The 57671-nt window shown below is 35.9% G+C and carries 52 protein-coding genes, 2 pseudogenes and 2 other annotated features (1 of these 56 running past the window's edge); of the genes and pseudogenes, 36 read left to right on the forward strand and 18 right to left on the reverse strand.

Annotation, left to right across the window (positions count from 1 at the left end; translation table 11 throughout):
* Positions 1–102: 102 nt before the first annotated feature.
* From ACQKNC_RS09850 to ACQKNC_RS09860, 3 genes and pseudogenes are all read right to left on the reverse strand, one after another.
* Positions 103–204, reverse strand: a pseudogene (locus ACQKNC_RS09850) (helix-turn-helix domain-containing protein); the annotation flags it as partial.
* A 475-nt stretch (positions 205–679) separates the two neighbouring features.
* The gene (locus tag ACQKNC_RS09855; RefSeq protein ID WP_427424675.1) at positions 680–961 is read right to left on the reverse strand and encodes an acylphosphatase; all 282 of its coding nucleotides are present in this window, start codon (positions 959–961) and stop codon (positions 680–682) included.
* Positions 962–1008: 47 nt separating this feature from the next.
* Positions 1009–2736: a methyl-accepting chemotaxis protein gene (locus ACQKNC_RS09860; RefSeq protein ID WP_427424676.1), complete on the reverse strand. Its 1728-nt coding sequence runs from the start codon at positions 2734–2736 to the stop codon at positions 1009–1011.
* Positions 2737–2863: 127 nt separating this feature from the next.
* Here ACQKNC_RS09860 and ACQKNC_RS09865 point away from each other — a divergent pair, with 127 nt between their 5' ends.
* Both ACQKNC_RS09865 and ACQKNC_RS09870 read left to right on the forward strand, forming a co-directional pair.
* The gene (locus tag ACQKNC_RS09865) at positions 2864–3145 is read left to right on the forward strand and encodes a DUF1033 family protein (RefSeq protein WP_427424677.1); all 282 of its coding nucleotides are present in this window, start codon (positions 2864–2866) and stop codon (positions 3143–3145) included.
* A 226-nt stretch (positions 3146–3371) separates the two neighbouring features.
* Entirely contained in the window at positions 3372–3572 is a 201-nt protein-coding gene (locus tag ACQKNC_RS09870) for a cold-shock protein (protein WP_004230088.1), read from the forward strand.
* Positions 3573–3931: 359 nt separating this feature from the next.
* On the opposite strand, the gene ACQKNC_RS09875 is transcribed toward ACQKNC_RS09870, so the two are convergent.
* Complete coding sequence (locus ACQKNC_RS09875) at positions 3932–4750, reverse strand: S1C family serine protease (protein WP_427424678.1); 819 nt, start codon at positions 4748–4750, stop codon at positions 3932–3934.
* A 573-nt stretch (positions 4751–5323) separates the two neighbouring features.
* Between ACQKNC_RS09875 and ACQKNC_RS09880 the strand changes: the two genes are divergently transcribed.
* Entirely contained in the window at positions 5324–5614 is a 291-nt protein-coding gene (locus tag ACQKNC_RS09880; RefSeq protein ID WP_427424679.1) for a 3-isopropylmalate dehydrogenase, read from the forward strand.
* A 551-nt stretch (positions 5615–6165) separates the two neighbouring features.
* On the opposite strand, the gene ACQKNC_RS09885 is transcribed toward ACQKNC_RS09880, so the two are convergent.
* Entirely contained in the window at positions 6166–7161 is a 996-nt protein-coding gene (locus ACQKNC_RS09885; RefSeq protein ID WP_427424680.1) for a S66 family peptidase, read from the reverse strand.
* Positions 7162–7385: 224 nt separating this feature from the next.
* Here ACQKNC_RS09885 and ACQKNC_RS09890 point away from each other — a divergent pair, with 224 nt between their 5' ends.
* A complete protein-coding gene (locus ACQKNC_RS09890; RefSeq protein WP_427424681.1) occupies positions 7386–7859 on the forward strand; it encodes a DinB family protein in 474 nt (157 codons plus the stop codon).
* Between the two features lie 160 nt (positions 7860–8019).
* Here the strand turns inward: ACQKNC_RS09890 and ACQKNC_RS09895 are convergent, their stop codons facing one another.
* From ACQKNC_RS09895 to ACQKNC_RS09910, 4 genes are all read right to left on the reverse strand, one after another.
* Positions 8020–9624, reverse strand: a complete 1605-nt coding sequence (locus ACQKNC_RS09895) for an ABC-F family ATP-binding cassette domain-containing protein (protein WP_100541926.1) — start codon at positions 9622–9624, stop codon at positions 8020–8022.
* A gap of 270 nt (positions 9625–9894) precedes the next feature.
* Complete coding sequence (locus tag ACQKNC_RS09900; protein ID WP_427424682.1) at positions 9895–11127, reverse strand: FtsW/RodA/SpoVE family cell cycle protein; 1233 nt, start codon at positions 11125–11127, stop codon at positions 9895–9897.
* Positions 11114–11503 carry a helix-turn-helix transcriptional regulator gene (locus ACQKNC_RS09905; RefSeq protein WP_427425005.1) on the reverse strand — a complete coding sequence of 130 codons (390 nt, stop codon included), beginning with the start codon at positions 11501–11503 and terminating at the stop codon, positions 11114–11116. Before ACQKNC_RS09905 ends, ACQKNC_RS09900 begins: the two co-directional genes overlap by 14 nt.
* Positions 11487–12038 (reverse strand): sigma-70 family RNA polymerase sigma factor, encoded by a 552-nt coding sequence (locus tag ACQKNC_RS09910; RefSeq protein WP_427424683.1) that lies wholly within the window; start codon positions 12036–12038, stop codon positions 11487–11489. The genes ACQKNC_RS09905 and ACQKNC_RS09910 overlap by 17 nt, the downstream gene beginning before the upstream one ends.
* 278 nt (positions 12039–12316) lie before the next feature.
* Positions 12317–12537, forward strand: a binding site (T-box leader).
* A gap of 307 nt (positions 12538–12844) precedes the next feature.
* Between ACQKNC_RS09910 and argS the strand changes: the two genes are divergently transcribed.
* The 4 genes from argS to recQ all read left to right on the forward strand — a co-directional run bounded on the left by argS (position 12845) and on the right by recQ (position 18994).
* A complete protein-coding gene (argS, locus tag ACQKNC_RS09915; protein WP_427424684.1) occupies positions 12845–14518 on the forward strand; it encodes an arginine--tRNA ligase in 1674 nt (557 codons plus the stop codon).
* 162 nt (positions 14519–14680) lie between these two features.
* Entirely contained in the window at positions 14681–15853 is a 1173-nt protein-coding gene (locus ACQKNC_RS09920; RefSeq protein ID WP_427424685.1) for a CynX/NimT family MFS transporter, read from the forward strand.
* Between the two features lie 250 nt (positions 15854–16103).
* Positions 16104–17207 carry a TcaA NTF2-like domain-containing protein gene (locus ACQKNC_RS09925; protein ID WP_427424686.1) on the forward strand — a complete coding sequence of 368 codons (1104 nt, stop codon included), beginning with the start codon at positions 16104–16106 and terminating at the stop codon, positions 17205–17207.
* An 8-nt stretch (positions 17208–17215) separates the two neighbouring features.
* Positions 17216–18994, forward strand: coding sequence for a DNA helicase RecQ (recQ, locus tag ACQKNC_RS09930; protein WP_427424687.1), 1779 nt, complete (start codon positions 17216–17218; stop codon positions 18992–18994).
* 83 nt (positions 18995–19077) lie between these two features.
* Here recQ and ACQKNC_RS09935 read toward each other — a convergent pair whose 3' ends face one another.
* Together ACQKNC_RS09935 and msrA are read right to left on the reverse strand one after the other, a co-directional pair.
* On the reverse strand, positions 19078–19425 hold the full coding sequence (locus ACQKNC_RS09935) for a VOC family protein (RefSeq protein ID WP_427425006.1): 348 nt from the start codon (positions 19423–19425) through the stop codon (positions 19078–19080).
* 484 nt (positions 19426–19909) lie between these two features.
* Positions 19910–20431, reverse strand: coding sequence for a peptide-methionine (S)-S-oxide reductase MsrA (msrA, locus tag ACQKNC_RS09940; protein WP_427424688.1), 522 nt, complete (start codon positions 20429–20431; stop codon positions 19910–19912).
* Between the two features lie 176 nt (positions 20432–20607).
* Here msrA and ACQKNC_RS09945 point away from each other — a divergent pair, with 176 nt between their 5' ends.
* From ACQKNC_RS09945 to ACQKNC_RS09965, 5 genes and pseudogenes are all read left to right on the forward strand, one after another.
* Positions 20608–21558, forward strand: a complete 951-nt coding sequence (locus ACQKNC_RS09945) for an LCP family protein (RefSeq protein WP_427424689.1) — start codon at positions 20608–20610, stop codon at positions 21556–21558.
* A 63-nt stretch (positions 21559–21621) separates the two neighbouring features.
* Positions 21622–22821, forward strand: a complete 1200-nt coding sequence (locus ACQKNC_RS09950) for an AI-2E family transporter (protein ID WP_427424690.1) — start codon at positions 21622–21624, stop codon at positions 22819–22821.
* A 144-nt stretch (positions 22822–22965) separates the two neighbouring features.
* A pseudogene (locus tag ACQKNC_RS09955) lies at positions 22966–23355 on the forward strand (recombinase family protein); the annotation flags it as partial.
* 63 nt (positions 23356–23418) lie between these two features.
* Positions 23419–24381, forward strand: a complete 963-nt coding sequence (locus ACQKNC_RS09960; RefSeq protein ID WP_427424691.1) for a helix-turn-helix transcriptional regulator — start codon at positions 23419–23421, stop codon at positions 24379–24381.
* Between the two features lie 74 nt (positions 24382–24455).
* Positions 24456–25088, forward strand: coding sequence for a type 1 glutamine amidotransferase family protein (locus tag ACQKNC_RS09965; RefSeq protein ID WP_427424692.1), 633 nt, complete (start codon positions 24456–24458; stop codon positions 25086–25088).
* Between the two features lie 413 nt (positions 25089–25501).
* Here the strand turns inward: ACQKNC_RS09965 and ACQKNC_RS09970 are convergent, their stop codons facing one another.
* On the reverse strand, positions 25502–26677 hold the full coding sequence (locus tag ACQKNC_RS09970; protein WP_427424693.1) for an aminotransferase class I/II-fold pyridoxal phosphate-dependent enzyme: 1176 nt from the start codon (positions 26675–26677) through the stop codon (positions 25502–25504).
* 221 nt (positions 26678–26898) lie between these two features.
* Here ACQKNC_RS09970 and ACQKNC_RS09975 point away from each other — a divergent pair, with 221 nt between their 5' ends.
* Complete coding sequence (locus ACQKNC_RS09975) at positions 26899–27714, forward strand: hypothetical protein (RefSeq protein ID WP_427424694.1); 816 nt, start codon at positions 26899–26901, stop codon at positions 27712–27714.
* Between the two features lie 47 nt (positions 27715–27761).
* Here the strand turns inward: ACQKNC_RS09975 and ACQKNC_RS09980 are convergent, their stop codons facing one another.
* Complete coding sequence (locus ACQKNC_RS09980) at positions 27762–28556, reverse strand: enoyl-CoA hydratase/isomerase family protein (protein ID WP_427424695.1); 795 nt, start codon at positions 28554–28556, stop codon at positions 27762–27764.
* A gap of 368 nt (positions 28557–28924) precedes the next feature.
* On the opposite strand from ACQKNC_RS09980, the gene ACQKNC_RS09985 reads away from it, so the two are divergent.
* The 7 genes from ACQKNC_RS09985 (at position 28925) to ACQKNC_RS10015 (ending at position 37800) form a co-directional block, all read left to right on the forward strand.
* The gene (locus ACQKNC_RS09985) at positions 28925–29800 is read left to right on the forward strand and encodes a tyrosine-type recombinase/integrase (RefSeq protein WP_427424696.1); all 876 of its coding nucleotides are present in this window, start codon (positions 28925–28927) and stop codon (positions 29798–29800) included.
* Positions 29801–30379: 579 nt separating this feature from the next.
* Positions 30380–31594, forward strand: a complete 1215-nt coding sequence (gene fdhA, locus ACQKNC_RS09990) for a formaldehyde dehydrogenase, glutathione-independent (RefSeq protein ID WP_427424697.1) — start codon at positions 30380–30382, stop codon at positions 31592–31594.
* 1045 nt (positions 31595–32639) lie between these two features.
* Complete coding sequence (locus ACQKNC_RS09995; protein WP_427424698.1) at positions 32640–33302, forward strand: response regulator; 663 nt, start codon at positions 32640–32642, stop codon at positions 33300–33302.
* 1 nt (position 33303) lies between these two features.
* On the forward strand, positions 33304–34413 hold the full coding sequence (locus tag ACQKNC_RS10000) for a sensor histidine kinase (RefSeq protein WP_427424699.1): 1110 nt from the start codon (positions 33304–33306) through the stop codon (positions 34411–34413).
* 168 nt (positions 34414–34581) lie between these two features.
* Entirely contained in the window at positions 34582–35517 is a 936-nt protein-coding gene (locus tag ACQKNC_RS10005; protein ID WP_427424700.1) for an ABC transporter ATP-binding protein, read from the forward strand.
* Positions 35518–35533: 16 nt separating this feature from the next.
* Complete coding sequence (locus ACQKNC_RS10010; protein WP_427424701.1) at positions 35534–36655, forward strand: ABC transporter permease; 1122 nt, start codon at positions 35534–35536, stop codon at positions 36653–36655.
* Complete coding sequence (locus ACQKNC_RS10015; RefSeq protein WP_427424702.1) at positions 36655–37800, forward strand: ABC transporter permease; 1146 nt, start codon at positions 36655–36657, stop codon at positions 37798–37800. Before ACQKNC_RS10010 ends, ACQKNC_RS10015 begins: the two co-directional genes overlap by 1 nt.
* A 273-nt stretch (positions 37801–38073) precedes the next feature.
* Here ACQKNC_RS10015 and ACQKNC_RS10020 read toward each other — a convergent pair whose 3' ends face one another.
* The 3 genes from ACQKNC_RS10020 to ACQKNC_RS10030 form a co-directional block, all read right to left on the reverse strand.
* Positions 38074–38928 (reverse strand): transglutaminase family protein, encoded by an 855-nt coding sequence (locus tag ACQKNC_RS10020; protein WP_427424703.1) that lies wholly within the window; start codon positions 38926–38928, stop codon positions 38074–38076.
* A gap of 61 nt (positions 38929–38989) precedes the next feature.
* The gene (locus ACQKNC_RS10025; protein WP_427424704.1) at positions 38990–39955 is read right to left on the reverse strand and encodes an alpha-E domain-containing protein; all 966 of its coding nucleotides are present in this window, start codon (positions 39953–39955) and stop codon (positions 38990–38992) included.
* Positions 39909–41399 carry a circularly permuted type 2 ATP-grasp protein gene (locus ACQKNC_RS10030; RefSeq protein WP_427424705.1) on the reverse strand — a complete coding sequence of 497 codons (1491 nt, stop codon included), beginning with the start codon at positions 41397–41399 and terminating at the stop codon, positions 39909–39911. The genes ACQKNC_RS10025 and ACQKNC_RS10030 overlap by 47 nt, the downstream gene beginning before the upstream one ends.
* A gap of 75 nt (positions 41400–41474) precedes the next feature.
* Here ACQKNC_RS10030 and ACQKNC_RS10035 point away from each other — a divergent pair, with 75 nt between their 5' ends.
* From ACQKNC_RS10035 to proS, 10 genes are all read left to right on the forward strand, one after another.
* A complete protein-coding gene (locus tag ACQKNC_RS10035) occupies positions 41475–41888 on the forward strand; it encodes a hypothetical protein (RefSeq protein ID WP_427424706.1) in 414 nt (137 codons plus the stop codon).
* 387 nt (positions 41889–42275) lie between these two features.
* The gene (locus ACQKNC_RS10040) at positions 42276–43238 is read left to right on the forward strand and encodes a tyrosine recombinase XerC (protein WP_427424707.1); all 963 of its coding nucleotides are present in this window, start codon (positions 42276–42278) and stop codon (positions 43236–43238) included.
* Between the two features lie 117 nt (positions 43239–43355).
* Positions 43356–43868 carry a DinB family protein gene (locus tag ACQKNC_RS10045; protein ID WP_427424708.1) on the forward strand — a complete coding sequence of 171 codons (513 nt, stop codon included), beginning with the start codon at positions 43356–43358 and terminating at the stop codon, positions 43866–43868.
* Between the two features lie 347 nt (positions 43869–44215).
* Positions 44216–45001 carry a hypothetical protein gene (locus ACQKNC_RS10050; protein ID WP_427424709.1) on the forward strand — a complete coding sequence of 262 codons (786 nt, stop codon included), beginning with the start codon at positions 44216–44218 and terminating at the stop codon, positions 44999–45001.
* Positions 45002–45306: 305 nt separating this feature from the next.
* Positions 45307–45705, forward strand: a complete 399-nt coding sequence (locus ACQKNC_RS10055; protein WP_427424710.1) for a hypothetical protein — start codon at positions 45307–45309, stop codon at positions 45703–45705.
* A 282-nt stretch (positions 45706–45987) separates the two neighbouring features.
* On the forward strand, positions 45988–46137 hold the full coding sequence (locus ACQKNC_RS10060) for a hypothetical protein (RefSeq protein ID WP_004230023.1): 150 nt from the start codon (positions 45988–45990) through the stop codon (positions 46135–46137).
* A gap of 204 nt (positions 46138–46341) precedes the next feature.
* Positions 46342–46494: a transcriptional regulator gene (locus ACQKNC_RS10065; RefSeq protein WP_427424711.1), complete on the forward strand. Its 153-nt coding sequence runs from the start codon at positions 46342–46344 to the stop codon at positions 46492–46494.
* Between the two features lies 1 nt (position 46495).
* On the forward strand, positions 46496–46666 hold the full coding sequence (locus ACQKNC_RS10070; RefSeq protein ID WP_427424712.1) for a transcriptional regulator: 171 nt from the start codon (positions 46496–46498) through the stop codon (positions 46664–46666).
* Between the two features lie 376 nt (positions 46667–47042).
* Positions 47043–48743 (forward strand): putative bifunctional diguanylate cyclase/phosphodiesterase, encoded by a 1701-nt coding sequence (locus tag ACQKNC_RS10075; protein ID WP_427424713.1) that lies wholly within the window; start codon positions 47043–47045, stop codon positions 48741–48743.
* A gap of 124 nt (positions 48744–48867) precedes the next feature.
* Positions 48868–49086: a binding site (T-box leader), on the forward strand.
* Between the two features lie 64 nt (positions 49087–49150).
* The gene (gene proS, locus ACQKNC_RS10080) at positions 49151–50587 is read left to right on the forward strand and encodes a proline--tRNA ligase (protein WP_427424714.1); all 1437 of its coding nucleotides are present in this window, start codon (positions 49151–49153) and stop codon (positions 50585–50587) included.
* A gap of 213 nt (positions 50588–50800) precedes the next feature.
* On the opposite strand, the gene ACQKNC_RS10085 is transcribed toward proS, so the two are convergent.
* Entirely contained in the window at positions 50801–51490 is a 690-nt protein-coding gene (locus ACQKNC_RS10085) for a hypothetical protein (RefSeq protein ID WP_427424715.1), read from the reverse strand.
* A 1976-nt stretch (positions 51491–53466) separates the two neighbouring features.
* On the opposite strand from ACQKNC_RS10085, the gene ACQKNC_RS10090 reads away from it, so the two are divergent.
* Positions 53467–53895 (forward strand): hypothetical protein, encoded by a 429-nt coding sequence (locus tag ACQKNC_RS10090; RefSeq protein ID WP_427425007.1) that lies wholly within the window; start codon positions 53467–53469, stop codon positions 53893–53895.
* A gap of 106 nt (positions 53896–54001) precedes the next feature.
* Here ACQKNC_RS10090 and ACQKNC_RS10095 read toward each other — a convergent pair whose 3' ends face one another.
* Complete coding sequence (locus tag ACQKNC_RS10095; protein WP_427424716.1) at positions 54002–54175, reverse strand: hypothetical protein; 174 nt, start codon at positions 54173–54175, stop codon at positions 54002–54004.
* Between the two features lie 233 nt (positions 54176–54408).
* On the opposite strand from ACQKNC_RS10095, the gene ACQKNC_RS10100 reads away from it, so the two are divergent.
* The 4 genes from ACQKNC_RS10100 to ACQKNC_RS10115 all read left to right on the forward strand — a co-directional run.
* Complete coding sequence (locus ACQKNC_RS10100) at positions 54409–54792, forward strand: hypothetical protein (protein ID WP_427424717.1); 384 nt, start codon at positions 54409–54411, stop codon at positions 54790–54792.
* Positions 54793–54826: 34 nt separating this feature from the next.
* The gene (locus ACQKNC_RS10105) at positions 54827–55663 is read left to right on the forward strand and encodes a CbrC family protein (RefSeq protein ID WP_427424718.1); all 837 of its coding nucleotides are present in this window, start codon (positions 54827–54829) and stop codon (positions 55661–55663) included.
* Positions 55664–55725: 62 nt separating this feature from the next.
* The gene (locus ACQKNC_RS10110; RefSeq protein WP_427424719.1) at positions 55726–56967 is read left to right on the forward strand and encodes a DUF6138 family protein; all 1242 of its coding nucleotides are present in this window, start codon (positions 55726–55728) and stop codon (positions 56965–56967) included.
* A 204-nt stretch (positions 56968–57171) separates the two neighbouring features.
* Positions 57172–57671, forward strand: partial view of an Imm51 family immunity protein gene (locus ACQKNC_RS10115; RefSeq protein ID WP_427424720.1) — the beginning only. The gene runs 1165 nt beyond the window's last position; only the first 500 of its 1665 coding nucleotides appear in the window; the start codon lies at positions 57172–57174; the stop codon falls past the right edge of the window.

A 57671-nucleotide genomic window follows, 5' to 3' on the forward strand; every position in this document is an offset into this window, starting at 1 on the left:
TCTGGAGACAACATAAAAAATAGAGAAATCCGAATTTGAATGAATTCAAATTCGGATTTCTCACTAATTGAAGCTAGTTATGTCCCAGCCTCTTTCTGCCGTTTATGTTAATCCGTTAACATTATTTGGCGTGTATTCGATTAAATTAGAGATGTCGCAATTTAGAGCTATACATAACGCTTCTATAGTATTTAGAGCAATTCGTGTTACCGAATTCTTTTACAAAGCATATAAAACTGATGTGGAAGTGTTTTACATTGGTCTACGCTTGCATACAGTGTTTGGAAGCGAATATTTGAAAGGATGTGAGGGCAAATGAAAGTAACGGTTAAAGAATGGCGTGTTATGTCTGATCGCAACAAACAATTACTTTTAAATGCGGTAGCAACTAAATAAAACATAGATGAAAAGTGGAATGAGAACAACACACATTAAATACAGTTGTACAAGAAAATAGTCACAGTGCTTATGGATTAAAGCGCAAATGATTCATTTAGAGGTTATACAAGGGACAGTACGAGATTATTAGAACGCATTGACGGTATTGTTCACAAAGGTTGGGATAAAAGACAAATAAAAAAGGACAGGGGTTTTATCCCCAATCCTAATTAAACTTGCCTCCAGCAACATCATGTTAGATAAAACCATATTCATTCAATGTTAAATATAGTCGAAAAGACTAAATAATGTCTGACTCCATGTGTGTATAACCTATTAAATCATCAAAAAGCTCTAATGTAAATGAATTGGAATCTGCTTGAGGGCTAACACCCTTTTGAACAAATACTAGGAATTCATCTATCGCTTTTTTTGATCCTTCTACTTCAACTTCAATTTGTTCTTGACCATTTAGTTTACAGTATCCTTTTAATCCTAGCTCAATCGCTTTTTGTTTAATGAAAAAACGGTAGCCAGTACCATAAACATCACCGAAAAATTTAATTAGCGCGCGCTTGTTCAAGCTAATACCTCCTACTAGTTAAGGGGGGGAAGAGCCCTCCTTTGTGCTTAGTGCATAACACGTTCATTATCTAAATATGCAATTAAATTATTGATAAAATAGAGAACCTGCTTAGAAGCTTGATCTACTTCTTTTAAATGAACTTCAGCCTGTTGGATATTCCCAAACTTAAAAGCCTCTGCTGCTAATTTCGCTGATTCATGAACACGTAAATGATATGCGTCTAATTCACGATAATCCTGCAAGTGCCCGAAACGTTCTACAGTGCGAGCAGATGTATACCATTTACCGAGACGACAATCAGTATGTGAAGAAACATCACTTGGTTCGACGGTTTCAAGACCTAGGAACATATTATAAATTCGCCATTTCCATAAAATATGATCGGCCTTTGATAATTGTAAAAGTGCTATAGACGATAGCTGAACATTATTATTCGCAATAATGTCATTTCGGAAACGATTTATTTCTTTTCCTAATGAGTGGATATCACTAGATGTATTATGGCTATATTCGCGAATATCGTCCTGAAGGTTAGAAATTTCAATCATTCTTGATGATACTTCATCAATAGCTGCAGCCTGTTCCTGTGATATCGCAGCTGTATTTGTGACATCCAGATTAATGCCTTCAATGGCACTAACTATCGCATTTAACAATGGTAACGATTCTTTAGCTTCCACTGTTGCTTCTTTAATAATCTCTGTCGTTTCTGTAATTGACTTTGAAACATCATTTGAATAGTTCTTTAAATGAAGTACATTTGTAGTTACTTCACTAAGCGCTGATACCGTTCCCTCGGCAAGTTTTCGAACTTCCTGCGCAACTACGGCGAAGCCTTTACCATGTTCACCTGCACGTGCAGCCTCAATTGAAGCGTTCAAAGCAAGTAAATTCGTTTGATCGGCAATTTGGTTTATTAACGTTACAACATTTTCGATATCATTTACCCGCTTTTGTAATTCTGAAAAGGACTCAACAATCGATGTAAATGTCTCTTCAGTTTTAAAGATTTCCGAAAGGGCATGCTCAATTGCATTTTTCCCTTGTACAGCATGATCAACAGATTCAGTTGTTTTTTCAGAAATACGGGAAGACATTCGAGCAACCTCATTAATAGAAGCGGCAATTTCTTCAGTTGCTGCAGTAGAGGATTGGATTTCTTCATTTTGTTTATCTAAGCTAAATACTAAATCTTTCATATACATGATTTTTGCGTTGACATCCATTAAAGAGGAAATTTCAGCGACTACATTTTCAATAGTACGTTCAGTTAATACTTCAATGAGTAATTCTTGATCAACATTGACTGCAGATTGGAAAGATTTCATGTATCCAAATGCTTTATTAGGTTTCAAGCCAAAATTATGTAAAATGTATGTAGTAATATAAAATGCAAATTGATTGAAGACGACGATTAACTTACCGGGCTCAAATTGATTTTTTCTGAATAAATTGAAAAATTTAACGGTTTCATCTACATATTCATCATCACGAGTAGCTAAGAAAAATTGAGATAAGTATCTATTAATATTTTCTTCACTAATTGTTAGCTGAGAGGAGAGAGAGATTTCCTTTAAATAGTTATCAAAAATAGCGTTCATTGAAGGCGTGATATCTTTAAGTTTTTTGTAGAGATCTTTTAAATTCTCTTCATCTTGAGAATTGAAATGATTAAATGCCAGTGTTTTATTAAAACGGCCTGTTGCATCTAAATTTGTACCACGTTTTAATAATTCATCGAGTTCGGCTTTAGGTCGAATACTTGCAAACATAAAAAAATACCTCCCAAAAATAATGAATAATAAGGTAATAATAGCATATTACAGAGTGTTTTAATAGACATTTCAAATGTGTTTGCTAAAATGAAAATATCTTAATACAGCAGGGAATGTGGCAAATATGTATACAATCATTTACATGAAAGCTGATTATGAGCCTTGGTGGAAGTTTGAGGGCTGGGAGGCTTTTATTCAAACAAATGAAACATTTGAAACGGAGGAGCAATTTGAGTCAGCATTACAAACAAAACTGCAGCACTTCCGATTAACATATGAAAATGAGGCATCTAAAGACGGCGGATTCTGGGCCTTCTGGTCAGAAGATGAAAGTGTTTTTTGTGAAGCCTGTGATGATGATGTACAAATATATCACGGTATTATCACTTTAAAATTCGATAAATAGAAAAAATATTTTGAAAATAATTAAAAAAACATTTTTTCTTTATTTGACAAAATTATGAATGCCAGTTATACTTAGTTTAACAATTTAATTGCTTCACCGGAAACATGAATTCACATATTACAAAAAGTGATCGCGTTAGTTCGGTACTCTTTGTAATATGTGAATTTTTTTCATTCGCTGAAGAAATTACATATTGTTCACTTTTATTTTTTGGAGGTTTTCTTAAATGAAACAAGGTACAGTAAAATGGTTTAACTCAGAAAAAGGTTTTGGATTCATCGAAGTTGAAGGCGAAAACGACGTATTCGTACACTTCTCAGCTATCCAAGGCGAAGGTTTCAAAACTCTTGACGAAGGTCAAAAAGTGGAATTCGAAGTTGTAGATGGCAACCGCGGACCACAAGCTGCTAACGTAACTAAACTTTAATTCTCAGTAATTAAAATTACTTTCGTTAAATTAAGGCATCCTATTTATATAGGGTGCCTTTTTTTACATGCTTAGAACATTTGAGAGTTACAAAATATGAATACTAGTGACTTGGTATATGAATGAGTTTTGAAAAGTTAAGTTTTTCAATTTTTGTACATAGGAATTTAATATAATATTATTATGTAAACAAAATAAAGAGCTTGTCTTGTTAGTTTGAGGACAAGCACCTTTTCAGAGAATTATTTATTTAACTTCTTTCAGCGGGTGTCACGGAATCGGAAAGGAGTGCAAATAGGGATAAAGGCTAACTGGCCTGCATCCTGCAGGCCTAAGCACAAAGCTGATTCCGGATGCAATTATGCCGAGTCATAATTGATTATTTGCTGTAACACCTGAATGGGGATAAACAAACCGACTTGACCATATGGATCTTTTTTTGCCGTTGCAAAGATGATTCCGATAACCTCACCATCCGCATTTATGACAGGACTTCCACTATTTCCTCGATAAACAGGGGCCTTCATCATTATAACGGGTTCCTGCCAATCCTCAAGGTATGTTGGCTCCAGTAAAGTTCCTTCATTTGCAATGCCCGTAAAAGCTAGTGGATTACCGATGAAATAAACATGCTCATTTTTACTATAGCTAGGATTTTTTGCAAGCGTGAGGGAAGGTAAGTCATTACCAGTTACTTGCAATAGTGCTAAATCTACGTCTGGGAAACTTTGCAGTAACTTGGCACCCATCAAACCTTCCTCAGGGAAAATGACGAATAGTGATTGAGCATCTTCTACAACGTGTGCATTGGTTACGATAAGTCCATCTGAAGAAATCGCAAAACCAGTACCTTTACTAGTACCAGTGGAGATTTCTATGACAGCCTTTTTATAGGTTCTTATATCTTCTTGCGCTGATAGACGAGCAGACACCTTCAAAAATTCAAGAGCTGGAATGGAGTATATTTGAAAGATAAGTGCAAATGTATTGAAAAATAACACCAATGCCATACCCCAAACAATCCATTTGACAATTGGTTTTTGTTTTTTAGGTTTTTTACCTTGCTGGTGCTCTTCTTGTTCTTGGGCTAACGCCTTTTGTTGTTCAGCGAGAACAAGCTCGATCAATTCTTCTTCCGTCAATTCTTCATCTGTTGTTGACCTATGTATATCGTTCATCAAAACGCCCTCCTTACTCAGAATGAAAGGCGCCCAAGCATTGACGCCTGTGAAGCGAATCTCATTCAATTTTCTGTTACAAGTTCGGCTCTGTGATTGTTTGATGTTCAACAAGACTGATTGACTATTGGAGTTTTGTCCTCTGGCTCAGAATTGTTTATCGCCAACGAATAATTGGCATGAGAAAGTACAAGTTCATGGTGACTCATAGGCAAGCTCTTTCAGCTATTTTCCCTCATTATACTTGAAGTTCCTAGGTTATTCGAATGTTAGGAAAACCAGTTTTCTAGAATGCTAATCTTCTTATTAGTCATCGACAGGTATACGTAAGCCAATTGGTATGGCAAAGATATACCAACTATTGATAATTGGAAATTGAACATTCATCATTTAATAAGGCTGTTTTAGAAAAATTATTACTGCTTTAGTATCAGAAGGGAGCAATATTTTTGGTACCGTCAGATCTAAGTAGCTTCTTATTAAGAAATCGTTGTGAAATAAATTTCTATTTATTGTATAATTTAGATGTGAATAACAAAAGTACAAATAATTTTTTTAAAAGGGAGTTAGATGATGGATTTCTTCAAAATACTTATGTATTTTCTTATAATTATTGCTAACATAATAGGATTTTTTATGTTTTTTAAGAAGAAAAGTGTATATTCAGCCGCTTTAACAATATTATGTTTAGCTTTAGTATTTGGTGGAGCAGGAAGTTTATTAGCAATAGCTATAATTGATGATCCATTTGCAATATTTTATGGTTTGCAAATAGGGTACATTCTGCTGATTAATGGCGTGATCGTCCTGTTAATTGCAATTCTAACAACAGTAGTAAAGAAAATATATAGTACAGTATCATAATTTTAGGATGAAAAGGGGGAAATTGTGAAGAAATGTACTTAAATTTCAACTGTGGTGTAATTAGAGTTGTGATACAAACTTAAAAATAGCTCTTTACACGTTCTATGTGTTCTGCTTTTTTGTTTTTTTCTAGGTATCGAAACCATTTTAGGAGTTAATTTTGACGGTTTAACTTCTAAAATACGTTGTATCTATAACTATGATTTAGTTGATAAAGAATTTAAAACAGTATAAGAGTATAAAAAACAGCAATTATTACAAATTTGACAGTTACATACTAGATATGTCTGTTGATTATCTTATGACTTTTCCTCCTAATAGAACTGAACCCTGAATAGTGGATACTTTAATAAAAAGTCCCTCTGTTCAGGGTTTTGTGTTCTTTAAAACTGAAAATCTCGTTATGCTAAACTTTACTTAGTAAGTACTAGGTAACATAGAGGCAGAATTAGAGCTTCTGAACTCCAGGGCGGCGAGGGAAAAGTTCTAGCACCGCATGTAAATATTAGATGTGATTCGTAAATTATAACTATAAATCTGTCATCCAAATGTTAGGAAAACCAGTTTTCTAGAAAGGTGATCTCTTTACTAGTCGCATTGACATGTACACGTAAGCCGATGGGCATCGCATGAAGGGGATGAGTGTGACAGCAGTCAACATCAGCGACAATAGGAATTGCACAGCCATCGAGCTGCTCTAGCAATACATCATATGGCTTTCTTCCAGTGCCTAAATCATCATATTGTTCATGTTTACCTAAAATAATCGCAGAAGCTTTGTCAAAAATGCCGTGTAATTTTAGCATGGCAAAGTTTTTCTCAACAACAGCAATTGTTTTAGATGTATCTTCAAGAAGTAAAATATCTCCCTGATTTATATGAGGGAAGTAAGGTGTTCCAATAAAGCCGTACATCGTATTTATATTGCCACCTATTAAACGACCTTCAGCTATACCAGGTTGTACAGTGATCCATGAATTGTGATGCTGCGTTTTTTCAGTCGTTTTTTCTAACCAATTTAGTCGGTCATCTGTCCAAATAGGTGGGAATGGCATGTTATAGGGAAACGATAATGAATGTAAAAACATATCTTTAAAATATTGCTCTGTATAATGGACAAAAGGTGGAAATTCACCAAATGTAGAAGCGACAGAAGGTCCATAAAAGACAGGAATACCAGTTTTTGCATACATTGCGAGAAGTATAGCGGTAACATCAGACAAACCTATAAGTATTTTGGGATTCTGCTTAAATGCTTCGTAGTCTAGATAGGGCAGCATACTATTGGCGTTAGTACCACCCATAGTTGGTAAGATCATTTTGATGTGGGGATCACGAAGTAGGGCATTAAGCTCTTCTGCTCGTTCTTTTGGTGTACCGGAGCGGTAAAAATCTTCTTTTCCAGTTAAAGAGCCTTCTTTTATCGAAAAGCCGAGTGTTTGCAGACGTTCCTTTCCTCGTTCATAACGAGCCTTTGCAATAGTTGTAGCTGGTTTGGAAGGCGAGTAAATGCCAATGGTATCGCCTTTTTCTAATGGGGAAAACATAAAATACCTCTTTCCATTTAATATCAAAAGCTATTATACATGATTTAACAATTTTATGATCAGTATACGTGTTTTTACGAAAGTCATGTAAAAAGTAACTGAAATGAATAGTTATAGCAGAATTTCAAATAATAATATTATGTAAACTTATTGTTAGAAACTTGTAAGAAAGTCTCTTATTTAATAAGATAGAAATGTACTTACGAAAATGGGGGGGCGTTTATATGTATCGTCATGTAGATGATTTTTTGAATGAATGGTCAGCATCAGTACAAGGGACAATTCAAGTATTAAAAGCCGTTACAGATGAAAAGTTAGATCAAAGCATCGTAGAAGGTCACAGCACGCTAGGCTGGTTAGGCTGGCATTTAGTTGGTGCTGCTGGTTATTTCAGTTATTTAGCAGGTTTAAAGGTGCCAATGATTCGTCAAGAGGATCCAATTCCAGCTACAGCTGCTGAAATTGTAGCTACTTACGAAAACCTAGCAAACAGTGTGAAAGAGGAAGCGGCAAAGCTATCAGATGAAGATTTGCTGGAGGAAGTAAAAGGCTTCACTGGACCGATAGCTAGAGGTGCATTATTACGTGTAATGGTCGATCATCAAACACATCATCGTGGACAAATGATGGTGCTCCTACGTCAAGCGGGCTTACCAGTACCAGGTGTATTAGGGCCTACGAAGGAAATGCAAAAATAAAGGGACAAGGCAGATACTAAGTGTATCTGTCCTTTTTTTATGAAAAGATTTATTGTGCTTTGCTTTCTTAAAATAAATAAAACACCGATTTTTTATAAGTAAAGGCATGTATAAACAAACAGGGTTCTCCTTTTTGAATAGGAGAACCCTGTTTTGTTCATTAGTTTAAGCCTTGGCTATCTTTCCACTCTAGGAATTCATCATAAGTTAATAGTTTATCTAAAATTGTACCGTCTTCACGGATTTCGATGACACGGTTCGCAATTGTTTGGATGAACTGATGGTCATGAGATGTGAAGAGCATCGCACCTTTGAAGCGCATAAGTCCTTCGTTTAGTGCTTGAATAGATTCAAGGTCAAGGTGGTTCGTAGGCTCATCTAGTAAAATAACGTTTGCTGTAGCAAGCATCATTTTAGATAGCATACAACGAACTTTTTCGCCCCCTGATAAAACTGAAGGAGATTTTTTCACTTCTTCACCAGAGAATAGCATACGACCTAAGAAGCCGCGTAAGAAGCTTTCTGTTTCATCATCAGGAGAATATTGGCGTAACCATTCCACTAATGATTTCTCTGAACCTTCGAAGTATTTATCGTGATCATTTTCAAAGTAGCTTTGAGAAGTTGTTACGCCCCATTTGAATGTACCAGCATCTGCTTTTCTTTCGTCCATTAGAATATCAAGAAGAGCCGTTTTAGCCATTGGATTACCAAGCAAAATGATTTTATCCTCTTTGTTCATTGAAAAGCGAATATCTTTAAATAGTGTTTCGCCTTCATTGCTTGCTGTAAGGCCTTCCACTGTTAACACATCATTACCGATTTCACGTCCAGTTTGGAAGTTGATGAATGGATATTTTCGGCTAGAAGGTTTAATGTCATCAAGCTCGATTTTATCCAACATTTTCTTACGAGAAGTCGCTTGGCTTGATTTCGAAGCGTTCGCAGAGAAACGAGCAACGAATGCTTGTAGCTCTTTAATCTTTTCTTCTTTCTTCTTGTTTTGATCTGCCATCATTTTTTGTGCTAATTGGCTAGACTCATACCAGAAGTCATAGTTCCCAACATATAATTGGATTTTAGAGAAATCAAGGTCAGCAATATGTGTACAAACTTTGTTTAAGAAGTGACGGTCATGGGATACGACAATAACCGTATTTTCAAAGTTAATTAAGAATTCTTCTAACCATTGGATTGCTTTTAAGTCAAGGTGGTTGGTAGGCTCATCTAGTAATAGAACGTCTGGTTTACCAAATAGAGCTTGTGCTAATAATACTTTGACTTTGTCAGAACCTTCAAGGTCTGCCATTAGCATATAGTGAAGCTCGTCGCCAATCCCTAACCCGTTTAATAATGTCGCTGCTTCTGAATCAGCTTCCCAACCATTTAGGTCAGCGAATTCACCCTCTAATTCAGCAGCACGCATGCCATCCTCATCAGAAAAGTCTTCTTTTGCGTAGATAGCGTCTTTTTCAGATTTTACTTCCCAAAGACGTTTGTTCCCCATAACAACTGTATCTAACACATTGAATTCATCGTATTCAAAGTGGTTTTGTTTAAGGACTGATAAACGTTCATCCTTACCCATTGATACGTGACCTTCCTGTGCTTCAATTTCACCAGAAAGAATTTTTAAAAATGTTGATTTACCAGCACCATTTGCTCCGATTAAACCGTAGCAATTCCCTGGTGTGAATTTTATATTTACGTCTTCAAATAGTTTACGATCGCCATAGCGAAGACCTACATTACTTACTTGAATCATGCAAGTTCCTCCTTTTTTCACAATGGCACTAGTATATCATGAAATATGTACCATAGTCTATAAACATTAATAAATCAACGTTTGGCGTTCTTTAAATTTTTGTATTAACTTGAGTTCCTTGTAGTGTATTACTGAATAAAGATACAGATTCTGTTTTCACTCTTTAAAAACATGTCCATTCACTCGTATCCCATAAATAACATTCATCATCTTTCGATTCAATAAGATGTTATATTTTGTTGCCGAAAGCCATAAAAAGTGATTATGGAATTAAATATATGTTTTCCTGCGATAAATACTAAGCGTCAAGCCGATCGCAACGCTTCCTATTAGCATTGGGAAAAGACCATAGCTAATAAATGGGAGTGGCATTGATATAAGGGGTACAAGTCCAAATAGCATAAATATTTGGTATACAATTTGCGTTGTTAAAAAGGCAAGCCCACCTATAATTAATAATCGACCATATTCGTTATGAATGAGGCGTAGAGTGTGTGCTGTACGGAAAATGATGAAGCCAAGTATACATACAACGATTACTCCTGCAATAATCCCATACGTTTGTAAAATTGTGAGTAATACAAAATCAGTATGTGCTCCACCAGCTAACGGTTGATTGCTAGTGCCAAACCAAGCGAGGTTCTCCATCACTGTTGAAATAAGTACTACGCTAGGATCTAAATTTGGTGTAAACATAGCATGGATTCGTACAAGCTGATACGGTTTCAATGGTCCAAACATAAAGTAGCCGATAAATGCTACAAATAGGAGACTAAATACTATTGTAATTGCTAGCTTTTGCTTGCGAGAAAAACTACTCGCATAAAATAAGGTGGCAACAATTGCTGAATATGTACAGAATAGTGAAATATCCGGTAATAGCAAGTAGCAAAATGCGCCGATAAAATAAAGAATGAGTAACAACCATAATGATTTTTTTTGTTTAGCGAAAAGCCCTGCAAACGCAATTAAAAAGAGGGGTAATGTCATCCAGCCTTTAAGTTCAAGGGGGCCAGCTTTAAAAAAGATCATACCATGGATTGTTTCATTACCATTTAAGATAATAAGAAATAAGAGACATGCCAGTACATACATATGCGTGGAATAGCGCTCTAGCTTGCGAAAATCGAGGCGCATTAAAGAGAATGTCAAAACAATTCCACCGATAAAAATAATGATATTACGCATAATATAATCTCGTAACGAGAACTCAGCTGGTAGGAGCGGTAAAAAGCTACACATTGCTGCCAGCACAAATGGAATAACTAGTAGCCAATCGATTTTCGGCTGATGAATTTGATTGAGCGAGACACCTAACTTTGTTGTATTGCCCATTTCAAGCACAGCCTGTTGTTCCGCATCAGTTTCACTGTGTCCCTTTTCCTGCCAAGCCTGCTTCGATTTGGTTAAATGATACGTCAGCTCTTTTTCAACCGAATCATGTGCCTCCTTGTTGCGAATATGTCCCTTTACGTGTTGAATATAGTCCTTAATCATTCGCATAGCGCGCCTCCTTCAGTAATTGCTGAATAGAAGGGAAGTACGTTTCTTTGTAAAGTTTTGCCAGCAACTTGACACCCTTATTTGAAAGTACATATCGTTTTTCGTTCTCATGCCATTCACTAACAACGAGTTGTTGCTGTTCAAGGCGATGAAGCGAGGCATAAATCATCCCTTCATTGAAATGAACTACGTCTTTGTTTTTTGTATAAAGAAGTTGCGTCAGCTCATAACCCGAGCGCATCGTTTGAAGCATCGGTAACAGCACCTGATCTGAAAGCTCCTCGTGAATACCTTTACGCACAGCTTCACGATGTTTTTCTGTAAATTGCACTTTTTGAAACTGATTTTTCATAGCTTGTTTAAAACGTGTTTCCATCAAATGGATTCCCTCCTAACGCTTTTTGTAACAAAGCTCGTGCCTTTCGAAGTCTTGTTTTCACCGTATTTTTATTCAATGATAAAATGCTGGCAATCTCCTGTACCGAGTAGTCCTCAAAATAATAAAAGTAAATAACTTCACGATACTTTACGGGGAGTGCCATTACTAGGTCAAACAAAGCCTCGTCCTCACTATTCTTCACAACTTGCTCAAGCAAATCATTTCTTTTCAATGCTTCCGCTAACACATTTGTTTCGGTAACATCTACGTTTTTCTTGTACCAGCTTTTTATATAGTCCTTTGAATGATTGATAGCAATACGCCACAACCATGTCTTTAAGCTAGCATGCCCCTGGTAGGTTGATAGAGCCTTATAGCACTTAATAAAAATCTCCTGCGTCAAATCCTCAGCAAGGGCAGCATCATTTACATATGTATAAACAAGCTGAAGAACCGCTTGACCATAATCTGTCATTAGCTCCTCAATCACCTGATCTCGTGATAATCCACTTGTTGTTATTGTTTCCTCCATATCGTCCCTCCTTATTACGTGTTCATTCATTAGACGATTGCCAAATAGTACTGGTTTTACTTTTATTATCTAAAAACAGCAATCGTTTGAAAATAACATGAATACCTATCTAATGAGAAAGTTAACAACTGCATTTAATAATAAACTACTGGTAGTTTGTTAAGCTTAGAAGAAACTAAATAGACATGAACATGTTTTAGTGTTGCCTCTTACTTAAAGATTGCACATTGACTATTGACTTTAATTGGTATCTCGTGTAAAATTTTTCGAAATTACAGTTAAATTCGATGAAAAAGAGAGTAGTTTATCGAGCTACTGGAAAGCGAATTAGGGATGGTGTGAGCCTAATGCAGAAGCCATAAATGAACCGCACTTTGGAGAAGGTTCTCGAATTAATAGTAGAGAATATCGGGGAGTCACCTCGTTAACAATGGAAAGTGGTCATATTTATATGGCAACTAGAGTGGTACCACGGGATAACTATGCTCTCGTCTCTATGTTAGAGACGGGGGCTTTTTTTATCTTCATTCAGTAGAAATCTCTTACCTCTATTGCTACGAGAAGAAAAGGAGATGTGGTCCCTTTTTTGTGAATGTACAAACACATACTGAATGAAGATAAAGCCTCCGGCGGATGTCACGGATTTTGAAAGGAATGAATTGTGCGGGCACAATTCAAAATCCGGACGCATTGTTTATCTGCGCGAAAGCGAAGCGGCAGCGGCAAATGTTTTCTGTAGCGAAAGCAAAGCGTCAGCTACAATTACGCCAAGGCGAAATTGATTTTAAATTGAGAGGAGAACGAACATGCATACACAAATCGCGAAAAGCATTGCTGAGGCATTAAACAACGAACTGTCTGTCAATGAAATTCAAAATTTACTGGAGAAACCGAAAAATTTGGACTTAGGGGATGTGGCATTCCCTTGCTTTACACTAGCCAAAAAACTAAGAAAAGCCCCTCACAGTATCGCATCGGACATAAAAAATAAATTAAACTGTGATTTAATACAAGACGTTCAAGTAGTAGGTGGGTATGTCAATATATTTTATCATCAGCCAACGATTACACATCAAGTGCTTAGTCAAATAGTAAAAGAAAAAAATTTATACGGGACTCAACATGAATCAAAAGGAAATGTTGTTTTGGACTTTTCTTCACCTAATATAGCGAAGCCATTTTCCATGGGCCATTTACGTTCCACAGTAATCGGAAATGCTTTAGCCAACATTGCCGAGAAAAACGGCTATAAAGCAATTCGCATTAATCATTTAGGTGACTGGGGAACACAGTTTGGTAAATTAATCGTGGCCTATCGAAAATGGGGAGATCAACAAACAATTAAAGCCGCTCCAATAGAGGAATTATTAAAAATTTATGTGAAGTTCCATGAAGAAGCGGAGCAGGATGATACACTCAATGAACAGGCACGTTCCGCATTTAAAGCATTAGAAGATGGGGATAAAGAGACGTTAGCTTTATGGCAATGGTTTAGAGATGAATCACTCGAAGAATTCAAGACCATATATCAACTGCTTGGGATTGACTTTGATTCGTTCGCTGGGGAAGCGTTCTACAATGACAAAATGGCTGCTGTTGTTAAAGAGTTGGAAGAAAAAGACCTACTTGTGAAATCAGATGGAGCTTATGTCGTTGAAATAAACAATATGCCTCCATGCTTAATTACTAAAACAGACGGTGCTACGCTCTATGCTACACGTGATTTAGCAGCTGCTTTTTATCGACAACAACAGTATGATCCTAAAAAAATATTTTATGTTGTAGGGAATGAACAATCCCTTCATTTTAACCAACTATTTAAGGTCATTAAGAAGATGGGGTACGATTGGTCAAAAGATTTACAGCATGTGTCTTTCGGGATGATCCTTAAAGATGGTAAAAAAATGTCGACGCGTAAAGGAAAGATCGTTTTATTAGCAGATGTACTAACAGAAGCGATTGCTACTGCAAAGCAAAATATCGAAGAAAAAAATCCGAATCTAATAGCTAAAGAAAGCGTCGCACATCAAGTTGGTGTGGGAGCGGTCATTTTTAATGATTTAAAAAATGATCGTCTTCATGATATTGAATTTTCTATTGAACACATGATGAATTTCGAAGGCGAAACAGGGCCGTATATTCAATATACTTATGCACGTATTTCATCTCTTTTAGAAAAAGCAGATGAACAAAATTACGAAGTATCGTTTGAAACATTAGGTGAGCAAGGCTGGCCAGTCATTTTATTACTGGAACAATTTCCGAAAGTAGTCGCCAACGCTTTTGAACAAGCAGATCCATCACAAATTGCTAAATATGCCCTACAATTAGCGCGTTTATTTAATAAATATTATGCGCAAAATAAAGTATTGATTGATGACAGCCAAAAAACATCAAGATTAGCATTTTGTCAATGTGTATCTATTGTTTTAAAAGAATCGTTAGCATTACTGGGAATTGCTGCACCTAAAAAGATGTAGGTACAATAATCCGCATCTTTTCATCATTAATTGCCATTAAATTGACCATAACTAGAAAAAATGGTAAAAGGAAATAGTAAGAAATTAGAGGTCTGACAATAATGCTGGCTAGATTTTAGTGATTTTCAGACCATGTTATTAGAGAGAAGGTTTTTAGTAAGTATGGAGAAAAAGCAATGGCGTGTTTCCATGGTACTTGTGGTTGTTAGTATTTTCTTCGTTGCGCTCAATATGCGCCCAGCAGTTACAGGAATAGGACCACTATTTAATGTACTTTTGGAATCACTCCAAATATCAAATACAAAAATGAGCTTTTTAACATCTATTCCTGTGTTTTGTATGGGACTCTTTGCACCATTCGCAGTACCATTACAAAGAAAACTCGGAACAAAAACAGCTATTATGCTTTTAATCATTATCTTAGCATTAGCAAATGGACTACGCTTTTTAAAAGAAAGTTACGAACTACTTGTAGTCACAAGTTTTGCAGCAGGATTTGCCATTGCCCTTATCGGACCCATATTGAATGCCTACATAAAGAAAAGATTCCCGAACCGCTTTACTACAGTGGTAGGTATTTATTCATTTGGAATAGGAACAGGGGCAACATTGAGTGCAGCACTAACAATACCATTTTATAATCATTTTCATGAGAGCTGGACGATGGCGCTTGCCAGCTGGGCAATACTTGCTATCATTGCTCTTTGCATATGGTTCCTGGCAATACAAAATCAAGAACTGCCGGAGACAGATGTATTAATGGAAAATGCAGCACGAAATCCGTGGAAAAATGTCCGTGCTTGGACAATTTTAATTTACTTTGGCTTACAAACATCTTTGTTCTTCTCAATGATGTCCTGGCTAGCACCGATGTTACAGGACAAGGGCTTTTCCCTTGTTGCTGCAAGCTCAATGCTAACATTTATGTCTATTGTACAAATGATTGGAAATATTCTGGTCCCCATACTAATGGAAAAATGGTCAAGTCGAATCGGTTGGCTCTTTTCTTTAGGGGTTTTAGGCGTAATTGGCTTTGTTTTGCTATGGGTAGGCTCAGGATCTTTGTTATGGATTGCTGTATTAATAATAGGTATTGTATTAAGCGGCTTATTTCCAATCGGCTTATTGTTACCATTGGATGAGGCAAGAAATGATGAGGAGGCAAATAGCTGGTCATCTATGGTGCTTTCAGGCGGCTTTATGATAAGCGCCATTATTCCAATACTTATCGGCTATTGCTATGATGTGACTGGTAATCATACATTTACTTATACGATTTTTATATCATTAATGCTTGGCATTATAGCTACTACAATCTTTCTTAAGAAAAAATAATTTTGAGACATGCGCGAATTGTACGAGCATGTCTTTTTTTTTTATAACATTTTAACTGCAAATTATAAGTCATTTTTCATAGCAAAGCTAAATAAGAACCGTTTTTTATAGGTATAACGAATTGAATAAAAGATGAGAGCAGTATTTTAATAATACGAAACCATAAATAATATTATTATGTAAACTTGAAACGTATAAAAACCTTGTTTATGATATAAAGGAAAGATTTAAAGAAAGTTTTGGTGAAAATATGCGGAAAAAGATGCTCATTCTTGGAGCAACAGCTTTACTATTAACAGGCTGTGGAAATGATACATTAGCAGAGGTAGATCATACTAAAAAGACCGATGTGAAATCGGAAAAGGCAGTGACGAAGCAGCATGAAAAAATTGTACCTGAAGTAAAAGTAGTTGGGGAGAAAGGGATCGGTGCAGGGATCATTGTTAAAAAAGAGGACGCTAAGCTTTATATTGTGACTAATGGTGCGCTCGTAGCTTCAAAGCCAACTGCTCTCGTACAATTTAATAATCAAAAGCTTAAGGAAGCCAATGTGCACTATATATCTACAGCTTATAATATAGCCATATTAGAAGTATCATATAACGCATCGGTAAAGGTGCCGACCGTCTATAAAGGTGAATTAAATCAGTTAGCTGTTTATGTCGATAGCTTACCGTACGACATAAAAAAATATAGTGACAGAGTAGCAGCTTATTACATAGATGCAGATCAAAATACACTTATAGGGAGCCCTGTTTTAGAAGCAGAGAATGGTGAACTTGTGGGCATTTATCTTAAACGTAAGCTAAACGGTGTATCACAGCCGTTTATTTTGCCATTTAAAGATATTGCGCAGTTATTGGATGAATGGATCGATGGTAATATGAAGACAAGTGATCGACTAGCTCAATCAAAAAACTTGTATCCATATATAGAACAAGGCGATAAAGAAGCAGTTCAGCAAGCTATTGAGCAATACGGAAAGAACATTTTTGCTTATAACGTTGATGAGATAAAGCTATTTTTAGATACATTTCATAAGCATTTAAAAGCAGCTGTTGATATTCATGATGCTAGTGTCATGAAATCTTTTGTAGGTACAGATGATTTACAAAGCACATTGGATAATATGGTTGCCTACTATGCCTCCAAACAAGCGAAAATTAATTTTTCCAATACGTCGATTAAAAACATCAGCATAGAAGGACAAAATATTGTTGTTCGTGCTAAAACGGAATATGTACTAACAAATTCTACTGGTCAAGAGGCAATTGCGAACTCTATGATGGTATATGAAATAAATAAAAATAAACAGGGCGAGTATAAGCTTATTCGTCTAATAACTGAGGAGTGAAAAGTTGGATGGAGCAAGCAAGACAAATGCTACAACATCATTTTGGCTATGATTCATTTCGCAATGGACAGGCACCAATTATTGAACAAACATTACGAGGTCAATCAAGTCTTTGTGTGATGCCAACTGGCGGTGGTAAATCAATTTGTTATCAAATTCCAGCACTCATGCTAGATGGTCTTACAGTTGTCATATCCCCTTTAATTTCTCTTATGCAAGATCAAGTAGAAGCATTACGTGCCGCAAATATTCCGGCAGCGTATATTAATAGTACTTTAACTGTGCAAGAAGTGAATGAAACGATACAGCTTGCGAGTGCGGGTTATTTAAAGCTTCTTTATATAGCGCCTGAGCGATTGGAGAGCTCAACATTTTTACAGGTATTATCAAATTTATCTGTACCATTGCTTGCTGTGGATGAAGCACACTGTATATCCCAGTGGGGGCATGATTTTAGACCGAGTTACAGAGCAATCCAAAAATTATTTACGTTGTGGCCGCAAAAACCAACTGTTTTAGCACTTACTGCAACAGCTACACCCGCTGTTTGCGATGATATTAGACAATTATTAGAAATTGATGAGCAATCCACGGTGATTACCGGCTTTTCCCGTGATAATTTAGCATTCTCTGTGTTAATCGGTGAAAACAAAGAACGCTACATTAAAAATTATTTAACGAAAAATAAAAATGAAGCGGGCATTATTTATGCCGCTACACGAAAGGCTGTAGACGCGATCTATGAGCTTTTAAGTCGCTCGGGAGAAGCTGTGGCTAAATATCATGCGGGACTGCCTGAGGACATGCGCACGTCAGAGCAGGATCGCTTTTTAAAAGATGAGGCGCGTATTATGGTAGCAACCAATGCATTTGGAATGGGTATTGATAAGAGTAATGTACGCTTTGTCATTCATTATCAAATGCCGCGTAATATGGAGAGCTATTATCAGGAAGCGGGGCGTGCAGGACGTGACGGCTTGCCAAGTGCCTGTATTTTGCTGTATGCATCAGGTGATGTTCAAACACAGCGCTTTTTAATTGAACAGACGCAGGATGAAACACGAATTGCACAGGAATTAGCGAAGCTTCAAACGATGGTTGATTATTGTCATACAGAAGGCTGTTTACAAAACGCCATCTTAACGTATTTTGGAGAGGAACCAGGGGTGCCTTGTAGTCGTTGTAGTAATTGTAATGACGGACGGGAAATCAAAGATGTGACTGTAGATGCACAAAAGGTATTAGCCTGTGTCGTAAGGATGGGACAAAAATTTGGTAAGACGATGGTAGCACAAGTGTTAATCGGCTCCAAAAATCAAAAGGTCACTGAATTTGGCTTTGCAAGGCTGTCAACTTATGGCATTTTAAAAGGCCAATATTCCTCAAAGGATGTCTCAAACTTTATTGAGTTTTTAATTGCTGAAGGCTTACTTGCCGTTAAACACGGTACGTTTCCGACAATATATGTATCAGATGAAGGTAAAGAGGTTCTACTTGGGAATCGAACGGTCATGCGAAAAGAAGCTGTCACTGTACGTAAGCTTGTTGACAATGATCCGTTATTTGAGCATTTACGATTATTGCGAAAAGAGATTGCAGATGAAGAACAAGTACCACCATTTGTTGTGTTCTCTGATAAAACATTACGTGATTTATGTGATAAAAAACCGACAGTGCTTGAAGAATTACGACATGTTAGTGGGATTGGTGAAGTAAAATTCGAAAAATACGGCAAGCGTTTCTTCGATGCACTTCAGTCTTTTTTGAAAACAACAATGAATAGTTAGTTTTTAATGATAAAGGAAAAAAGGAAGAGCTTAATTCAAAAGAATTAGGCACTTCCTTTTTATTCGCAAAGTATTACAACCCGCTATTTTTCCCAAAGCTCGATCAGTCGTCCTTCTGGATCTTTAATCCATATAAACTTTCCAAATTCACTATTCTCTTTTTCCTTTTCAAGAGGTACACCAATATGTTCAAGATGCTTAATAGTCTCGTTTAGATCATGTACTTGGAAATTTAACATCACTTGTTGTTCTGTTGGAAAATAACTGTCACTTTCGCTGAAGAATGAAAAGATAGTCTCATTTCCTAATTGGGGTTTAATGATAGTGCCATTCCAATTTTCTATTTCAAGCTGCAACACTTCACTGTACCATTTTTTTATAACATCAAGATTTTTAGTTCTCCAAAATATTCCTCCGAAACCTTTTATCATCATATCTAACTCCTGTCTGTCTATAAATTTCTATTTTTTCGATTTAATTAATGTTTAGTTCCTTCTTATACAATACTGCTCCGTTAATTTTAGCATAAATATCCATTGAAAAATAACCTCAAAGAAAAACTAAAGAGGTGATAAAACAAAAAATAACCCGGAAATAATATTTCCGGGCTTGATTCTCACTTACTTATAGTGCTCCATGACACACTGCCTCGCTTCCGCATTAATCTTAAAATTTTTAAGACAACTGTGCTTTAGCTGCATTCAGCTTTGATGGTCCTTCTGAGTTACCGGTCAGCCCCACTCATCGGGTTAACCCTCCTTGTCATTGGATTTGAAGTGAAATCTTTAATAGTATAGACCGTTTATTATTTTTTATACACGTTATTTAAAGAAAAGAAAAAATCCATTTTGAAAACGACAATACCCTGAGTTAAAAAGATGATTTGTCTATTCAAAATGGATTTTTATATTTAAGTTATTTCTCCCAATGCCCTGCGATGAACTGATCACGACCAGAAAGCGCTCGGTCCTTCTGATAATGCTCCGACTCTTTTTTATAATAGTCCTGATGATAATCTTCTGCAGGATAAAAATGCTTGGCATCACGAATTGTGGTTACAATAGGTTTATCAAAGCGACCACTTTTTGCTAGTTTTTCCTTGGAAGCTTCAGCAATGCGCTTTTGCTCTTCTGAATAGGTAAAGATTGCTGTTGTATATGATTCACCACGGTCATGGAATTGACCAAAAGCATCCGTTGGGTCGATTTGCATCCAGTAAATATCAAGGAGCTGCTCATAACTAAAAACGCTAGGGTCGAATTCAATTTCGACTACTTCTAAATGGCCAGAAGTGCCTGTTTTGACATCCTCATAAGTAGGATTTTCTAAATGGCCACCCATGTAGCCCGAAGTGACCTTATGTATACCATCCCATTCAACAAATGGCTTTACCATACACCAAAAACAACCGCCAGCAAACGTAGCTTTGTCAATCATGTTCATCATCCTTTCTTTCGTGAAAATATTATAGCATTATTTTGTTCATTACTGGCAAATAGGGTGTAAAATAACCTATAAATAGTTATTGATTGGATTCGAAACATAGTATAAAATGAACCTTTCTTTATATTGAATCGTTAAATTAACTATAAAAAATAGAGGAGTTAACAGTTATGGAAGAGCAAGATTATTCAAGACGCTCGCAACGTCCAAAAAAACGTCGCTTGCGTAAAGGGAGAGCATTGTTCACATTGCTACTACTTTGTGTCATCGTTATTGCAGGTTATTCCATTATGCAATATCGAAGTGGGCTTGAATTAGCAAGTGAGTCAAAGGTAGCCCAAGAGGATTTCACTGGTGATCCAGTAAAAGGCGATGTTGAAAACTATTTATTATTGGGAATCGATACTCGTGGTGAAGAAAAATCACGTACAGATACAATGATGGTATTATCGTGGAATAAGAAAACAAATGATGTTAAACTCGTGTCTTTAATGCGAGATATTTATGCGGATATTCCAGGTTATAAATCCTATAAGCTTAATACGGCCTATTATTTAGACGGTGTTCAATTATTAAAAGATACGATTGGTAATATGTTTGGCCTGCCGATTAATCATTATGCAATTATCGATTTCAAAAATTTTGAATCACTTGTAGATATTATTGCACCAAATGGCGTTGAAATCGATGTAGATAAGGATATGTCCGAAAAAATTGGCGTTTCATTAAAACAAGGCGTGCATAACTTAAACGGTAAAGAATTACTTGGCTTTGCCCGTTTCCGTCACGATGAAAAAGGGGATTTTGGTCGAGTAGAACGTCAGCAAAAAGTTATCGAAGCATTAAAGAATGAAATTTTGTCGCCTCAAAATATGTTGAACTTACCAAAGTTCGTTGGTGCCGCACAAGGATATATAACAACGGACTATTCATCAGCTGGTGAGATTCAACAAGTGCTGAAAATGGTATCGAAAGGTAAGGTCAAAATAGAAAAAGCAACTATTCCAATTGAAGGTAGTTATAGTTTCAAAAATATTAGAGGTGTCGGTGATTCAATTGTTATTGATGTAGAGAAAAACAAAGAATTTTTAAGTAAATTTTTAGGCATTTCCCTAGAGTGATTTTTCGCAAAGTCCAACATTATCCTGTAATATATGGGTATAGGATTGTATTGGGGTGAGTAGATGGAAAAAGAAAGGCCAAAAGAGCGTTCCAATTTCTTTTCAACGAAGTTCATTCGCTTTTTAGGTGGTAAAAACTTATTTTTTACACTGATTATTTTATTATTACTAGCATGCGTTATTTTTATGTTCCAAAAAGTTTCCTTTATATTTACCCCGCTAAAAGTTTTATTTGAGGTGGTTATTCTACCAGGGGTACTTGCCGGTATTGGATATTATTTATTCCGTCCAATAGTAGGGCTTTTCGAAAGATGGCGTATCCCTAGAGTTTGGGGTATCTTCCTTCTATATATCGTTCTGATTGGCATAATAACGTTATTAGTAGTACTTGTCTATCCGTTTTTACGGGACCAGTTTACTAATTTAGCACAGGAGTTCCCAGGGTATTTTATGGCGTTAACGCAAAATGTTGATGATTTTCTCAATAATTCACGCTTCAATGAATACCTAGATAAAATTAATTTGAACTATGATGCAATGGTGAAGAACTTTACAACGGATATGGTGGAAACAGTAAAAAATACAGCTACTAATTTAGCACAAGGCGTAGCATCTGGTATTACTGGCTTTGTTTCGACTTTAACGGGAATAGTTTTATCATTAGTAACGGTGCCATTTATTTTATTTTACTTACTTAAAGATGGTGAAAAACTACCGAGCTATATTTTAAAAATTTGCCCGCCACGTATGCGTAAAGAAGTACGCGAAATTTTCCATGACATGGACAAGCAAATTAGTTCCTATATACAAGGACAAATTTTAGTGTCAATGTGCATAGGTTCAATGGTAACAATCGGCTTTTTAATTATCGGTATGAAATATGCCTTATTGCTTGGATTCCTTGCTATGATTACGAGTGTGGTTCCATACTTAGGGCCAGTCATCGCAATTACACCAGCGGTCATTATCGCTCTTGTAACTTCGCCATTCATGCTTATTAAACTAGCGATTGTATGGACGGTCGTACAGCTGATTGAAGGGAAATTCATTTCTCCACAAATTATGGGTAAATCACTTAGTATCCATCCAATTACGATTATTTTCGTGTTATTAACGGCGGGTTCTTTATTTGGCGTACCAGGTGTAATTTTAGGGATTCCGGGTTATGCCATTATGAAAGTGCTTGTGACACATTTATTTAAGCTATTTAAACAGCGTTATAATCGTTACGAAGATGAGGTTCATCAAAAATATGATGCGTAAGAAGAGACAGTTACTGCAAACGTGCAGTAGCTGTTTTTTTATAAGCATATGTTAATATTTAGTATGGATATCTATGTTCACATGCTTACACAAGTTTAAAGGAATAGAAGGAAAGGGGAAACAACTTGTTAAATTGTCGAACGTTATGTTACGGACTTAACCGGGATTACTCGTTGTACACAAGATTTATTTGAATTAATCGATAACATACTGAGTAAAAAGGCAAATTTAAAATCCTTAAAAGATACATGGCTAGATTTATCAGAAGATAATCCCTACAGCCTTACGGTTATGGCGGTTGTAAACCAATTAGAACGTGATCTTATCCGTATGCGATAGCGTGAAGGGATTGAACTGGCTTAGAAAGAAGGAAAGTTTAAAGGTCGGTTAAAGAAGTACCATAAAAATCATGCTGGAATGAATTATACAGTAAAGCTTTATAAAGAGGGAGATATGACTGTAAATCAAATTTGTGAAATTACAAATGTGTCTAGGGCCTCATTATTTAGAAAGCTATCGGAAGGGAACAGTTGATGAGTTATACTAAAAATCGGATATATATAATAGAAAATAAATTTCATATAGAGGAGGAATTATATGCCTAAAATTGACAATATGTTAGCAATTCTATGGATGCTTCGTTCAGGTGAAAAAATTACTGCAAAACAAATTTCAGAAAAGTTAGAGATGAATATAAGGACTGTGTATCGTTATATTGATACAATTTCAACAAGTGGCGTACCTATAATTTCAGAACCAGGACATAACGGTGGATACACTTTATTGAACAATTTTATTGAGGCTCCTCTTTTTTTTGATATTGAGGAGCAAACTTCACTATTTCACGCTGCTGTTTTTGCAGAAGAAGCCGGATATTATGGTGGTGAAGCACTAAATAGGGCCATTTCAAAACTAAGTAAATACTCAAATCAAGAGCAGGAAACAAAGATAAACCAACATTTAACTAGTCTTGAAGTAATAAGTCGATTAAGTTCACTCTCTATGGTACCTTTTTTGAAGGAGTTGGAGCAGGCCGTAGCTGAAGGGTACTCAGTAAAAATTCTTTACCATAAAAGTGGCGAAAAGCAATTAAATTATAGATTGGTCGATTCATACAGAATTATCTATTGGAATAATAAGTGGTATGTGATTGGATTTTGTCATCTTAGGAATGATATCCGTAGTTTTAGAGTAGATCGAATTGAAAATCTAATGCTAACCGAAAATAAGTTTAACCGACCAGAAAATTTTTCAGCACGTGACTTTTTTATAAAAAATCTTCTTCCAACTATAGAAGATAAGGAAGCGATTATTTCTTTGGTTATTAATGGGGATAAAAGTGTATTGGCTGATATTTGCCAACATTGGTTTTTAGGACATTATTTACAAGAACGGACTTCAAATCAAGCAGTTTTTCTTCTTGAAAAAGATATGCTACATACATATGTACCTTATTTACTTTTACCGTACAATAAATCTATTAAAGTTATTGAGCCAATAAGTCTTAAGAAAAGACTTATTGAAGTTCTGTCGGAATTAATACAATTTCATCAAGTATGATAACTTCCCTGACGTTAACTGTCAGGGAAGTTATATTATAATAGCTATATCAATTGTGAGTGGAGTGTTATTGGATGCAAACAAAAAAAGTTTTTCTATATGTATTTAATACAATGTCGGACTGGGAATATGGATATTTAATTGCTGAACTAAACTCAGGAAGATATTTCAAAAAAGATTTAGCACCTTTAAAAGTAATTACAGTAGGAGCTAATAAAGAAATGATTACTACTATGGGAGGACTGAGCATAAAACCAGATATTTCCCTTGATGAATGTACTCTTGAGAGTAAAGATCTTTTAATTTTACCAGGAGGGACTACTTGGAGTGAAGAAATTCATCAACCTATCTTGGAAAGAATTGGCGAAGCTTTAAAGCTTGGCACTATTGTTGCTGCAATTTGTGGTGCAATTGAAGGCCTCGCGAATATGGGATACTTAGATACTAGAAAGCATACAAGTAATAACTTAGAATATACTAAAATGGTATGTCCTAACTATAAAGGAGAAAAGTTCTATGAGTTGGGATCTGCGGTATCTAATGCGAATTTAGTTACTGCATCAGGAATAGCTCCTCTGGAATTTGCAATGGAGGTACTGAAAAAAATAGATGTATTTACACCAGATGCATTACATTCATGGTATAACCTAAATAAGACTCATAAACCTGAATACTACTTCCAGTTAATGAATTCAATAAATAAATGAAGTAACTGAAAAGCTCAATTTCTCTATTTTGATTTGTAGAGAAGTGGGGCTTTTTAATTTGGATTTTCCTTATCGTTGTAAATCCGCATTTTCCTGACGCTACCCCCTTATGGGATATATAAAGGATTTGCTTAAAGTAGTTGGAACTCGACCATTAACCTACTGTCAGCGGGTGAATAAACAATCGCTGACAGTAGGTTATAACGTTCTTACAGCATTTGAATGTAAAGAAAATTGGGGACACCTTATTCATGATGGGAAGGAGACGACAATGCTATACTTTTTCTCTTTAGATGTTTTACCTAAAAATATTAGTCCTCCTGATATATCGATACTTGAAGATTACATAGTAAGCTATAGCAAAAACCCTTCCAACCATTAAAGTTAGAAGGGTTTTCATGTTGTTTATCTGATTATTTTTGTGATGTAAATTGTACTTTTGCTAAACGATCAACAGCTTCCTGTAACAATTCTTTTGGTTGTACTAAAGCTAAACGTAAATAGCCTTGTCCAGCCGAACCAAATACTGTACCAGGGACTGTCACGATACCAGCTTGTTCAATTAGTTTAAAGGCTAGCTCTGTGCAGTCAATATCGTAAGGATATTTTGCCCAGACGAACATGCCACCGTCAGAAGGGGCTGCATCCCATCCTAAGTCACGTAAGCCGTTCATCAATGTTTTATGACGTTCTGAGAATGTTGCACGTAGGCTTGCCGTAATTTCCTCAGCGTTATCAAGTGCTACGACCGCAGCATCTTGAATTGGCTCGAAAATACCGAAATCTAAATTTGATTTTAATTGTTTTAAGATCGAAATCATCTCAGCATTACCTGCGATATAAGCGATACGTGTACCAGCAAGGCTAAAGCTTTTCGATAAAGAGTTAATTTCCATCCCAACTTCTTTTGCTCCAGAAGCGGCTAGGAAGCTAATTGGACCATCACCTGTAAAGTAGAACTCAGAGTATGCCGCATCATGTAAAACGATGATATTATATTTTTTCGCAAACGCAATGACTTTTTCAAAATAGGCTAACGAAGGCATTGCAGGCACTGGATTACCTGGTAAGTTTAAAATTAGTAGTTTTGCTTTTTGTGCTATTTCTTCAGGAACAGCATCTAAGTCTGGTAAATAATCGTTGTCAGCCGTTTGAGGCATATAGTAAGGTGTTGCGCCTGCTAGATGAATTCCTGCATCATAGGCAACGTAAGCTGGGTTTGTGGATAATACGATGTCTCCTGGATCACAGAAGGCGATTGGTAAATGCACTAATCCCTCTTGAGAGCCAATTGTTTGAATGATTTCAGAAGCGGGATCTAACTCTACATGGCTACGACGTTTATAATAGCGACTAACAGCTTCATAAAAACGTTGTGTGCCTGTTAATGTATACCCGTAAGATTCTGCTAAACCCGCTCTATACGATAAATGTTCGCGAATTTTAGCGTGTGGGGGCAGGTCTGGACTACCTAAGCTTAAGTCAATCATTTTCATACCTTTAGCTTCTTGTTGCTTGGCATGATTTTTTAAATCTCCGAAAATTGCTGGTGTAAATAAAGACATTTTTATAGATGGTAGGATTTTCAAACTAGTACACTCCTTATAGTTGTATAACAGAATAGTAGTTCAAATTTTATCATACTAAAGCACATAAAGGGAAAGTTATTCTGAAAAAAGAATATATTTCTAAAATGGAGAAGATGTGTGCGTAGACTAGCGGAAATATTTTAGTCAATGCTGAAAATAATATTTTTGACAGAAAAAATGTTACGATTCTGCTATCATAAAATGGAAGGGAGTTGTACGTAATGAATGTTTATTCTTTAAGCGGTCCAAGTGGAACAGGAAAAAGCACAAGCGCACTTGTATTCGCCCATAAAATCGGTGTAGAGGCTCTAATTGATGATGGTCTTTTCATTGTAAATGGTATGAAAGTAGCAGGGATCTCTGCAAAATTTGAGAAAAATACGATAACAGCTGTTCGTCGAGCCATTTTTTCAGATAACACCCACCGTGAGGAAGTAAAAAAAGCACTTGATACATATAAGGTACAGTCGATTTTACTGATCGGCACGTCCGATAAAATGACAAAGACGATAGCCAGACAGCTAGAGCTTGGTCCTATCGATAAATATTACTATGTTGAGGATGTGCGTTCTCAAAAAGAGATTGATAAAGCTCGCTTTATTCGACAGACCCAAGGAAAGCATGTGATGCCAATACCATACCGTCAAGTAGAGCAAAACTTTTTTAAACGACTCGTTCAAAAAGGGATGGAGATTTTCTCTACAAAGCGTGAAAAAATAGGGGAGACGACGATTGTTCGCCCTGATTTTCAACAAGAGTATATAGATATTGGAAAGCATGTTTATGTGCAGCTACTAACGTATTGCTGTGTAAAGCAAGATATCGTACACAAAGTCGAGCACGTACAATTCGTATTGGGAGAACTAGCGCAAGCAACGATTTTTTTACAGCTAAAGCTACCCATTGATTATTCCTTACCAGATCGATTGTATGCATTACAAAAAACGATACAGTCAGAATTTCGACAGCATTTCGGCTATGAATTAGATGCGATTCATCTTAATATAAAGTCGGTAGTGCTAAAACGAAAATCCTAAAAAGCAGGTACTCCATTCGCGCGAGAGGCGAGCAGAGTACCTGTTTGTTATTTCGGTTGACGCGTAAATTGCGGCTGACGTTTTTCCACAAAGGCACGGCAGCCCTCGGTAAAATCTTTTCCTACAAACGGTGTTGAACCTTGCCATAATGTTGGTACACTGTCCACGCATTCTTGAACAGATTGCTTCACAGCTAGTAAAGATTCAGGTGACATTCCTGCAACAAGCTTACCCATGCGAATCATGTATTTATTTAAGTCTTTTTCTGTAACTAAATAGTTAAGCATGCCTAGCTTGAAGGCTTCTTCAGCTTTAAACATGCGACCTGTAAATACTAAATCTTTCGTCGTAGAAGGGCCAACTAGTTGAACTAAACGCTGTGCAAATTTGTTATTTAAGGTGATCCCTAATTTACCGACAGGGATACCGAGTTTTGCTTTTTCTGAGCCAATGCGGATATCACAAGCTAATGCAAGCTCTAAACCAGCACCCATTGCGGGACCGTTAATTACGCCAATCGTAGGAATGGGTAAATGCTCAATTGTGGAAATCGTTTTTTCCATATGTACAAACGCTTCTTCGGCTTTTTCAAGGGAAATAGCGTTGAACTCTTTAATATCAGAGCCTGCCGTAAAGTTTTCGCCAGAGCCGCGTAAAATCAATACTTTATTTTTAGGATTATCTAATACTTGTAGGGCAATTTTAGCTAATTGATCCCACATATTTGCTGTTAGTGCGTTTTTAGCCTGTGGGCGATGGATCGTAATAATTGCTAGCCCAGCTGTTTCCTGATAAATAATTTTTGCGTCTTCTGCTTCAAGTCGAGTTGTTTTTACTTGCATACTTGAAAAGCCCCCTACATTTTATAGTTGATAAACTTATTATATAACACAAACGATAATAAACACTAAATTATACGAATTTTCATGTAAATCATCCTTGTTATACAAGAATAGGGCCATTTTAAAGAAATTGTACTACAACAGAGAGCGCGAATATACTATTGTAAGAAAACAAAAGATGTGAGACACTGCTGTAGGACCATTTGTTTCTTCATTGTATAAGGAGCATTTGAAACTGGAAGCGGGATTGCGAATGAATAGTACAGATTATCCGACATTATGGTTTATATAATTTAATAGTAAACTTACGCTCCTAAAATATAGTAAACTAAAGATAAAACACGCACAGTTATTAAGGAGGTAACGAGATGAACACACTTGTGGAAGCATGGAACAGCTATTTATTACTTTTAATCTCTTTAAAGAAAAGTGCTGCTACTAAAAAGCAGTACAATATAGATGGACAGCAATTTTTAGTGTTTGCTCATGAAAACAACTACTTGTACGTGGATCATCATTTAAAAGAATTGTTATTTATATATAGTAATTATTTGAAAGAGACCTACACAAATGTCAACACATTTAATCATAAAATTGCTACATTGCGAGGCTTTGCAGAATTTGTCTTTCTAAGAGAGTGGGTTGAGCCCTTTGACTATGAGAGCATTTTACAGCCAAAAAAGAAGCATAAAGAGGCTTTAACATTACTGACAAAGAAGCAACTGATGGCTATTGCGAATGTCTGGCCAACCTATTTTCAATACGCTAAATCGATGGAGCATGCATGGTTGGCAAGACGTAATGGTTGCATTGTCCAAATACTGATGGAAACAGGATGTAAACCAGCAGAGCTTGTACGTATGAAATGGTCTCATATTCACTTCGACTCATCGGTGCTTTACATTTCTAACCATAATGGGCGTAGAGATATAAAGCTTTCTTCGATATTAATGGACATGTTAGCACATTATAAAGTGGCAACAGAGGAATTACTTGAACAAATGTCGGGAGAATGGGTTTGGGTTAGTGAGGTTAGTCAAACAAAATCCATCTCAACGAAAACAATTGAGCGAATTTTCCAAACGATGTCAAAGGACATTGGAACAAATGTTAGAGCCACGGATTTGCGCTATACTGTCATGCAAAAGGCATTTCAAAATGAAAAAACAGTCGAAAATATTCAGGAAAAAATGGGTTATGTTCGAAAATGGGTGCTTACTGAAAGACAGGGGCGTTTTGAATAAAGATGAATTATTTATAAAAATGGCATTTTCTGAAAGAAGTTATTATATGCACCTTGCATCATTCCTTAAATAGCTAATGAATAAATGTACTTAAAGTAAGGGGGACGATTGTTCAATAAGAGCAATCACTTCTTGTGCTAACGGTGCAGGTTACTTGAAGGAAAATGACTGTTTTATCATTTAACAATAGAGATAGACGTACGTTCGAAAATAGGTAATACAATTTCATATTAGTTTCGGTGAGCCGTACCACAAGTAAGTGAGATTCTATTCATTTAATGGAGCGTTGATTAAATAGAAAAAAAGACCTAATAGTATGAACTAAAAGAAGAGAGTCAGTTTATGGACTAACTCTCTTCTTTTAGTTCATATGTAGTTTGCAAGGAAAAAAACCTCTACTTAATTGAAATGGGTGAATTCAATTGTAAAGTAGAGAAATAGAGTGAGAGATAGAGTCATTTCGTTAAACAAGAAATGAATAATTTGAACGAACGAATATTATTTTTCATAGTAATGATTAGGACAAAGTGGCCGTATATATAGATTGTATGAATTTATGATATAGGGGAGGAATTGCAAGTGGTTGGAAATAGAGCTGTGGCCTATATGGGCTCCGGAATAGTAGAAGTGCAAGATATTGGTTTTCCAGATTTGGTTTTACGAGATGGACCTGGGGTAAATCCGCTTAATGTAGGACGCAAATGTGATCATGGTGTTATTTTAAAGGTAGTAACAACTAATATTTGTGGAAGCGATCAGCATATGGTGAGAGGTAGAACTACAGCTCCGACAGGATTAGTTCTAGGCCACGAGATTACAGGAGAAGTGATTGAAGTAGGCCGAGATGTTGAATTTATTAAAAAAGGTGATTTAGTTTCTGTTCCATTTAATATAGCTTGCGGTAGGTGCCGTAGCTGTAAGGAGCGGAATACTCATATTTGTGAGAATGTAAATCCAGATCGTCCTGGTTCAGCATATGGTTATGTCGATATGGGAGGATGGGTTGGAGGTCAATCTGAGTATGTAATGGTGCCATATGCCGACTTCCAATTATTAAAATTTCCTGATAAAGACCAAGCAATGGAGAAAATTAGAGATTTAACAATGCTTTCAGATATATTTCCAACTGGATATCATGGTGCCGTAAGTGCAGGTGTGAAACCGGGATCAACTGTGTATATCGCAGGTGCAGGTCCAGTTGGTCTCGCTGCTGCTCATTCAGCTCAGTTACTAGGAGCCGCTGTAGTAATTGTAGGAGATTTAAATGAAGAAAGGTTAGCTCAAGCAAGAAGCTTTGGTTGCGAAACAGTTAATTTGCGAAATCATTCAAACCTAGGAGAGCAAATCGACCAAATACTTGGAGCACCTGAAGTAGATTGTGCTGTAGATTGTGTAGGATTTGAAGCATCTGCCCATGGAGCTAATGCAGTTGAAGCACCTGCTACTGTTTTAAATTCTATTATGCAAATAACACGTGCTGGAGGACGTTTAGGTATACCAGGTCTTTACGTAACCGGGGACCCTGGTGGAGTAGATGAGGATGCAAAAATTGGTACGTTAAAAATTCGTCTTGGCTTAGGATGGGCTAAAGCACATACTTTTGTAACTGGTCAAACACCTGTTATGAAATATCATCGCGATTTAATGGCGGCAATTTTGAGTGGAAGAGCTCAAATTGCGAAAGCTGTTAATGCTACAGTAATATCATTAGACGAAGCTCCAAAGGCATATCAAGATTTTGATAATGGGGTTGCCAGAAAATTCGTCATCGACCCACACGGTCTAGTAAAGTAAGAGATTTCTACAGGGGTTAAGGGGTTAAATTGAAATAAGCATAGAGGACAAACCTTTGGCTACTTTTCAATAAGAACTAGATTGCATGCTGATATTCTAAGGAGACTTTGAACTTCATTTCTCAAAGTCTCCTTTTTTTCATTGCTTATTTACCACAAGTATATTTGTATTCAGGTTGTATCTGAATGAAGAAACCACTTCGAACTTGTCCTGTCCAGTTTTGTAAGGATTCGTACCATTGTACGCTATCAAAAAAGTCATCTACTGTTGTAGTATTTGAAAACCAGATAAGTGGAGTGAAAGAAACAAGCTGTCCAGCATCTACCCAAACACCGCCAGCCGGAATAGTACTTTGTTTAACCAGCAGTAAAGGAAGCCCATATTAGAAAGCCAAAGAAGGTTCAATTTGTAGGAATGGTAAATATGATTCACCTTGAGGAGTAAGAGTTAATAGGTTTTAGTAGAGCGGCTGCACAGCCATAGCTTAACTTATGGCTTGTAGTTAATAATCGTGTAGAAATCGAAGATGAAGATTGGTCGAAAAATATTGAAGTTAAACAAGTACTTGATGGATTAAATTCAATAAATTCTTTACTTACTATTTAACTTATACTTTTTTAATATTATAATACTCTGTGTATTTGATTGTTTATCATTATCTTGGAGCTTGTGTTGTTTCTAAAAGAAGAGACGAAACTAGCTTTTCAATGGATTCTAATTAAATCAACCATTGTGTTTAACAGAGCCTATAGTTTTTACATCCCAGCGAGTTAATCAGCGAATTGGTTTTAAAAAAAAATGTACCGAACCTCATTTAGATACATTATGGGGAACCGTATCATAAGTTAATAAGATTGTATTAAAGGCGATTGCTATAGATTAGTAGCAATCGCCTTTATCTACTATAAGCGTTTGTCTGAACTCGCATTTTGTCGATTTCATCGATTAATCGGAGAGTTATAGGAACTGTTCTTATTTTCAAATTTTTACCTAAAAGTCGAATGTTTTCTAACACTTATTAGTGCGTTATGACACCGTCCTTGCTATGATAATGGAAGAGGATGGTGGGATATTGAAAATCAAAGTGCTGATTGCTGATGATAATTCCTTTATTCGTGAAGGAATGAAAATAATTTTAAATACATATGAAGAATTCGAGGTGGTAGCTGCGGTAAATGACGGGCTAGAGGCGGTGGATTACTGTAAACAGCATGAAATCGATGTGGTCTTATTAGATGTGCGGATGCCGAATATGAATGGTGTGGAAGCAACCAAGTTAATTAGTGAACAAACAAAGACAAAGCCGTTAATTATTACTACTTTTGATGATGACGAGTATATTTTGGATGCCATTAAGAATGGCGCCAAAGGCTATTTATTGAAAAATAATGACCCGGAAAGAATTCGTGAAGCGATTACTAGTGTGTATAATGGCAATTCCATCGTGCAAGACGTTGTGTTGGAGAAAATAAAATCCAATTTGATGGAAAATAAGCAGGAAAGTAGAGTAGATACGAGCCTGTTTAGTGAGCGGGAATTGGATATCATGGCTTTAATTTCAAAGGGGTTTTCAAATAAGGAAATTTCCAAACAACTATATATTTCAGAAGGAACGATTGCCAACTATATTACTTCTATTTTTAATAAAACGGGGTTGAGTCATCGCACGCAAATTGCGATTTACTTTTTAACGGGAAGAATTCACTAACATGGAATTCTTCATCATTCTTAGTAAACTCATATTATTAGGATATTTGTCGCTCTGGTTTATTCATGACACATTCCCGGTCCAGAATATCCCCTGGATTATTTTTTCTCTTCTGACCTATTTGATCATCAATATTGTGCTCTATATCGTGAAGCGGCAAAGGATAAAGAAGGTTGTTCTAGTTCTCTCATTGGTCCAAATTATTTTTTCCTTTTATAAGGTACATCCATTTTTTATCTTTCTGCTGCCGTTAAATGTATGCGAATTTTCCCCTTTTAATCTGGAAAAAAGGTTTATTATGTTAATCTTGGTATTTCTGCCGCTTATTTGGCTTCAAGATGACTTAAGATTTCAATATGGACTGGTGGCAGCTCTAAATTGTCTCATCTATTTGATGCTTATACAGTTTATTACACGGCTGCAAAGGCAAGAGGAACAATTGGATATGATGAGGAAAAATCTTCAGAAGATAACGAAAAGCTTGAATGATAATAATGAATTCATCAGGCAATCTGAATATACGTTTAAATTGGAGGAGAGGAATCGCCTTGCCCAAGTATTTCATGATAAAATTGGCCACGCGATGACCGGCGCTCTTATTCAAATGGAGGCGGCCAAGCGGCTGGTGGAATCTGATCAGGTGAAAGCTCTAGAATTGTTGCAAAATGCTATTAATATTTCAAAATTGGGTATCGAAAATATCCGAATGACCCTGAAAAATTTGAAACCGCCTACAGAACAAATGGGCATTAATAGGGTGAAATTATTCATTGAAGAGTTTTCTGCCAAACATTCGATGGATATGCCCTTTGTTTATAAGGGAAATATGGGACGGATTGCCCCGATTCAGTGGAATATTATTCAGGAAAATTTGACAGAGGCCTTAACTAACGCCCTTAAATATTCGGAAGCGACGACGGTTTCCATTGAAATTCACGTCCTCAACACGATGATCAAAGTGGAAGTGAAAGATAATGGAGTTGGAATCCAAAAGGTAAAAAAAGGGCTTGGATTGATTGGAATGGAGGAGCGGACTGCATCAATCAATGGAAAGATTATTGTGGACGGATCCCATGGCTTTTCAGTCACAATGTTAATTCCAATCCAGTAAACAATATAATTGTGAAAAATACACATGGTTCCTGAACCAATGTTCCAATGAAAAAGATAACTATAAAAATATGAAATTTCTCATGTAAAAAGGATGAATTGTTGCACTTATGCGGCGTCATCCTTTTTTTTATAATGAAGACAGAAAGTTAACGAGGGGTGAAATCATTTGAAGGTACTTGAAGTGAAAAATTTAACAAAAAAGTTTGATGATTTTCTTGCTGTTGATAATATATCTTTTTCCATAAGCGAAGGTGAAATTTTTGGTCTTTTAGGACCCAATGGTGCTGGAAAAAGTACCACTATTAATCTGATTGCCGGGCTCTTGCGCTACGGCGAAGGTGAAATTAACATTCTTGGGAAAAACAGCGGGAATCACAGCCGCTTTGCAAAGATGAATATCGGGATTGTGCCACAGGATTTGGCGATCTATGAAGAACTCACTACTTTTGAAAATGTGAAATTTTTTGCCGGATTATATGGGCTAAGAGGGGAGGAATTAACAGCTCTGGCTCAAAAGGCATTAGAATTTGTTGGCCTGCTTGATAAGCAGAAGGAGTATCCGAAGAATTTTTCCGGCGGGATGAAAAGACGGTTGAATATTGCTTGTGCCATTGCCCATCGTCCGAAGTTGATTATTATGGATGAGCCAACGGTCGGAATTGACCCGCATTCGCGGAACTATATCCTACAATCGATTCGCAAGTTAAATGAGATGGGATGCACGATTATTTATACAAGCCACTATATGGAAGAGGTGGAGGAAATCTGTACACGGATCTCCATTATGGATCACGGCAAGGTAATTGCGGAAGGCACGAAGGAGCAATTAATCGCAATTATTACCAATACAAAGGATATTTGGATTGAGACAAAATCGATTGAACAAATCGATTTTGAGAAGATCAAGGAAATCAATGGGGTAAAATCTGTCCTTTTGGAAGAGAACCTGATCAAAATCAATTCGGAAATAGACGTAAACAATTTAAATAATATTCTTTTGTATTTAATGAATCAAGGAATTGAAATCAGTTCACTGGAGGAAAAGGAACCGAATCTGGAAACCGTATTTCTAACACTTACTGGAAGGAACTTAAGAGATTAGAAAGGAGGTTATTTCTTTGAATGTACTTAACATTATTTGGAATCAACTTAAAGTAAGTTTCCGGGATTACCATACATTTATTTTAATGATGGCTTTTCCCATTGTCTTGATGTTGATTCTTGGTTCCGCCTTATCTAAAGATTTTGATCAGAAAATTAAAGTCGACAATGTTCATGTCTTATATAAAACTACTGCTAGCTCGGAGATTTCCTCTTATTTTCAAGCATTTATCAAGGAAGCTAAAAACACCGGCATTGATTTTAAGAAGGCAGCTGATGGGATGAATGGGCAAAAGCAGGTAGTAGAAAATCACTATACTGCCTTTGTTGAGGTGAACAATAAAGGACTTAAATTATATGGCAGCAGCCAAAATAGCATCGAAGAGAGTATTCTCCAAGGGATGCTGACAACATTTGCCGATAAATATAATCTTACGGCAGCAGTAGCAAGTATTGATCCAGCAAAAGTCAGTACCGTTTTAGCAAGCCCGTCCAAGCATGATTTTATAGCAGAAAAGTCACTGCAGTCAACGAAGGAGCCCAGTTCGATGGACTACTTTGCTATTGTAATGACGACGATGATTGCCCTTTATTCGGCGATGTATGGAATGGGACTTTTTCGCGATGAAAGAGTCAATCATACTTCGATTCGATTATTGGCTGCCCCGATTCGAAAAGGTGAGATTTTTCTCGGAAAAATTATTGGCTGTGTTCTTGTTAACATGATCTGTATTGTTGTCATTATCATCTTTAGCCACTATGTGTACAAAGCGGATTGGGGAAGCCATATTGGGTGGATTCTTCTTATCCTAATATCGGAAGTATTCCTGGCGGTCAGTTTCGGCCTTGGTGTTAGCTATATGGCCAAAACACATGAGGCTTCAAGAACAATCATCTCCCTAGTGATTCAGCTTGTGTCATTCTTTGGTGGCGCCTATTTCAAAATAGAAGGTGCTACGGGGGCACTTAAATTTTTAACGGATTTATCCCCACTTACATGGTCTAACCAGGGGATTACGAAAATCATCTATGCCAATGACCTATCGGCTGCGACGCTACCAATCACCTTAAATCTTGGGATTGCGCTTCTATTTTTAACGATTGCCATCATTTCATTCCAAAGAAGGGAGGGATTATGATGAAAGATATAATCTGGCTGATGAAGAAAATTCTTAGTGTGACTTTTAGAAAAAAAGGAAATATTTTTCTATACTTTGGTGGGCCGCTCATCGGCATAGTCATTGCCTTTATGGCTTATGGAGGAAACAGCCAACAAGCACTGAAAGTTGGGGTAATCAATCATGACTCTGGGCAGATTGCGGGAGATACAGTAAATTTTCTAAAATACTTAAAAAATATGAGCCTGGTCAATGTCAATGAATCTTCTATGAAGGATCAAATTGCTGCGGGGAAATTAGATTGTGCGATTATTTTGGAGGAAGGCTTCTCAGAAAGTATTCAAACCGGAAACCCGGACCATATACAGCTTGTCTCGATTAAAGGAGCAGAAGTTACCGGCTTTGTAAAAGCATATCTTTACCAATATCTTGATAATGTTATGGCCTTAAATAGGGTAGCAAATGGTGATCAAGATGCGTATCAAAAAATGTCCGCCCGCTATCAACAGGCTGATTTCAAGTTTCATGTAGAGACACTACAAGATACCTCAAAAGGTAAAAATATGACAAATAGAACCATCGGCTTTTTGTTAATGATTATGCTATTATCAGCAGGAAACTTTGCGGGAATCATTATGAAGGAAAAAGAAAATCGTACCTATTTCCGTCTGTTATCTACGCCGATTAATGCAAGGAAGTATGTACTTGCCAATATCGCCGTTAGTATGCTAGTAATGGTTGCCCAAATCATCTTTACGCTACTGGTTATAACGAATATCTTCCATTTTGAGATGCATGTGTCCATTTGGCAAATGTCAATCATATTAATCTTGTTTGCTTTGGTGGCAGCAGGTTTATCGCTAATGCTCATTTCCTTTTCTAACAGTTCCGGGATGGCGAGTGCGCTGCAAAATTTAATCTTGACACCATCGTGTCTCTTGTCAGGTTGTTTTTTTCCTTTTGAAATTATGCCGAAGACCGTCCAGAAAATTGCCAACTTTACGCCGCAGCGATGGGTACTTGATACCATAAGCCAACTACAGCAGGGACATCATTTTGGCAGTCTTTACCTTAATTTTTTAATTCTACTAGCATTTGCCGCCGTATTTTTTCTAGTCTCGGTTTATAAATTTGGGCGAAATAACGATGTTCGAAATTTTGCATAAAATAGTTTATATTTTTATAAAAAATGCAGCTAGAACTTAAATAGGTGCGGTGAACCGCATCATAAATAGAGTTGCAGCAGATGTGGTAGAATTATCCCTCCAATACGACCCATCCGGAGCAACAAAAACAGTAGCATGTATTACAATTCTTGAAATGCTGGTTTTTTGAATTGACTAATTTAATTATGTTTTAAAAAAGTTAGAATGGCGAGCGTTGCTAAATAAGCCATCTAAAAAAGTCGGATTCCTTTTGGTAAGGAACCGACTTTTGGGTCACAAATGATTCACTGCTTTAACGCTCACTTTAACTGATAAATCATGTTTTCCACCTGAATAAACACCTTCAACAGGGCTTATATCAGAATAATCACGACCAATGCATAAAATAATGTGATTTTCTAATACTTCAACATTATTAGTTGGATCTAAACCAATCCAGCCGATCCCTGGTATCATGACTTCTACCCAAGCATGGGTTGCAATATCACCGACGAGGGCAGAGTTTTCATCGACATATAAATAACCGCTAACATAACGCGCTGGAATTCCTTTAGCCCTTAGCACCGCAAGCATGACATGTGTGAAATCCTGACAAACACCGCGCTTAAGGGCGAAGGCTTCACTTGCAGTTGTTGTAACATTGGTTGCTCCAGGAACGTATTCAAAAGTAGAGTATAAATATTGCATTAAATTTAATGAAAACAGCACAGGATTTTCAGCATGGCCAATAGCGTGATAAACTTCCTCCAACTGATTTTCTGTCATATACGTAAAATGTGTAGACTTTAAATAGGGCAAATAATGCTCATAAAACAGCTGAGAGTGAAAAATCGTCTGCATTTCGTGTGAATATTGAATGCGATGAATAAAGGGTGCACGTTGAATACTAACAATAGATGTCGTTTGAATTTCTAGCTCTTGGTGCTGTTCTGGTATATAAAAAGTCCCAACCGTATTGCCCCAAATATCTGTATGCTCACGCGTTAATGATGAAGGTGTAATGGCAATTCGATAGGATAATAAGCGCTGACGCTCATCGCCTCTTGGCTTTAAACGGATTGTATTTAAGCTTTGATCGACTTCAGACTCATATTGAAAAATATTAGTATGTTGAATTTCAAATTTCATTGTGTCCGCTTCCTTTAGATTACTGACTTGCTTGTTGAAAGGGAGCTGTCGTTGATTCCTTTCAAGTTTGTACGCTGGGTTCATCTAAATGATAAATTGTTGAAAATGTATTTCCAAAATCAATACATTGACACAATCTTTCCTCCATTAACAAAATAGTTTCCTCTATGGTAATATTCCATAAATCTACATTCATCATGGCAAATAACAAACTCTTTAATGGGGTACGAAGCTCTAAAAATCTTGCTGAAAGAGGATCGTTTTCTAAACAAATAAACGCTTCCTCTAATTTTTGTAAGCAAAACATAACTGAACGTGGGAAATGCTTATCCTGTAACAAATATTGAATGACACAAAGTAAATTGGTTTGGCGATCTTTTCGCAAATAAGACTCTGTCGCCTTCGATAAATCGAGTAAGAACGATCCGTCTGCTTCTATTAAAGAGACGGCTATTTCCTTATGTTGCTCTAGTATAATCAAAGTCATACGAATCGTCTTTTCTAAACGTTCTAACCATTTCCCAACTTGCATGAAATAAAAGGGTAAATCTCGATCCATCGAGCCTTCAATTAGCCCTGTAACCGTTAATGAAGTATTTCGAACGTTTTGTAAAAAAGAGTTAAGAACGATTAATGGAATTGGTCTTTCACGTTCCAATATTTCATGCTGCAACGATAGATAGAAGGCATTTTGCAATTCCCAAAGCTCAATCGGGATACTATCTCGAGTTATACGCGCATTTTCTCTAACTGCACGTAAAGTAGTATGGAGGGCATTACAGTTATTATTTGAATAGAGTAGATATTCGATAAGTGGATTAACTCGAATTGACTCATAATAAGTCAAATACTCTTCCTTCGAGGCACAAATATCCAACACGGCTTCCCAATGATCGATGTATTCATTTTCTTTCCCAGATTGCTCCAACATATTCAACAGCTGTACTTGTAGTATATGTGCATTCGTTTGTGATCGTTCACTATATCGTGCCATCCAGTATAGTGCATCCGCTACTCGACTTAGCATACTGCAATTCCTCCTTTAATATCCATGTATCTTTTGCTCCGCCGCCCTGTGAAGAATTCACGACTAAAGATCCTTCTTTTAATGCCACACGCGACAAACCACCAGGGAGCACATAAATATCCTCACCCTTCATCGCATAAACACGCAAATCGACATGGCAAGGGTAGAATCTACCATCCTGGAAAGCAGGAGCTCTAGAAAGGTTGATCGTAGGTTGTGCAATATATTGAAAAGGGTTTTCCATGATTTTTTCTTGAAAAATAGCAATTTCGTCTTCACTCGCATGTGGACCAATAAGCATATCATAGCCACCAGAGGCACTAACATTTTTTATGACAAGCTCTCTCATATGCTCAAGGACCCAATCTCGCTGTCTATCATCAGCTAGATGATAGGTCTTCACATTACGTAAAATTGGTTCTTCTTTCAAATAGAAACGAATCATATCCGGTACATAAGCATACATCGCTTTATCATCTGCAACACCGTTACCAACAGCATTTAAAATAGCAATATTGCCAGCTTTATAAGCATCCATAATATAAGGGACTCCAAGTAAAGAATCCTTACGAAAAACAACAGGATCTAAGAAATCATCATCAATTCGACGATAAATAATATCAATTTGCTCTAGACCGTAGATTGTCTTCATGTACACCTTATTATCCTGTACAACTAATTCATGCCCTTCGACAAGCTGAATATTGAGCTGCTGTGCTAAAAAGACATGATCGTAATATGCCGAATTATACATGCCTGCAGTTAATAGGACAGCTTTAGGTTCTACGTTTGTCTTCATACTAGTTGGTCGGTGGGCAAGGAGTGCCTTCTTCATAAAGGACATTTGTTTGTCAAGTGACTGAATAGTATGTTTTGAGAAAAATTCAGGATATACTTCCTTCATAACAGATCGATTTTGAAAAACATAAGATATACCTGAAGGATTGCGTAAATTATCTTCTAACACGTAGTAAACGCCATGTTCATCACGAATCAAATCGATACCAGCTAAAAAAATATGATTATCGATAGGTACTTTTACACCAAGCATTTCTTTATAATAATACGGATTATTTTCAACAAACTGTTTCGGTATAAGCCCAGACTCCAAAATAGACTGTTCATGGTAGACATCATGTAAAAAGCAATTTAAGGCTTTGACACGTTGCTTCACACCAGATTCAATTACTTTCCACTGTTCATGTGGAATAATAATAGGTATAAAATCAAAGGGCATTGTCCGCTCTGTTCCACCTTGTGCTCCGTATACGGTAAATGTGATGCCTTGTTTAAGGAATCTTGAATGTGCTTGTTGATATTTTTCATCTAATTGTTCCTTTGAGAAAGCACTGAGCTTATGGTGGAAAGACCGATAATGAGGCTTCGGTTGATTGCCATCTAACATTTCATCAAAAAACAAACCAGATTCATAGTACTTCATCATATAGATCGCCCTCCGAATTTAAGTAGTAGAGAAAACGTGTTAAACTAAGAAGAATACATAAAAGGAGCTAAAAAAATGACAATCATTAATTTAATGCAAGCTTACGAGCTAGACAAGCTTTCAAAACTAAATTTTACTGATGAGGAGATTGTGCGCATATTGCGAACAGGGGATGTATCAGTTTGGCAGGAAAAAGTACCAAACTATGAATTTTCCGAAACAAGGGCACTTTATCGAGAAGGAGAACATTTGTTCTTGAACGCTCTGCATGGTAACTACCGTATCAAGTATGTAACTTTGCCAGGCATTCAACGTTTACTATATCTTCGTTTTCAATTAGAAGAAGGTAAGGATTATCAATTGTTAGAAACAGGAATCGAGCAATTAACTTGTAATGAAGAAACTATAGAGAAGCTTCAACATATGCTTTCAACAAACTGGTCTCTAGCAAAACAAGTGGATGGGACGTATAATATTTTTGTTAAGTAAACGCATTTCGCCTTGACGTAATTTTAGCTGTCGCTAAATAAACATTGCGTCAAGAATTGACAAAAACCATATAATTCCATACACGTTGTGAGAAGAATCGACACGTATAGTTACCCATCTTTTCATTTTTCAAATCGTCTCACAGCATTTAGTTCACTAGATTTAAATATTCATTTTTTTTGAGTTTTATACCTAAAAAGTGAAATTTTCAAAAAAATATTTTAAAAAGGTGATTTTCTTTCTAAAAGAGAATCATCTTTTTTACTGCTCCAAAACAGAACATTTGTTCTAATCTGTAAAAAAGGGCATTTTTTTCACCATAAAGTTCCCAAATTTATATTTGGGAACGTTTTTTCGTGGTAAAATAGAGAAAATAGAGGTGATTTTATGGAAAAGACCAAGCTTCCTAAAATAATGAGGGATTTTCTTGTCTACTTAACGACGATTAAAGGGAAGTCTCACCGCACGAGAAAAGAATACGAATATGATTTGACATTATTCTTCCGTTTCTACATAGCAATCCAGAATGATCTTGACATATCAGATATAACGAAAATAGATATTTCTACTATTACAATTGAAGAAATTCGTGAAATGACACTGGAGGATCTATATCTATTTATGGAATATTGTGAGGTGCAGCGTGAGAATTCTGCATCTGCGAGAGCGCGTAAAGTAGCAACGTTAAAATCATTTTTTAAATACCTTAAAGGGAAACGTCGTCTTCTAGAGGAAAATCCGGCAGATGAATTAGAAACGCCAAAAATAGGACGGAAAAGACCTATCTATATGAATATCGAGGAGGCCACACAATTTATCGATGGCATCCAGCCAAATCGTGCTTCTCCACGAAATTATTGTATGATGATGTTTTTCTTGAATTTAGGGATTCGTGTTACAGAGCTTTGTCAGCTAAATAGATCATCCATACAAGGGCGCTACTTAACTGTTGTTGGTAAAGGCAACAAGGAACGGACAGTGTACTTGAATGATAGCTGTACGCAGGCACTTGCAGACTATGAAGATAGTGGGAAGAAACAATATAAAGGTGAGGGAGAGGAGCCTCTTTTCGTCTCACAAAAGGGAACACGCTTTACCCGTCAAACTGTTGCTAAAATCGTTAAACAAATTAATCAGCAATCTGGACTTCAAAAAGAAAGACTGACACCACATAAGTTACGTCATACATCTGCTACAATGATGTATAAATCAGGAGCAGATATTAGAAGTCTTCAACATATACTGGGCCATTCAAGTGTTGCAACGACACAAATCTATACGCATATCGAAGATGAAGAGCTGCAACATGTACTCGAAAATAATCCATTTAATATTGTTCGAGCAAAATAATTTTTAAGACAATTTTGCAAAATATTAAAGGAAATTTAATTAATCTAATAGAATCTTTACATTGTATAGGACATATACAGAATGGGAATCAAAAATCCTTTTGGTGAGGAGTAGCTTATGAATCAATTAATAAACGATCATCTATGTAAAACAAGAAATGACTTAGTAGAAGAGATTAAAGTATTAAGTGATACTCAGTTGAATGCTAAGCCTGATGCTAACAGTTGGAGTATTGCCCAAATCTGCCACCACTTAGTTTTAGTGGAGGAGTCTACAGTAAAAGCGATTGCATGGGGATTAAAACAAGAAGTTAATAAGCAAATGGAACGTAAAAATGTTCAACTTATCGTAGATAGAACAAAGAAAATTACAGCACCCAAAATTGTTGAACCAGCAGACGACTTTTTTACAGTTAAGCAAATCATTGAGTTACTTGACGATTCGAGAAAAAAATTAACAACTTTCCTTAATACAATTGAAGATCCAACAATATTAGCAGAAAAATCCGTGAAGCATCCTGCCATTGGGGAATTAGCCCTTGATCAATGGCTAGAACAAATTTATTTTCATGAACAACGACATATTGGACAAATAAAAGAAATCAAAGCATTAATCAAAGTTGAGCACTAATGAATTAAGCTGGAAACGGAATATTAAGAATGAAAAAAAGAAATACAAGACAGTATGGTAAAGAATTGATGATAGAGATTAAAAATTCGATTGTCTCTGAAATAATATGGAACATTTTAATATTTATTCCTAGAATGATTTTCAGGCTATTGAAAAATATATGGTGAATGGTCTAATTTCTCGATATTACTATTGAGAAATTGGGCTTTTTTGTTCAGGTAAATAAAGAAGGAGAATTGAGATGCTTATGGAAAGGCTGTTTTCTTAAAGATTATTACTATTCAACGAAGCAGGATAGTTGAAGAATATTCGGGAAAGATACCTACAAAAAAGATAGGTGGGCTTTATTGAAGAAAAAACTCTGCGTCCTAATTTGTATTCTAATTCTCGTAAATAATACTGTCGTTTTTGCGAAGAATACCAATCAAACTTTTTTGGAAAAATTGATGGCGCATTCATTAGAGCATAATGATGTTCAAAACATTAAAGTTGAAAACAATTCTGGACTTCAGCGTGTATTCAGTATCAATGATGGTTTTCAAGAGCGTGTACTCAGAAAAGTGGTTTACTGGCTTAATAACTCTAGCCGAGTGAATGGAACAATCGAGGTATCTTTAGATAATCCATCCAATAGATTGACGTTAAAAATGGCAAATGATGAAGTGATCACTATTGAACCCGCTTATACTTGTGTAGTTGACAATGAACGCAAAACCTGCACGGCTAAAGAAGGGGAAATAATCGTTTCGGAAAATAGACAAAAAGTGCGATTAAAGTCACAATCTCTTTATGATTGGCTTATGGTAGGCTGGAGAAAAGAATTGAATGGACTTACTAAAGAAGAGTTACTTGAACAAGCCTTGTTTACACGTTATTTATATCATTTGGGTCCATCTTATTCGGAATTTTTTATGTGTCCAAAAATCAAAATTGAACCCATAGATGGAGATCCTAGGAGACATCTCATTTTTGGCAGTGCATTAAACTATTCCGGACACCACGGTGGAGATTATGATAAACTTACTTTTTCTGTAAGGGATTCTAACCTAACAGGGTTACAAGTGACAAACGTAAAAATAAAGAAACATATTTCGCAAGAAGAAAACCAAAAACAATGCCAAACGTTTGATTAAAAATATTTTTTCGAAAGGGGTGCTTCTTTCAGAGAAGGGAACGCTCCTTTTTATTTGAATTATTTCGATAAATTAAAGTGATAATAAGTTTGTGAAAGAATGTACTTAAGAAACGGGTGCGGATGGTACAGGGAGTTAATTATGTCTTAAAATTATTAACGGGAAAATGAATGATAAAATTTATATTTGGAACTACAAAACCACTGAAATAGAGGAATATACCTCAAAGTCGAATAACAATTTTTAATGAGCATGTTATTTGTAGGTTTTGTTCACATGATGTGTTTATTCCATATGAAGTTAATGTGAATGTTGAACAACCGGGTATCGGTGTCCGTCATACTCGTGATATAGCAATTTGTCAACATTGTGGTGAAGGAAAATTTTTTGGAGATCCAAGTTATTATGATGCTGAAAAAGATAATTATATTTGGGCATTGAATCAGCATTTGCTTTCCGTTAGAAAATATAAGATTAAGTTTTCATTATATGTTGGGAAAAGAAATAACGATAAAATAACTGCTTTTATAAATAAGCTTATTCAAGTCTTAAGTATAGAAGTGGAGAATATGAGTGATTTACAAGGTGGAGTAGTACTTCAAGTAAAGCTTTCTAGTTTAAATGAAATGCAAACGATTAGATCTATTATAATCGATTCTGCAAAGCGAATGAATATAACGATTAAGGACCTAACCATTAAATAAGATTTTCTTAGTAACATTTATTTAAATGTCCTTAAATTTTTGAAACTAAATGAAAGTAAATAGCCTAATCTTTTTATAAAAATTAGCTCTAATAATCGAAGGGAGTCATTGTTTTGATCAATCTCTTTCAAAACAATGGCTTTTGTTATGCGCGGAATTAAGTCTTTCAAGTTATTTTTAATTAAATTTTTTGTAAAGCTTGACGAAATAAATCATCTGTTATATATTAAATAAAAATAAAAACAACTGTTATAAAACAGTTTAATTAGAGGAGGAATTCAAATGTCAAAGTATCGTGATGGTTATGAGTTTTATTGTGAAATGTGTGAACGTTATGGTTTAGAGCCAATTTCTTTCCGCTATTATGTGTTACAGTTATCACAGCAGCAACTTTCAGCTTATAATATGCAAGCAAAACAATTAGGAATTTAAAAGGTTTGTGATTAAAGGATGTGGTTATTACGGAAGCCGACGTGAATATTTTATGAAAAGCCCAGCCATACTAATTTAAATGGACTGGGCTTTCGTCTATTCGAAAGAAATATCAGAAAATTCATTGACACAAAAAACCTTCTGTTATATATTATTAACAAAAATATAATTCTGTTATAGTACAAGAAGGAAGGATGTATTCATATGTCTCATTATAAAGCTGGCTACGAATTTTACTTAAAGAAATGTGAACAATTCGATCTTGAGCCCATTAATTTCTATTATTATGTCAATCAATTATCACAAGAACAATTAGAATATTATAACGAAGCTGCACAAATGAAAGGAAGTTATTAGGATGACAGATTATCGAGAAGGCTATGATTTTTATCGACAAGTGTGTGAGAAACACGATTTAGAGCCAATAAATTTTCACTATTATATTTTAAACTTATCTCAAGAGCAACTAGATGCCTACAATGAACGGGCTAAAACGTTGGGAGGTCAAATAGAATATGAAATCTCTTAGCTTATAAAAATGCCTTACTGCCTGTATGTGACAGTAAGGCATTTTTTGGATGTATCATATATGAAGAAATTTTTCAAGCATCGTAAATTTACAGTAATTTCATATATTCTATAGATAAATAGGCTATACATAACATACAAATAGCACTAAGGTAATTAAAACAAGTGTTTTAAATAAGGTAAAAGACCTTGTTTTTTGGTCTATTTTATTGAAAATCATCAAATATAGATTTGAATGTTTTGATATTTGGGTTGAATTAACTGCTTTTCTAGGACTATAATATAATTACATAATAAAGGGCGATATCCCATAACTTTATACCTCACTTTAAAATAAAGCTAAAGTACCAAACCCTTCTAATGAACGGAGAATGAAAATGATGAATATCACGCCTAGTAGTATTAATCAAAATAACTATAGTCTGAAAGAATTACAAGATATTTTTTCAGCAATGAATAGTTCAATCATTGTAGCAATTACAGATCGAACAGGAAAAATTACGTTTGTTAATGATCATTTTTGCAAAATTTCTAAATATACTCGTGAAGAATTATTAGGGCAAGATCACCGTTTACTCAATTCAGGTTTCCATCCAAGAACTTTCTTTAGAGAGATGTGGAAAACTATAGGTAATGGTGAAATGTGGAATGGCGAGGTGTGTAATCGCGCAAAAGATGGCAGTCTTTATTGGGTGAAGACAACGATTTTCCCTTTTCTTGATGACAATGGTAAACCGTATCAATATATTGCAATACGAGTCGATATTACCGCACAAAAGGATATAAAAAAGATTACCCATATTGCTTATCACGATGAATTAACGGGGCTACCAAATCGTCGTAAATTAGAACAACGTTTAGAAAATGAATTCCATCAATCTCGACGTAGTGGAGAAAAGTTTGCGTTATTTTTCATTGATGTAAATCGTTTTAAAAACATTAACGATGGACTTGGCCATATCATCGGGGATATGTTTTTAGTGGAAATGGCGAATCGTCTACGCGACGTTGATTATACATCTAATTCTATTTACCGTCACAACAGTGATGAGTTTGTTATCATACTAAACGAAGTTGACCGAATTGAGGAGAAGGCCGAGGAAATAATTAGCGTCTTTAATGAGAGCTTTATTGTTGATGCGTATGAATTTTACGCAAGTATTAGTATTGGAATTAGTATTTTTCCAGATCATGCAAACTCTATTGAGGAATTATTGAAAAATGCAGATATCGCCATGTATGCTGCGAAATCTACACGTGGTAATCAATACCGCTTATATCGTCCAAATATGGATGAAGTCAATGATAAATGGATATTACTTGAAACAAAATTACATCAAGCATTAAAAAAAGATGTTTTAGAATTACACTATCAACCAAAAATTAATTTAAAAACAAATAAAGTGATTGGCATGGAGGCATTGCTGCGTTGGTACGATCCTGAACTAGGCCATATACCACCGGATCGCTTTATTCCATTTGCAGAGGAATGTGGACTCATAAATGATATTGGAGTATGGGTATTAAGAAAAGCATCTGCCCAAGCACGCACTTGGAATGAGGTACATAATTTAAACTTACGAGTTGCCGTGAACATTTCTCCGATTCATATTAGTACAACTGGATTTGTCAAAATGGTACATGAAGTTATCGCAGAAACAAAAATAGATCCGCACTTCTTAGAAATTGAAATTACAGAGATGAGTATGCTAGATTATACCGAAGACTTAATTAATACAATCAATCAATTAAGAGCACTTGGTATTACGATATCATTAGATGATTTCGGAACGGGTTATTCGTCGCTGAATTACTTAAAAACATTCCCTGTAGATGTTTTAAAAATAGATCGTGCATTCGTCCGTGATATTGTGCCTGAAAAATCAGGAGTTGCTATGATTTCAGCAATGATCTCTTTAGCGCATGCCTTGAATCTTCAAGTAGTTGCTGAAGGTGTCGAGGAAGAAGCAGAATTAAGCGTGCTGCGTGAGCATGGCTGCGAATTCGTACAGGGCTATTATTTCAGTAAGCCATTATCAGTAGAGGACTTTACGCGGTTGATATTAGATAAGAAATAATTATAAGTAGTCAATATGGAGGAACTTGTCTTTAGTTTAGGACAAGTTCCTTTAAGTATTTACAGATAAAGCAATTCGTTAAATAATTGATATTATTTAACTGTTTTGCTAAAGTTATATAAAATATAAATTGTTGATGTGGCCAAGTAAGGTAGAATTGTGAAACAGAGAATATAGCAATTGCTGAGAGCTATATCACCGCTTCTTATCTGAAACCTACCACGGAGATGTTATGCAAACATAACCGAGTCGTTTTCGTTACAAAACGTTTGAGGGTTTTAAGGTTTTCTTAAAACTAAAATCAAGGTGGTACCACGTTTACCGGCACAAAGACGTCCTTATTTTTTGGATAGCTTTGTGCTTTTTATTTTTTCAGTAGGTAAAAATACAGAAATGGAGGAAAGAACATGACAACACAACAAAACGATTTTTCAAAATGGTACATTGATACAATTCAAAAGGCTGATTTAATGGATTATACACCAGTTCGCGGCTGTATTGCATTTAAACCGGACGGCTATGAAATTTGGGAACATATCCAGGCAGAAATGGACCGTCGATTTAAAGAGACAGGTCATCGCAACGCTTATTTCCCTATGTTAATCCCTGAATCGTTCTTCCAAAAAGAAAAAGATCATATCGAAGGCTTCGCACCTGAGCTTCCTTGGGTAACGGAGGCAGCAGGCGAGAAATTAGAAGAACGTTTAGCCCTTCGTCCAACCTCTGAAACGATGATTGGACATCTCTATTCGAATTGGATAAAAAGTTACCGTGATTTGCCTGTCTTAATCAATCAATGGGCAAATGTTTTTCGGTGGGAGAAAAAAACACTGCCGTTCATTCGAACATCTGAATTTTTGTGGCAGGAGGGCCATACAGCGCATGTAGATGAAGAAGATGCACGTAAAGAAACGATGCAAATGTTAACTATTTATAAGGAAGTAGTAGAGGACTTACTTGCCATTCCTGTCTATGATGGACAAAAAACACCTTCTGAACGTTTTGCAGGCGCTGTCGATACATTTTCTATCGAAGCAATGATGAAAAATGGGAAGGCCGTTCAAGCTGGTACCTCTCACTATTTAGGGACAAAATTTGCTGAAGCCTTTGATATTAAATATTTAAATAAAGCCAATCAGCATGACTATGTACACACAACATCTTGGGGAACTTCTACTCGTTTAATAGGTTCAGTGATTATGGTTCATGGTGATGAACAGGGGCTTATATTACCACCACGAATTGCACCAACCCAAGTTGTTTTAATACCTGTAGGTCCATGGAAAAAGAACCCTGAGATTATGGAGAAACTAGATGACATATATGCTGCTCTTAAGGAGAAGCGAATTCGAGTACGTCTTGATGACTCCGATCAATCTCCAGGTTTCAAATTCAATGAATGGGAATTAAAAGGTGTACCGGTTCGGATTGAATTAGGACCTCGTGACTTAGAGAAAAACCATGCATTGTTAAAAGCACGAGATGAAGATGACAAACAATCGATTGACCTGAATGACATTGTATCGGCAATTGAAGTGGAACTGACAACAATGCAAACTCGTTTATTTGAAAAAGCACGCAAATTCCGTGATGAAAACGCTCATGCAAATATCGATTCACTGAAAGTTTTGCAGCAGCATATTACCACTTCCAAGGAAAATGGATCTATACCTGGTTGGATTCTTGCTGGGTGGTGTGGAGATGATGCATGCGAAGAAAAAGTGAAAGAAGAAACAAAATATACTTCTCGTAACATTCCATTTAACCCACCAACTACGAAAACTACTTGTATATGCTGTGGAAATGAAGCAAAGCATACAGTTTGGTTTGCTCAAGCATACTAATTAAAGTAGTAGAAGAAGTTGTAACAGTAATTTTAAAAGAAATACAAGGCAATAAAAAAAGAGAAAAGAAGTATCTACTTTCATGTCTTTAAAAGTGAAAGTAGATACTTCTTTTTCAAGTTTTAAATGATAAAATATTCACCCACTCTTTATAAATCCAGAAATAATCAAAAAAACAATTGAGTAAAGCTACTTCCAGGTTAATCTTTGATTTTAGTGGTAAATTGTTTTTGTTGTTATTTTACCTGTATATCTAGAATATTTGTAAAAAGTTATAACTGATTTATAGTCTTTGTAAAATTCAGGCCAATTAACATCAGGTTTCCAATATCTAAGTTCTTCATAATATACAGTACTCTTCTCAGAAGAAATTGAACCTGCTATTGCTGTAGCAATAGCAGCTAAACCGCCAACGATTACATTCTTTGTGAATATTGCTGCCAACACTCCAACAATAACAGATGTAGTTAAGTTTGAAAGATTAATCGAACCTTTGTTTGAATACTCGTAAATCCATGAGTTGCTCCATCCCGCACTTTGATCAGCAGCACGATTTAAAGGAAGATTGTCCGGTGGGGATAATGAAAAGGATTTTTCATCTTCAACTATTTCTTCAAAAAAAGTCACTAATGTATTCGAAATCTCTTCACCATCTACATATACCTTGTTATTTTCCATGTTATATACAACTGTTTCAACTGTATTTCCATCATCTACAGTTACTGTTTTTAAATTATCTTGAAGATGTATCTTTAAATCATACATTTGATTATCCACAGTCACTTGATATTGTTCATAGGACAAAGTATCAGCTTTTGCTTTTGCTAAGAAAAATGTATTAATTGACAAAACTAATGTTAGTGCCATTATTAAACTTAAAAAATTTTTTCTGAGTTTTTTCAAGATGCTCTATCTCCGGTTTTCTGAATTTTCACAAAATATTACAGTGATTACATTGTAGCATTTGCCTGTGCAAGACTCGGTGAAATAATACTGAAAACTAATATAAAACAAATTAATACTTTAATACTTTTTATTAAATAATTCTTCATAATTAATATCTTCCTCAAAGAGGTCTACAGCATCTCAAGTCATTTTTTCTTTAGTTGGACATAGCCGTCTTCAGTAATTGCATACCTGCTATGTTGAAATTTCACGTGTTTTCATAGTTTAATAAACTACTCTCTTTCACTTAATCTATATTTCGTGTTCATATCTGCATGAAAATAGTTCCTAATTTAAAATGGTAATAAAAAATTAACGTGGTATTTCCTCCTTTTTTACTTTTTCCCGGGTATGTTAATAATTTATCATTAGCTATAAAAATTTCAAAATCAATTTTTGTTAGCAATTGAACGAAAGTTGATAAAAGTCAGAAATTTATCGTTATTTCCGATAAATTTGAAGTTTTCTTAATTACAATTACTAATTTGAGACATATTTAAAAAGCTCAATAATGTAGTAGCGATAACCAATCTTATTGAGTTTTTTGTGTTTTTATAGAAAGCTATAATTTTTTTTAGATTCAAGAATATTATTAATATCTTCAAATCACTCATAATATTGACCTGAAAACTGTAACTAGAGCAATAAATAAAACATAATAAATGTTTGTAATGATTGCCCTTTTATGCTTCGTTTCACTTACGTGCATAAACACAAATAGTTAAGAGCTTCCTGAATAAATACTGTGACAAGAAATTGGGGAGGATACATCCATAAAATAAACACATTCATACATTACGACTTTTAAATCTAATATTTTATTAGTTTCAAGTTTTGTTCCAATTGGCACAGGACTAAAAGTAAATTGAATAGCTCCAGAACTTTTGTTTAGTATTAGTTATAGAAATGAAGATGTTTATTACGTCGGGTACTTTTTAGAAACAGATCGACGATTTTGTCACCCCAAACTTTTGGAGATGAGTATTATTTTGAATTTTATCAATTTTTGTTATATTTATGACAAAAATTGATTTTGAAACATTTATAGCTAATGATATATTCTTAACATACTTGGGCAAAAGTAAAGAAGGCGGAAATAACATGCTAAAATTTTTTATTAATATTGTAAATTAGGAACTATTTTCATGAGGATATGAACACAAAATATAGATTAAGTGAAAGAGGTCAGCTTATTAAATTATGAAAACGAGTAAAATTTAAACACTGCAGGAAAGCTATAACCGAAGATCGTTACGTCCATCTTATAGAAAAAGTGGCTTGTGATGCTGTAGACTTTCTTGAGTAGGATATTAATTAGATATTTTGTAAACTTTTTTAATAGAAAGGGGATAATAAATGAGAATTTTTAAAATAATAATTGGTATATTTATTGTTACGATTGGTTCTTCTTTTTTAAGTATCACAATATACGATGAATTATTTAAAAATATACTATTAAAGATATTTGGTCTTTTTTTCTTGTTTTTTGGACTGTGGTATATGAATAAAAATCTATACAAGTACAAGCGTTAATCGGTGAGCTTTTTGCATAAATATTGTGAAGATTGAACTAGTAATGAATTAGTGATTTACTAGTTTTATATTTGCTCTTTACTCTACTTAATCCGATTCCTCAATTTTCAACGCTCGTTCGTTGTACTTCTCAAATTCTTCAGATGTCAATTCTCGCAACGTGTTTTCATATTATGCCAACAAGAAAACGAAATAAGGTTTGATTAATCTCTAACCACAATACTTACATTCACTTATACCCATATAAAAGAGGAAGTCTAATAGACTTCCTCTTTTATATGTTCGCCCGACTTGCGCATGAACTATAGGGTGCAAGTCCCGAACCTCGAAGATAAAAATAGAGGTTAGCCATGAGTAAGGGTGTCCGTGGCGACGCAGAATCGAAGGGGGAATAAAAAGGGATACCGGTTCGAATTGAATTAGGACCTCGTGACTTAGAGAAAAACCACGCATTGTTAAAAGCGCGAGATGAAGATGACAAACAATCGATTGACCTGAATGACATTGTATCGGCAATTGAAGTGGAACTGACAACAATGCAAACTCGTTTATTTGAAAAAGCACGCAAATTCCGTGATGAAAACGCTCATGCAAATATCGATACACTGAAAGTTTTGCAGCAGCATATTACCACTTCCAAGGAAAATGGATCTATACCTGGTTGGATTCTTGCTGGGTGGTGTGGAGATGATGTATGCGAAGAAAAAGTGAAAGAAGAGACAAAATATACTTCTCGTAACATTCCATTTAACCCACCAACTACGAAAACTACTTGTATATGCTGTGGAAATGAAGCAAAGCATACAGTTTGGTTTGCTCAAGCATACTAAAAAGAGTAGTGTATAAAGTTGTCAAATTTTGCTTTCATATGCAAGTATTCAGCTTTTATAATATCTCCATATTTCCAATCCATATAAAGATTATCTGTGACGGCTGTTACTTTTCTAACTCTTGTTGTTTAGTCTTGTATAATTGTTCAAATTGTTTCGATTCCGTCTGAACAGTAGGCTGTTTATTAATTTCCTTGATAATAGTGGTCATATCATCGACAAGTGCTATTTGCGCTTGAATGGCTCGTAATACAACTTCTATGATGTTCGCTATGCACATATTGTGTCGTGTACATTTCCCTCGATGTTTGACTACATGAGTAGAACAAACCTAGTAGGTATATACTTTCAATCCTGTTTTTGTTTGTTTACGACTCGTCTTCCCCTGCATTTCTAGCTGAAAATGCAGGGTTTTTATCTTGATTGAGCCATATTTTTTCTATGTTTTCAAAAAAATGTTTGTATGCTAAAATTAAAAATAGAACATACATTCTTTTGTAGAGGGTGAAAACAATGAGTTATGATTTAATGGTCTTTGATAAAGAGCAAACTCCAAACAATAAAGAAACATTTTTGCAATGGTATGACGAACAAACAAAATGGGCTGAACCACATGATTACGCCACAATATCAGTTACCACACCAGCATTACAAAAATGGTATCAGGATATGGTGGAACATTTCCCCAATATGAATCTAGTGGATGAGGAATTATTGGATGAGGATGAAGATGACGTGATAGAGAGTCGTTTGGCTGAATATAGTATTGGTTATGCCATGATTTACACGGCTTTTGCCTGGTCTGTAACGGATGAAGCATATAGTACGATGAAGGAGCTTGCAAAAAAGCATGGAGTCGGTTTTTTTGATGTGAGTGGTGAGGGGGAGATTTTCTAAATCATTAAATCGTATGTCGAGAGGTGGATAAGAAATGACAACAAATCTTATTGCACAATGGCAAGAGCAAAGAAAGACGTTTGACGCAAAGAATGCCAAAGCAATTAACGCCATGCATAAGCTAAGAGAGCAAGTTCAAAAAGCAGAGCCAACAGAGGTAAATTTGCGCATGCTCGTCGAAATTTTCTGCATGTTGCAAATGTATGACGAGGCGTACAAAATTTTTACATCCGTCATGGATTTACGCAATAAAAAAGATCAGAAAAAATACGGCGCCATTAAATATTGGATTGACAATCCACAAAATGTAAAGCTGTTATTGCCACGTGTTATTCAGGAGGAAGCAGAGTTGAAAATACCATTACCGACATTTAAATATATGCCGAATCCAATACAAGCGAATATTTTTAAAACGGGTGAATTAGTTGTTTGCGACTGCTGTGAACAAGAAGTGGACATTTATTGTACAAAAGGCATTTACGCGATTGAAGAGGTGGAATATCTTTGTCCAAGCTGTATTCATAGTGGGCTGGCTGCACAAAAATTTGATGGTCAATTTCAGCAAGATTTATTAAATTCCGAGCTTGTGAAGAATGATGACTATACAGATGAAGTGTTGCATCGAACACCTGGCTATATTAGTTGGCAAGGAAATGATTGGGTAGCCCACTGCACGGATTATTGCGCATTTATTGGTTATGTTGGATGGCGGGAACTGGTGGATATGGGCATTACAGAGGAGTTTGAACATTTTAATGGTCATACCAAAGAAGAGCTAGCCGCTACTTTGCGTAATAATGGCTCGCATCAAGGTTATCTGTTTCAATGCTTAGAATGTCAGCAATACATTCTGTATTCCGACTTTGATTAAATCTAGGTTACATTGGTGAAATATGGTGGAAGTTGGCCATACAATTATAGGGGGACAAGCGAATGAAAGCAGAACAATTTATAGAAAACGAAGCACTATGGCAACAGCTAACGCAAGAGCTGCTTGAAAAGCAATATACAATTGATAAAGTGGGTTATTATCCTGCTAGCGTACGCACGACCTCTTTTGCTCTTGATGCCTTCGTCTTAACAGAGGTACTTTGCCATTACCAACAGCTTGCATTATTAGACGTATTCCGTCAGGAGCTTGACTTTGAAACACAACGTTACTGTCTTTCTCGCTTCACGCAAAAACAGAAATCATTCGCTTATTTGCCATTGCTGCGCTATTATGCCATCAATTTAAGAAAATACGGTGCAAACTTTGAATCGTTAACGGTTGAGGAATTATTGCGAACGATTAAGGAATTAGATGTGGAAACGTATAACAATTTACTCACAATTGGTTCTGGCGATTTGCCAATCAATAAGCAACGAGCTGAATCTGATCTTATTTATTGCTATGCAAATGATGTGTTGGCTACCATCTTGATTCATATTAAAGAAGAAACAGAGGAAGCGTATCGTGAAGCCATACTTTATTTAAATGCTTTATTAGAGGAAGATTTCCCGAAAAGCTACAGCATCTGCTATGAAGGGGAAAGTGATTTAGTGCTGCCGATTGAGCGTTTACCTGTCACACCTTCCCATCATTTTTTTGCAAAGGTATTGAGCTATCCAAACCTACATGCCGCGCTAGTGGAATATAGCTACAAAGCGATGGCTGAGTATCATTTTTACGGGGATGTTCCGGATGAGGAGGCGGCAATGCCAAGCACGTTTGCCGTTTTTGGCCTTGGTTTATACGATAAAAGTTATAGCAAACTCATTATCGACTATATGGAAATATGCGATGCTGATCATTCACCACCGACTGAATATTTTGCGAAAGCCTATGTGGAAAGGTGGGGGTTAACACCTGAAACATTGCCAATCTTTGCTTACATTGTCGCAACTGTGCCAACTGTTCCATACGAACCTTTCTTTGAACAGGCAATGAATACGGATGAAAATTTACAATGGCTTGAAAAATATATGACAACGCCCTTTATCGAGCTTTGTCCAATGATTTCAGCTGAACAAAATGAACGTATGGAAGAATACAAAGATATGGATGTAGCGTCATTACTGTATACATGCTTTGAGATTGTCCATTTGAATGACTTCACCAGCCCAAAATTTATGCGGATATTATCGCCATATCGTGAACGTTTTGAGGAAATATTGAAGGAGCTCATGTCATGACAATAGAAGAAAAAATCATACACCGAACGAAAGATACACTCGTTGATTTAGTTCATCAACGTCAAGAGTAATTGAAGGAAAAGAATATACTTGATGATGAAATGTTGGCATTTATATAGGAAGGCATTATTATTAACCAAACATCACAAGAGATACAAGATACTTGATTAGCTAATTACAAGATGGTTGAGAGGGAGGGGAATTATGCCAAAAAAAATATTGAATATGTTAGAAAAATGGTATGAGGAAAATCAACATGACAAAATTGTAGAAGCGATTGAACAATTGTCTAAGGCAGAGCGAGATTACGAATTAGTAGGTCATTATGGTCGTGCGCTTAATAATTTAGGGCGTTATCATGAAGCATTGTCCCAGTTATGCACAGTTAAAAAACAGGGTCAACAAGATGCGGATTGGCATTGGCGTGTTGGCTATTCTTATTTCCATATCCAGGAATGGCAAGAAGCACTGGCGGCATTTGAAAAAGCGAAGGAATTACAGTTTGATACTAGAACTGAAGAGTATATAGTAGCCTGTCGAAATATTATGGGAAAATCAATGGAAGCGCTAGATGATATCAAGCTTGACCCTTTTCATGAGCGTGATTTCAGTCAATTTTGGGAAAAAAGCGATTATGCGGACAAAAATTATGTAGAAGTATACCCCACTACTGAAATGATTACTTCTATAGAAGAGGAACTTGG

The organism is Lysinibacillus sp. NPDC094177 (genome assembly GCF_050279145.1).
Lineage (GTDB): Bacteria > Bacillota > Bacilli > Bacillales_A > Planococcaceae > Lysinibacillus.

Coding starts and splice junctions, on each gene's coding strand:
- ACQKNC_RS09860 (WP_427424676.1), bottom strand. CDS start 2,736: ATGTTTGCAAGTATTCGACCTAAAGCCGAACTCGATGAATTATTAAAA.
- ACQKNC_RS09865 (WP_427424677.1), top strand. CDS start 2,864: ATGTATACAATCATTTACATGAAAGCTGATTATGAGCCTTGGTGGAAG.
- ACQKNC_RS09870 (WP_004230088.1), top strand. CDS start 3,372: ATGAAACAAGGTACAGTAAAATGGTTTAACTCAGAAAAAGGTTTTGGA.
- ACQKNC_RS09875 (WP_427424678.1), bottom strand. CDS start 4,750: ATGAACGATATACATAGGTCAACAACAGATGAAGAATTGACGGAAGAA.
- ACQKNC_RS09880 (WP_427424679.1), top strand. CDS start 5,324: ATGGATTTCTTCAAAATACTTATGTATTTTCTTATAATTATTGCTAAC.
- ACQKNC_RS09885 (WP_427424680.1), bottom strand. CDS start 7,161: ATGTTTTCCCCATTAGAAAAAGGCGATACCATTGGCATTTACTCGCCT.
- ACQKNC_RS09890 (WP_427424681.1), top strand. CDS start 7,386: ATGTATCGTCATGTAGATGATTTTTTGAATGAATGGTCAGCATCAGTA.
- ACQKNC_RS09895 (WP_100541926.1), bottom strand. CDS start 9,624: ATGATTCAAGTAAGTAATGTAGGTCTTCGCTATGGCGATCGTAAACTA.
- ACQKNC_RS09900 (WP_427424682.1), bottom strand. CDS start 11,127: ATGCGAATGATTAAGGACTATATTCAACACGTAAAGGGACATATTCGC.
- ACQKNC_RS09905 (WP_427425005.1), bottom strand. CDS start 11,503: ATGGAAACACGTTTTAAACAAGCTATGAAAAATCAGTTTCAAAAAGTG.
- ACQKNC_RS09910 (WP_427424683.1), bottom strand. CDS start 12,038: ATGGAGGAAACAATAACAACAAGTGGATTATCACGAGATCAGGTGATT.
- argS (WP_427424684.1), top strand. CDS start 12,845: ATGCATACACAAATCGCGAAAAGCATTGCTGAGGCATTAAACAACGAA.
- ACQKNC_RS09920 (WP_427424685.1), top strand. CDS start 14,681: ATGGAGAAAAAGCAATGGCGTGTTTCCATGGTACTTGTGGTTGTTAGT.
- ACQKNC_RS09925 (WP_427424686.1), top strand. CDS start 16,104: ATGCGGAAAAAGATGCTCATTCTTGGAGCAACAGCTTTACTATTAACA.
- recQ (WP_427424687.1), top strand. CDS start 17,216: ATGGAGCAAGCAAGACAAATGCTACAACATCATTTTGGCTATGATTCA.
- ACQKNC_RS09935 (WP_427425006.1), bottom strand. CDS start 19,425: ATGATAAAAGGTTTCGGAGGAATATTTTGGAGAACTAAAAATCTTGAT.
- msrA (WP_427424688.1), bottom strand. CDS start 20,431: ATGATTGACAAAGCTACGTTTGCTGGCGGTTGTTTTTGGTGTATGGTA.
- ACQKNC_RS09945 (WP_427424689.1), top strand. CDS start 20,608: ATGGAAGAGCAAGATTATTCAAGACGCTCGCAACGTCCAAAAAAACGT.
- ACQKNC_RS09950 (WP_427424690.1), top strand. CDS start 21,622: ATGGAAAAAGAAAGGCCAAAAGAGCGTTCCAATTTCTTTTCAACGAAG.
- ACQKNC_RS09960 (WP_427424691.1), top strand. CDS start 23,419: ATGCCTAAAATTGACAATATGTTAGCAATTCTATGGATGCTTCGTTCA.
- ACQKNC_RS09965 (WP_427424692.1), top strand. CDS start 24,456: ATGCAAACAAAAAAAGTTTTTCTATATGTATTTAATACAATGTCGGAC.
- ACQKNC_RS09975 (WP_427424694.1), top strand. CDS start 26,899: ATGAATGTTTATTCTTTAAGCGGTCCAAGTGGAACAGGAAAAAGCACA.
- ACQKNC_RS09980 (WP_427424695.1), bottom strand. CDS start 28,556: ATGCAAGTAAAAACAACTCGACTTGAAGCAGAAGACGCAAAAATTATT.
- ACQKNC_RS09985 (WP_427424696.1), top strand. CDS start 28,925: ATGAACACACTTGTGGAAGCATGGAACAGCTATTTATTACTTTTAATC.
- ACQKNC_RS09995 (WP_427424698.1), top strand. CDS start 32,640: ATGATAATGGAAGAGGATGGTGGGATATTGAAAATCAAAGTGCTGATT.
- ACQKNC_RS10000 (WP_427424699.1), top strand. CDS start 33,304: ATGGAATTCTTCATCATTCTTAGTAAACTCATATTATTAGGATATTTG.
- ACQKNC_RS10015 (WP_427424702.1), top strand. CDS start 36,655: ATGAAAGATATAATCTGGCTGATGAAGAAAATTCTTAGTGTGACTTTT.
- ACQKNC_RS10020 (WP_427424703.1), bottom strand. CDS start 38,928: ATGAAATTTGAAATTCAACATACTAATATTTTTCAATATGAGTCTGAA.
- ACQKNC_RS10025 (WP_427424704.1), bottom strand. CDS start 39,955: ATGCTAAGTCGAGTAGCGGATGCACTATACTGGATGGCACGATATAGT.
- ACQKNC_RS10030 (WP_427424705.1), bottom strand. CDS start 41,399: ATGATGAAGTACTATGAATCTGGTTTGTTTTTTGATGAAATGTTAGAT.
- ACQKNC_RS10035 (WP_427424706.1), top strand. CDS start 41,475: ATGACAATCATTAATTTAATGCAAGCTTACGAGCTAGACAAGCTTTCA.
- ACQKNC_RS10040 (WP_427424707.1), top strand. CDS start 42,276: ATGGAAAAGACCAAGCTTCCTAAAATAATGAGGGATTTTCTTGTCTAC.
- ACQKNC_RS10045 (WP_427424708.1), top strand. CDS start 43,356: ATGAATCAATTAATAAACGATCATCTATGTAAAACAAGAAATGACTTA.
- ACQKNC_RS10060 (WP_004230023.1), top strand. CDS start 45,988: ATGTCAAAGTATCGTGATGGTTATGAGTTTTATTGTGAAATGTGTGAA.
- ACQKNC_RS10065 (WP_427424711.1), top strand. CDS start 46,342: ATGTCTCATTATAAAGCTGGCTACGAATTTTACTTAAAGAAATGTGAA.
- ACQKNC_RS10070 (WP_427424712.1), top strand. CDS start 46,496: ATGACAGATTATCGAGAAGGCTATGATTTTTATCGACAAGTGTGTGAG.
- ACQKNC_RS10075 (WP_427424713.1), top strand. CDS start 47,043: ATGATGAATATCACGCCTAGTAGTATTAATCAAAATAACTATAGTCTG.
- proS (WP_427424714.1), top strand. CDS start 49,151: ATGACAACACAACAAAACGATTTTTCAAAATGGTACATTGATACAATT.
- ACQKNC_RS10095 (WP_427424716.1), bottom strand. CDS start 54,175: ATGTGCATAGCGAACATCATAGAAGTTGTATTACGAGCCATTCAAGCG.
- ACQKNC_RS10100 (WP_427424717.1), top strand. CDS start 54,409: ATGAGTTATGATTTAATGGTCTTTGATAAAGAGCAAACTCCAAACAAT.
- ACQKNC_RS10105 (WP_427424718.1), top strand. CDS start 54,827: ATGACAACAAATCTTATTGCACAATGGCAAGAGCAAAGAAAGACGTTT.
- ACQKNC_RS10110 (WP_427424719.1), top strand. CDS start 55,726: ATGAAAGCAGAACAATTTATAGAAAACGAAGCACTATGGCAACAGCTA.